Source organism: Candidatus Manganitrophaceae bacterium, from assembly GCA_016200325.1.
In the GTDB taxonomy this organism is placed as follows: Bacteria; Nitrospirota; Nitrospiria; order SBBL01; family Manganitrophaceae; genus Manganitrophus.
The window spans coordinates 115,344-173,014 of the sequence record JACQEZ010000014.1 but is presented as its reverse complement, the minus strand read 5'-3'; the positions used below and the strand labels follow the sequence as shown (position 1 = coordinate 173,014).

The 57,671-nt window shown below is 57.3% G+C and carries 43 protein-coding genes, 1 tRNA gene and 1 riboswitch (2 of these 45 cut by a window edge); of the genes, 20 read left to right on the top strand and 24 right to left on the bottom strand.

Annotation, left to right across the window (positions count from 1 at the left end; translation table 11 throughout):
- The 13 genes from HY282_12380 to HY282_12320 form a co-directional block, all read left to right on the top strand.
- Window positions 1–1,064, top strand: the 3' portion of a protein-coding gene (locus HY282_12380; protein ID MBI3804546.1) for a sigma 54-interacting transcriptional regulator. It extends 985 nt beyond the left edge of the window; 1,064 of the gene's 2,049 nt are visible here — the last part of the coding sequence; its start codon lies off the left edge, out of view; the stop codon is at window positions 1,062–1,064.
- A gap of 610 nt (window positions 1,065–1,674) precedes the next feature.
- Complete coding sequence (locus HY282_12375) at window positions 1,675–2,055, top strand: hypothetical protein (protein MBI3804545.1); 381 nt, start codon at window positions 1,675–1,677, stop codon at window positions 2,053–2,055.
- Between the two features lie 108 nt (window positions 2,056–2,163).
- A complete protein-coding gene (locus HY282_12370; GenBank protein ID MBI3804544.1) occupies window positions 2,164–2,529 on the top strand; it encodes a hypothetical protein in 366 nt (121 codons plus the stop codon).
- Between the two features lie 40 nt (window positions 2,530–2,569).
- Entirely contained in the window at window positions 2,570–3,043 is a 474-nt protein-coding gene (locus HY282_12365; GenBank protein MBI3804543.1) for a hypothetical protein, read from the top strand.
- Between the two features lie 24 nt (window positions 3,044–3,067).
- Complete coding sequence (locus HY282_12360; GenBank protein MBI3804542.1) at window positions 3,068–4,126, top strand: hypothetical protein; 1,059 nt, start codon at window positions 3,068–3,070, stop codon at window positions 4,124–4,126.
- A gap of 11 nt (window positions 4,127–4,137) precedes the next feature.
- On the top strand, window positions 4,138–5,649 hold the full coding sequence (locus HY282_12355) for a tetratricopeptide repeat protein (protein ID MBI3804541.1): 1,512 nt from the start codon (window positions 4,138–4,140) through the stop codon (window positions 5,647–5,649).
- A gap of 173 nt (window positions 5,650–5,822) precedes the next feature.
- Complete coding sequence (locus tag HY282_12350; protein ID MBI3804540.1) at window positions 5,823–7,088, top strand: serine/threonine protein kinase; 1,266 nt, start codon at window positions 5,823–5,825, stop codon at window positions 7,086–7,088.
- Entirely contained in the window at window positions 7,085–9,019 is a 1,935-nt protein-coding gene (locus HY282_12345; GenBank protein MBI3804539.1) for a tetratricopeptide repeat protein, read from the top strand. The genes HY282_12350 and HY282_12345 overlap by 4 nt, the downstream gene beginning before the upstream one ends.
- Window positions 9,003–9,707 carry a tetratricopeptide repeat protein gene (locus tag HY282_12340; GenBank protein MBI3804538.1) on the top strand — a complete coding sequence of 235 codons (705 nt, stop codon included), beginning with the start codon at window positions 9,003–9,005 and terminating at the stop codon, window positions 9,705–9,707. Before HY282_12345 ends, HY282_12340 begins: the two co-directional genes overlap by 17 nt.
- Window positions 9,704–10,954: a hypothetical protein gene (locus tag HY282_12335; protein ID MBI3804537.1), complete on the top strand. Its 1,251-nt coding sequence runs from the start codon at window positions 9,704–9,706 to the stop codon at window positions 10,952–10,954. Before HY282_12340 ends, HY282_12335 begins: the two co-directional genes overlap by 4 nt.
- Before the next feature lie 112 nt (window positions 10,955–11,066).
- On the top strand, window positions 11,067–12,986 hold the full coding sequence (locus tag HY282_12330) for a hypothetical protein (GenBank protein ID MBI3804536.1): 1,920 nt from the start codon (window positions 11,067–11,069) through the stop codon (window positions 12,984–12,986).
- A gap of 29 nt (window positions 12,987–13,015) precedes the next feature.
- Window positions 13,016–17,182 carry a DUF1565 domain-containing protein gene (locus HY282_12325; GenBank protein ID MBI3804535.1) on the top strand — a complete coding sequence of 1,389 codons (4,167 nt, stop codon included), beginning with the start codon at window positions 13,016–13,018 and terminating at the stop codon, window positions 17,180–17,182.
- Window positions 17,183–17,272: 90 nt separating this feature from the next.
- The gene (locus HY282_12320) at window positions 17,273–18,817 is read left to right on the top strand and encodes a tetratricopeptide repeat protein (protein ID MBI3804534.1); all 1,545 of its coding nucleotides are present in this window, start codon (window positions 17,273–17,275) and stop codon (window positions 18,815–18,817) included.
- Window positions 18,818–18,936: 119 nt separating this feature from the next.
- Here the strand turns inward: HY282_12320 and HY282_12315 are convergent, their stop codons facing one another.
- Entirely contained in the window at window positions 18,937–20,553 is a 1,617-nt protein-coding gene (locus HY282_12315) for a sigma 54-interacting transcriptional regulator (GenBank protein ID MBI3804533.1), read from the bottom strand.
- Window positions 20,554–21,035: 482 nt separating this feature from the next.
- Here HY282_12315 and HY282_12310 point away from each other — a divergent pair, with 482 nt between their 5' ends.
- A complete protein-coding gene (locus HY282_12310; GenBank protein ID MBI3804532.1) occupies window positions 21,036–22,238 on the top strand; it encodes a response regulator transcription factor in 1,203 nt (400 codons plus the stop codon).
- A 54-nt stretch (window positions 22,239–22,292) separates the two neighbouring features.
- Here HY282_12310 and HY282_12305 read toward each other — a convergent pair whose 3' ends face one another.
- Window positions 22,293–23,144, bottom strand: a complete 852-nt coding sequence (locus HY282_12305; protein MBI3804531.1) for a PD40 domain-containing protein — start codon at window positions 23,142–23,144, stop codon at window positions 22,293–22,295.
- Window positions 23,145–23,455: 311 nt separating this feature from the next.
- Between HY282_12305 and HY282_12300 the strand changes: the two genes are divergently transcribed.
- On the top strand, window positions 23,456–23,782 hold the full coding sequence (locus HY282_12300) for a hypothetical protein (GenBank protein MBI3804530.1): 327 nt from the start codon (window positions 23,456–23,458) through the stop codon (window positions 23,780–23,782).
- Here HY282_12300 and HY282_12295 read toward each other — a convergent pair.
- On the bottom strand, window positions 23,758–24,285 hold the full coding sequence (locus HY282_12295) for a mechanosensitive ion channel (GenBank protein ID MBI3804529.1): 528 nt from the start codon (window positions 24,283–24,285) through the stop codon (window positions 23,758–23,760). The two genes, HY282_12300 and HY282_12295, sit on opposite strands and share 25 nt — an antisense overlap.
- A 57-nt stretch (window positions 24,286–24,342) precedes the next feature.
- Complete coding sequence (chrA, locus tag HY282_12290) at window positions 24,343–25,659, bottom strand: chromate efflux transporter (GenBank protein ID MBI3804528.1); 1,317 nt, start codon at window positions 25,657–25,659, stop codon at window positions 24,343–24,345.
- A 196-nt stretch (window positions 25,660–25,855) separates the two neighbouring features.
- Between chrA and HY282_12285 the strand changes: the two genes are divergently transcribed.
- The gene (locus tag HY282_12285) at window positions 25,856–26,449 is read left to right on the top strand and encodes a hypothetical protein (protein ID MBI3804527.1); all 594 of its coding nucleotides are present in this window, start codon (window positions 25,856–25,858) and stop codon (window positions 26,447–26,449) included.
- Between the two features lie 78 nt (window positions 26,450–26,527).
- Here HY282_12285 and HY282_12280 read toward each other — a convergent pair whose 3' ends face one another.
- From HY282_12280 to HY282_12250, 7 genes are all read right to left on the bottom strand, one after another.
- Complete coding sequence (locus HY282_12280) at window positions 26,528–27,955, bottom strand: DUF4382 domain-containing protein (protein ID MBI3804526.1); 1,428 nt, start codon at window positions 27,953–27,955, stop codon at window positions 26,528–26,530.
- A 148-nt stretch (window positions 27,956–28,103) separates the two neighbouring features.
- The gene (locus tag HY282_12275) at window positions 28,104–29,321 is read right to left on the bottom strand and encodes an ABC transporter permease (protein MBI3804525.1); all 1,218 of its coding nucleotides are present in this window, start codon (window positions 29,319–29,321) and stop codon (window positions 28,104–28,106) included.
- Between the two features lie 38 nt (window positions 29,322–29,359).
- Window positions 29,360–30,091, bottom strand: a complete 732-nt coding sequence (locus tag HY282_12270) for an ABC transporter ATP-binding protein (GenBank protein ID MBI3804524.1) — start codon at window positions 30,089–30,091, stop codon at window positions 29,360–29,362.
- Between the two features lie 99 nt (window positions 30,092–30,190).
- On the bottom strand, window positions 30,191–31,387 hold the full coding sequence (locus tag HY282_12265) for an efflux RND transporter periplasmic adaptor subunit (protein MBI3804523.1): 1,197 nt from the start codon (window positions 31,385–31,387) through the stop codon (window positions 30,191–30,193).
- A 49-nt stretch (window positions 31,388–31,436) separates the two neighbouring features.
- Window positions 31,437–32,771, bottom strand: coding sequence for a TolC family protein (locus HY282_12260; protein MBI3804522.1), 1,335 nt, complete (start codon window positions 32,769–32,771; stop codon window positions 31,437–31,439).
- A 129-nt stretch (window positions 32,772–32,900) separates the two neighbouring features.
- Window positions 32,901–32,976: transfer RNA gene (locus tag HY282_12255), tRNA-Glu, on the bottom strand.
- 46 nt (window positions 32,977–33,022) lie between these two features.
- On the bottom strand, window positions 33,023–33,334 hold the full coding sequence (locus HY282_12250) for a protease inhibitor I42 family protein (protein ID MBI3804521.1): 312 nt from the start codon (window positions 33,332–33,334) through the stop codon (window positions 33,023–33,025).
- 503 nt (window positions 33,335–33,837) lie between these two features.
- On the opposite strand from HY282_12250, the gene HY282_12245 reads away from it, so the two are divergent.
- Entirely contained in the window at window positions 33,838–34,161 is a 324-nt protein-coding gene (locus tag HY282_12245; GenBank protein MBI3804520.1) for a hypothetical protein, read from the top strand.
- A 57-nt stretch (window positions 34,162–34,218) separates the two neighbouring features.
- On the opposite strand, the gene HY282_12240 is transcribed toward HY282_12245, so the two are convergent.
- The 5 genes from HY282_12240 to HY282_12220 all read right to left on the bottom strand — a co-directional run bounded on the left by HY282_12240 (window position 34,219) and on the right by HY282_12220 (window position 38,925).
- A complete protein-coding gene (locus tag HY282_12240) occupies window positions 34,219–34,845 on the bottom strand; it encodes a CHAP domain-containing protein (protein MBI3804519.1) in 627 nt (208 codons plus the stop codon).
- Window positions 34,846–34,985: 140 nt separating this feature from the next.
- Window positions 34,986–35,327, bottom strand: a complete 342-nt coding sequence (locus HY282_12235; GenBank protein ID MBI3804518.1) for a hypothetical protein — start codon at window positions 35,325–35,327, stop codon at window positions 34,986–34,988.
- Between the two features lie 60 nt (window positions 35,328–35,387).
- Complete coding sequence (locus tag HY282_12230; protein MBI3804517.1) at window positions 35,388–36,071, bottom strand: DUF374 domain-containing protein; 684 nt, start codon at window positions 36,069–36,071, stop codon at window positions 35,388–35,390.
- A gap of 70 nt (window positions 36,072–36,141) precedes the next feature.
- Window positions 36,142–38,274 (bottom strand): cation-translocating P-type ATPase, encoded by a 2,133-nt coding sequence (locus HY282_12225; GenBank protein MBI3804516.1) that lies wholly within the window; start codon window positions 38,272–38,274, stop codon window positions 36,142–36,144.
- A gap of 9 nt (window positions 38,275–38,283) precedes the next feature.
- Entirely contained in the window at window positions 38,284–38,925 is a 642-nt protein-coding gene (locus HY282_12220) for a sulfite exporter TauE/SafE family protein (protein ID MBI3804515.1), read from the bottom strand.
- Between the two features lie 268 nt (window positions 38,926–39,193).
- On the opposite strand from HY282_12220, the gene HY282_12215 reads away from it, so the two are divergent.
- Window positions 39,194–39,958 carry a GGDEF domain-containing protein gene (locus HY282_12215; protein MBI3804514.1) on the top strand — a complete coding sequence of 255 codons (765 nt, stop codon included), beginning with the start codon at window positions 39,194–39,196 and terminating at the stop codon, window positions 39,956–39,958.
- Here HY282_12215 and HY282_12210 read toward each other — a convergent pair.
- The 8 genes from HY282_12210 to HY282_12175 form a co-directional block, all read right to left on the bottom strand.
- Window positions 39,955–40,428 carry a low affinity iron permease family protein gene (locus HY282_12210; GenBank protein ID MBI3804513.1) on the bottom strand — a complete coding sequence of 158 codons (474 nt, stop codon included), beginning with the start codon at window positions 40,426–40,428 and terminating at the stop codon, window positions 39,955–39,957. The two genes, HY282_12215 and HY282_12210, sit on opposite strands and share 4 nt — an antisense overlap.
- Before the next feature lie 60 nt (window positions 40,429–40,488).
- Entirely contained in the window at window positions 40,489–41,220 is a 732-nt protein-coding gene (locus tag HY282_12205) for a DUF2892 domain-containing protein (protein MBI3804512.1), read from the bottom strand.
- 57 nt (window positions 41,221–41,277) lie between these two features.
- Window positions 41,278–42,147, bottom strand: a complete 870-nt coding sequence (locus tag HY282_12200) for an SDR family oxidoreductase (protein MBI3804511.1) — start codon at window positions 42,145–42,147, stop codon at window positions 41,278–41,280.
- A gap of 25 nt (window positions 42,148–42,172) precedes the next feature.
- Complete coding sequence (locus HY282_12195; GenBank protein ID MBI3804510.1) at window positions 42,173–43,822, bottom strand: hypothetical protein; 1,650 nt, start codon at window positions 43,820–43,822, stop codon at window positions 42,173–42,175.
- 44 nt (window positions 43,823–43,866) lie between these two features.
- The gene (locus HY282_12190) at window positions 43,867–45,291 is read right to left on the bottom strand and encodes a hypothetical protein (GenBank protein ID MBI3804509.1); all 1,425 of its coding nucleotides are present in this window, start codon (window positions 45,289–45,291) and stop codon (window positions 43,867–43,869) included.
- A gap of 111 nt (window positions 45,292–45,402) precedes the next feature.
- Complete coding sequence (locus HY282_12185; protein MBI3804508.1) at window positions 45,403–46,416, bottom strand: NAD-dependent epimerase; 1,014 nt, start codon at window positions 46,414–46,416, stop codon at window positions 45,403–45,405.
- 9 nt (window positions 46,417–46,425) lie between these two features.
- Window positions 46,426–47,712: a Vi polysaccharide biosynthesis UDP-N-acetylglucosamine C-6 dehydrogenase TviB gene (gene tviB / locus HY282_12180; GenBank protein MBI3804507.1), complete on the bottom strand. Its 1,287-nt coding sequence runs from the start codon at window positions 47,710–47,712 to the stop codon at window positions 46,426–46,428.
- A 72-nt stretch (window positions 47,713–47,784) separates the two neighbouring features.
- Window positions 47,785–49,665 carry a M3 family oligoendopeptidase gene (locus tag HY282_12175; GenBank protein ID MBI3804506.1) on the bottom strand — a complete coding sequence of 627 codons (1,881 nt, stop codon included), beginning with the start codon at window positions 49,663–49,665 and terminating at the stop codon, window positions 47,785–47,787.
- Between the two features lie 93 nt (window positions 49,666–49,758).
- Between HY282_12175 and HY282_12170 the strand changes: the two genes are divergently transcribed.
- The gene (locus tag HY282_12170; GenBank protein ID MBI3804505.1) at window positions 49,759–51,237 is read left to right on the top strand and encodes a VCBS repeat-containing protein; all 1,479 of its coding nucleotides are present in this window, start codon (window positions 49,759–49,761) and stop codon (window positions 51,235–51,237) included.
- 99 nt (window positions 51,238–51,336) lie between these two features.
- Window positions 51,337–51,423: riboswitch (cyclic di-GMP riboswitch) on the top strand.
- A gap of 262 nt (window positions 51,424–51,685) precedes the next feature.
- Window positions 51,686–57,671 carry the 5' portion of a fibronectin type III domain-containing protein gene (locus tag HY282_12165; GenBank protein MBI3804504.1) on the top strand. Its footprint extends 1,910 nt past the window's final position, so 5,986 of the gene's 7,896 nt are visible here — the first part of the coding sequence; the start codon lies at window positions 51,686–51,688; its stop codon lies off the right edge, out of view.

Here is a 57,671-nt window from a genome sequence, read left to right as displayed (position 1 = left end):
CCCTCCTCTTTAATCACGTCCGGGAGCTCAGAGAGACCCATCGTCAGCTCCTGCATTATACGATGGAGAACAAGGCGCTGGCACAGGCGAACGAAGAGCTCAAGGGGGAGATCCGAAGAGAGTACGATTTCCACGGCATCATCGGAAAGAGCCCGAAGATGCTGAAGCTGTTCGAGCAGGTCGAGCTGATCGCGCCGGTCGACTCGACCATCCTTGTTTTGGGAGAGACCGGCACCGGAAAGGAGGCGCTCGCCAAGGCGATCCACCAATGCAGCCTTCGGCGCGACCAGCGCTTCTACGCCCTCAATTGCGCGGCGCTCTCCGAGAGCCTCCTGGAGGCGGAGCTCTTCGGCCATGAGAAAGGGGCCTTTACCGGCGCCCTCTCGCTGAAGAAAGGAATCTTCGAGACGGCGAGCGGCGGGACCCTTTTCTTGGATGAGGTAGGAGAGATCTCTCCCACCCTTCAGGCAAAGCTCCTCCGGGTTCTGGAAGAGCGCGAGATTCAGCGGGTCGGCGGCCGGGATACGATCCCGATCGATGTCCGGGTCATCTCCGCGACCAACCGCGACCTTCAACGGCAGGTGCATGCCGAAAAGTTCAGAAGCGATCTCTACTATCGCCTCCATGTGATCTCGCTCGTCATCCCACCGCTGCGCGAGCGCCTCGATGACCTTCCCTTGCTGGTCGATCACTTCCTCGAATTCTTCAGCAAGAAATGTAAAAAGCCGAAGCCGGCGATGACGCGGGAAACGGTCACCTTTCTGACCCGCTATGCCTGGCCGGGGAACATCCGGCAGCTGAAGAATGTCATCGAACGGGCGGTGGTGCTCGATCGAGATCAGGTGATTAATCCCGACGACATCATCCTGCCGGAAGGAGAGGCCCCCCAGAAAGGGGTCGGGGTGCCGCAGCCGTTCCATGAAGCGCTGGAGCAGTATAAGCGCTCCGTGATCGAAGAGGCGCTTCAGAAAACCGGCGGGAATCAGACCAAAGCGGCCGCCCTCCTCGGGCTTCAACGGACCTACCTCGCCCGCTTGATCCGGACTTTCCGAATTTCAAGCTAAAGAGTAAATCGGTCCCCCTTCATTCGGTCGATCTTTTTTCGCGACTCCCCGTCCCAAAGGAACGTTCTTCCCGACGCTCGGCCTGTTGTCACCCGTGCGAGCAAGCCGGTGGGTCTGCATTGATCGATAAAGAGAGCGGTATGGATCGGTCTCCGCACTCCCCTCCCCTTAACAAGAAGGGACAGGCCGAGAAAGGGACGGCGCAATCTTATCTATACGGATACACCCATCGTATCTATCTCGCTCCACTGGAGCCCGGATCAATCGATTAACTCAACGATCGGGAAAGCAGCGGCGCCCTCAGCCCGAAAGGGTCTGTCGCGCGGGCCTCCTGTTGAACGACAACCCGAAATAGCCTCTTATTTCTTTTGTTTTTCGTTTTTTTCCTTCCGGAATCCGAAATTTTATTTTCCGGATTCCGAAAAAACATCTTTCCTTCACCCCTCATCGCAGATGCTCACAACCCGATTCCTCCCCTTTTTAGGCCCTCTTTTCCTCTTCCGCATTTATTTTTTCTCATGGCACGCCCTTTGCTCTTACCCCCTTGCGTCAACACAATCGGATCTTAAACCCGGGGGCCTCGGCTCTCAAACCTAAAGGAGAATAAAAAATGAAAAAGACAACTTTGATTGCAACCGCGATGGGATTGGCCCTGGTATTTGGAACCGCAATGAAGAGTGAAGCGTTCTGCTTGCTCGGTTGCGATGACAGCACCTCGGTCGACCAAAAGGCTGCCGGCCGCGACATCCGTGAGAACAGCGACAACGTCTCCGGGCAATCGGCCAAAGGATCTGGGAATCAGGCGATGCATGATGTGAAAGACGCCGTGGTGAAGAACAACGACTCCGCCACCGCGACCGGCGGCATGCACGACGCCAACGGCGACATTCGCGGCCAGATCAACGCGAATACCATGGCGGTGACCGGCGGACTCGATCAGAGCCACGACAACCTCAACGTCAACAAGAGCACCAACAACTACGGAAAGTAACTCGCAACAATCAATATACTGTGCGGGAGAAGGGGTGGATCGAAACTCCACCCCTTCTCGAAGCAGCCGCAAACTTCAATCACACCGTTGTAAGTAAGGAGAGGTCAAATGCCGACAAAATTATCGATCGCCATGCTCCTCGGGATCGCAGCGGTCCTCGGAAGCGCAATTTCAAGCAAGGCCGTCTGCCTCATGGACTGCGGGCCGGAACATTCCCGGCCCGCCGAAAAAGAGAACAACGGGAATGAAAATAAAATCGGAGGGAACCAAGCAGCCGGCAAAGGGAACCTCGCCACCGGCAACATCACCAATGGTGTCGTTCTGAATGGCGTCCAGATGCATTCCGAAAACAACGTCAGCATCGGCGGCGGCAATACAGGAGAGGTCAATACGACGTCTAATGCGGTGATCATGGGCGTTGATCAAAGCAACCATAACTCGACCAACACAAACACCACAACTCAGAAAAGATAAAAAATGAAGATGAGGACCCACGTTGGGGAAGGAATGAACCATGAAGATTAACAAAATAGGGACGCCAATCAGGCTGATCGTGGTCCTCTTTCAATTGGGATGGTCGACAGGGGAAATCTACGGAGCCCCGCCCATTCAGAGCGAAGAGGCCGCCCAGAAGGAGACCCAAGAAGAGAAGGACAAGCAGCGAGAGAAGACGCCTGAGGAAAAGAAAAAAGAAAAAGAAGACGACGAGGTGAAAGCCAACGTCAAGGATATCCGAAGACGCCAGGAGAATGACGAGAAATCGGTCCGCGTCCGGGCCAACATCTTCCCGGCAGATTCGCCGGAGGCCCAGTGCACCGCGGCCGACCGAGCGCGCGCCCGACTCGATGAGGTAACCGGCGACGGGAGCCTCCGGATGGGAGATGTAATTATCGACTCGACCAACGAGACCAATGTCGACAAAAACAAAGGGGCGATCAACAGCCAGGTCAACGTCAATATTACAAATACCAACAACAAACGTTGCTAAGCGCGAAAGGTGGGAGGAAAGGTTGTGAGAAGGGAAAAAATTCTTAAGATGGGCCTTCTGGGAATGATGCTCTCCCTCTGCCTGCAGCTGCAAACGTGGGGTGCCGAACCGGGTGCCCCGGGCGCTTCCGCCAAGGTCCGCGTCGCCGTCGCCCGGTTCGGCGCCACCGACCGGTTTGCGCAAGTGTATGGTGGCTGGGATATCGGCGGCGGGCTCGCCGCGCAGGTGGTCACCGAGCTGATCAACACCGGAAAGGTCGTGGTGGTCGAGCGGGCCATCCTCTCCCAGATCATGCGGGAGCAGGAGCTCTCCGCCTCCAAGCTCGTGACGAAAGAAACGGCGGCGCAGGTTGGACAGCTGCTCGGGGTCGACTATCTGATCGTCGGCGAGGTCACCGAGTTTGAGCAGAAGGCGGTGGGGGCCGGCGGAAAGGTGGGACTGCTGACCTGGCTGCTTCCGAAGGCGACGGTGGAGTTCTCCGCCGCGCATGTTGGAATCGATCTGAGGATCATCGATACCTCTACCGGAGAGATTATTCACTCCCATCGCTCGGAGGGGCGCGCCTGGGAGAAGGCGGCCGCTATCGATATGAGCCTGCCGACGCTCACCTTCGGCGGAGATGCCTTCCATAAAACGCCGCTCGGCAAAGCAACCCGGCAGACGATCCAGGACGCCATCGGTTTCGTCCTCGGCGCGGTTCAGGAGCGGCTCCGGACCTACTCCAGCGGATTGGGCAAGGTGATCCATATGGAAGACAATCTCGTCTATGTCAATGCAGGGGCCAACACCCAGGTCCATGTGGGAGATCGGCTCTCGGTTTTCTCGGTCAAGAAGGTGCTGACGGATCCGGAAACCAACCAGGTCGTCGGGGTCATCGAAAGTCCGATCGGAGAGCTGACCGTGGTCTTCGTCTCGGAGAAGTTCTCAAAGGCCCGCATCGTCGGAAGCGCAATGCCGAAGAAAGGGGACATTGTCCGCTTCTCGCAGAAAGGCCGGACCGGGATCAATGGCGAGGAGGCGGCCCCTTACGGCGATATCAGCGGATTGACAATCGCAAAATCAGGTTATCCCATTCTCGACTAAGGTAAACGACAATGAAGCCATTCTCGAAAAAAACCATTCTCAGCCGGTTGCTCTTCCCATTCATCCTCCTGGCGCTCCTGCCGGCGTGCAGCCGCCAGATCCGGCCCGATTCCGTCGGACCGACCCATCTGGAAGAGGGGCTGATCGCCTATGACCAAAACCAGTATGACGAGGCGATCAAACACCTCGACGCGGCATTGAAGCTCGATCCGCAAAACACGGAGGCGCTTTTCCGGAAAGGGGCGATTTATCAGAAGCAGAATAAAACCGATGAGGCGATCGCCGCCTACCGAGAAGTCGTCCGGATCGATCCGAATCACTTCAAAGCCCACTATAACCTCGCGAACCTCTACTCCTATGAAAAGGCAAACAACGTTCAAGCGATCTTCCATTACCGCCGCTTTTTGAGCCTCGCCCCGGCCCATCCGCTCGCCGGAAAGGCACAGACCCGTCTCGCCGAGCTGACCGAGGTTCCCGGCGACAAGCTGGCCCAGGGAAAGGGAACCTCGGAAGAGGAGGGACAGGGAGACATCCATTTGACCGGGGAGATGATGGTTCCGGCCGTCCCGCCGGCGGCCCCCGTCCTTCCGGTTGCACCGCCCATTCCGACGCCCGGGAACGCCTCCCCGGAGGCGCCGGCCGTCTCCTTCCCCCAGGTCGTCTGCGTCCATGGCGACACCCCCCAGGGAAAGAACGAGGGGAGCGGCTTCGTCGTCGGCCCCGGCTATATTCTGGCGAGCGGGCATCAGGCGAACCAGGCGAACCGTCTCGAAGTGCAGTTCCAGGACGGATCGGTCTACGCCGCATCGGTTTTGTCGGTCAGCGCGGCACTCGACCTCGCGCTCCTTCAAATTTCGTATCAGGGAGCGGAGCCGCTTTCATTCGTCTCGGCCAACACCGCCAAGACGGGCGAGCCGGTGATGGCGGTCGGCTGCCCGTTCGGCCTGAATCACTCCGCCTCGCAGGGGATCATCAGCGCGCCGGAGCGGACGATGGGCGACCGGCCGGTCCTGCAAACCGATGTCGCGATCAATCCAGGCAACAGCGGCGGGCCGCTGCTGAACCGGCAGGGAGAGGTCGTCGGAGTGGTCCTCGGGATGCTCCCTGAGGCGCGCGGGATCGCCTTTGCCGTTCCGAGCCGGGAGGTTCGGCGCTTTCTCGGCGAGACCTTCTTCCAGATGGGAACCCTCTTGGCGGAGGCAAAGCGGTATCCCGAAGCGTCCGACCTCCTCATTCAGAGCACCCGAACCTGGCCGCCGTCGGCGAAAGCCTACAACAACCTCGGCGAAGTCTACCGGAGGATGAAAGAGACCAAGAAGGCCGAACAGGCCTATGCAAAGGCGCTGGAAATCAATCCGAAGTATGCCGACGCACACTATAACATCGGGACCTTTTACGACAGCATCCTGCGCAATCCGCAGAAGGCGGCATTTCACTACCGCCGATATATCGAGCTAAAACCGACCTCGCCGGAGGCGGTGCAGGTCGGCCAATGGCTCGCCGCGATTGAGGCTAAAAAATAGATTGTAAAAAGGAGCGCAGAACTCTTAAAGTGGATATTAAAAATGATGTCGGTTTTAGTTGCGATTTAGGGGACGGATGGGGTACAAATACGGATTCCAACTCCCTCTTTTACCCGAGTAAGAATAATGGATCTTCCGAGATTCAAATCCGAAGTATTTTAAGGGAACGCGTGATGAAATCGTTGGGACGATATGAAATTTTAGCGGAGATCGGCCGGGGGGCGATGGGGATCGTCTATCTCGGAAGCGATGCCAAGATCGATCGGCAGGTCGCCCTGAAATGCCTCCGGCCCGAGCTGTTTGAAGCCTCGGAGGCGAACCGGAAGCGATTTCAGAAGGAGATCCTGGCGCTCGGACGGCTGATCCACCCGAACATCGTCACCATCTTCGATGCGGGAGAAGATCCGGCGACCGGAACCGCTTACATCGTCATGGAATATGTCGAGGGAACCTCCCTCGCCCAGCTTCTGAAAAAGGGAGCGTCCTTCTCAATCGATCAGGTCGTTCACGTGGCGATTCAGGTCTGCCGCGCCCTCGATTTTGCGCATCAAAAAGGGGTGATCCATCGGGATATCAAACCGGGAAATATCTTGCTGACCGACGATTTAAAGACGGTCAAGGTCACCGATTTCGGGATCGCCCGGCTCGACGGGGTCGGCCAGACCCAGACCGACCATCTCCTTGGAACCCCTCAGTATATGTCTCCGGAGCAATGCCGAGGGGAGCAGATCGACGGCCGATCCGACCTTTTCTCGGTCGGCGCCCTCCTCTATGAGCTCCTCCTCTTTCAGAAACCGTTTCCGGGCGAGACGATCCCGGCGATCATGCACCAGGTCCTCACGAAGACCCCGATGGCGCCGGAATTCGTCTCGCCCAAGATTCCAAGCCTCTTGAGCCATGCTGTGATGAAAGCGTTGGAAAAAGAGCCTGGAAAGCGGTTTTCATCCGGCACGGAGATGGCGGACGCGCTCGAAGCGGCGCTCCATCCCCGCCCGGCTGCAGCCGCCGAGAGCCGGACCATGGCCCTCTCCGCCAGCCAAGAGGGAATCCGGCCGACGCCGGCGGGCCGACGTCCGGTGTGGGTTCCGATGACCCTCGCCGGGATGGCCACGCTTCTCGGCCTCTGGTTGCTGGGGGGAAACCTCAACGCACTGCGCGAATCGAAAACCATGTCCGCTCCCGAGCCGACGGCGGTCACGACGGCGCAACAGGGGCAACCGGGGAAGGTCGAATTAACCAGCTCCCCGGCCGGCGCAGAGATTGTGATCGACGGCGAGCCGAAAGGGGTCGCGCCGCTGGCGCTCGACCTTCCCGCCGGCTCGCATGAACTGACCGCCAAGAAAAAGGGGTATCACCCGTTGGAGGCGACCCTCACCGTCGCCGCCGGCGAGCGGGTCCCGGTCGATTTAAAACTGACGGAAGAGGAGGGAGCGCGATGAAGAAAATCAACCTGATCGTCTTATGGGGGGTTGCCGCGCTTCTTCTTTCCCTCTTTGGAATGCAGGAGACCGCCGAGGCGGCGCTTAAAAAAGGGGAGGTCGCCCCGACCTTCGCCGCGCTCGACGCGGTGAAGAAAAAGCCGATGGTCTTGGTCTACTTCTTCAAGCTCGACTCCAAGCCGGCGCGCGAGGGGCTCGATTACCTCAAGGGCCTCTCTGAGCAGTATGAAAAAGACGGGATGACCATCCTCGCCGTGACGCAAGATGGCGCGAAGCTGCTCGATCCCTATCTGAAAGAGCATCCCCTCCCCTTCCCGGTGGTGAGAGACGACGGAAAGATCTTCAGCGCCTATCAGGTGAAGGTCATCCTTCCGACGACCTATATCCTCGGGCCGGGCAACCGGATCACCGACACCCTGGAAGGGGGCGGCCCTTCTTCGACCCGCTTTATCACCACGGTGGCACAGCGGGGGCTGCAGTTGAAGAAGACGACGTTGGCGAAGGGACTCTTCGAGACGGCGCTGAAATCGAATCCGAAAGACACCCAGGCCGCCGCCGGACTGGGACACGTCTTCCTCAAAGAGGGAAAGCTCGACCGGGCCGAAAGCGAGTTCTCCAAGCTGGCTCAATTGAAATCTCCGGAAGCGATCCTCGGGAAAGAGGGGCTCGCCGAAGTTCATCTCCAGAAGGGGGAGACCGACAAGGCGCTCGCCGTGGCGGAGGAGGTGGAGAAGGAGGAGCCGAACAACGGTCTGGTTCATCTGGTGAAGGGGAATGTCTTGGCCGGCCAAGGGAAGCAGCCGGAGGCGCTGGCGGAGTTTACCCGGGCCGCTGAGGGGAAGCTCTCCACCGATTGGCAACGGGCGACCGCCTACAACAATGCCGGCCGGATCTACTCCGAACAGGGACAGTATCCCCTGGCCGAAAAGATGTATCAGGAGGCGGTGATCCACAACCCCTACTCTTCCGAGATTCTCTCCAACCGCGGCGTCCTCTATGAGCGGCAGGGACAGCCGCAGAAGGCGCTCGCCCTCTACCAAGAGGCGCTCTCCGCCGATCCGGAAGACGAGGTCGCCAAGCACCTGATGAAGCGGATGGAGCAGCACCTCGCCTTCAAGGAGGATCTAGAGCGGCAGAAACGGATCGACACCCTCGTCGCCGATCTCACCGAGCGGTTCAAAACCGGCAAGGTCGCCGACCTGCCGGCGGCCGACCCCTGGTCGTCCAAGCCGATGACGGTCGCCTTCCTCGGTTTAAAGCTGATGGGGGGCGGGTTGTTGCGCGAGGGGATGTCGGAGGTGCTCCAGGCCGAGATGACCCAGCGGCTCTCCGCCGGCGGCCGGGTGGCGGTGGTGGAGCGGGAGATGCTCGACAAGCTGCTGGCCGAACTGAAACTCGGCTCGTCCGAACTGGCCGATCCGGAAACGGCGTTGAAACTCGGCAAGCTCCTCTCCGCCCGGCTGATCGTCACCGGGAGCCTCGTTCAAATTCCGGAGGGGGTCCGATTGAGCCTCCGGCTGATCGACCCGGAGACCTCGGCGATCAAGATCACCTACGCCGACGAGATGAACACTCAGAAGAACCTGATGACGCTGGCCGACCAGACGGCGCAGGCGATCGGCAAAAAACTCAAAGAGCAATATCCGCTCAAGGGGAAGATCGCCTCGGTGGAAGCGGGAGAGCAGGTGATCGTCAACCTCGGCACCCGTCACGGAATCAAGCCGGGAACGAAGCTGAAGATCATCGACGAGGGGGAAGCGATCGTTGTCGACGGAAAGACGATCGGCTTCAAAAAAACCAGGGTCGGCCTTCTCGAGATCGTCGAGGTGGAAGAAGGAATGTCCTACGGCAAGCTGACCGAGCACAAAACGGCTGTCCAGAAAGACCAGAAGGTATTGGAAGAAATCGGGGGGAATGATGCGGCCTTTTAGCGCTCTCTTGATACTCCTTCCCCTTCTCGCCGCCTGCGCCGCAGCGCCGGTCGCTTCGCCAAAAGCGCCCCTCTCCCCGGCGCCCGAGCCGCGGGTGTTGACCGTGGCGGTGCTTGAATTCGAAGACCATGGGATCGCTCAAACCGTCGCGACCCAGGGATTGGGCCGCACCCTCGCCGACCGGATCTCCGAGCAGCTCGCCGGCCGGCAGGATCTCCGGCTGATCGATCGAGAGTCGCTTCAGAAGATTCTCCAGGAGCTCTCGCTCGCGTCGCTCGACCTCGCCGACCGGGAAGGGCAGCTCCGCCTTGGAAAGCTCCTCGGAGCGCAGTATCTCATCATGGGAGGATATACCGCTTTGGGAGGAGGGCTTCGGATCGACGGACGGATCGTCGAAGTTGAAAAGGGAATCGCCGAAGGGAGCGCGCTGGAAGGGCGCGCCGCCGAGCGGGCGCTGATTGAAAAGGACTTTTCCAGACAGATGGCCGATCAGCTGATCGCCAAGGTCGGCCTTCCGAAGGGGACGCCGAAGACGGGACACGACTATTTTCTTCAGGGAATCGCCCTGGAACAATCGAACCACACCCAGAAGGCCTTGGAGCTGTACCAAAAGGCCCTCGCCATCGATCCCAATCAAATAGAAGCGCGGGAGCGGATGGAGAACCTCCTCTTAAAGGAAGCCCAATGAAAAAACAACTTTACTCGACTGCCCTTTTCATAACCGCCCTCGTCAGCCTCCTCCTCTCCCCGACGCCGGGAAGGTCGGCGGAAAACACACGATCAGAACCCGACGTGAAACACCTCTACCAGGAAGAGCGCTATGAAGAGATCATTCAGACGGTCGAGGGGAAGGAAACGCCCGATCCGCGCGAGTCGCTCTACCTGGGACTGAGCTATCTGAGAATGGGGGATCAGAAGCGGGCGATCATTGCATGGCAGCAGTATGTCCAGGCCAATCCGGGAAATGAGGGGAGCCGAGAGGTGTCGAAATACCTCACCCTCCTCCTTCAGGAAGAGGCGAAGCGGACCGCCCGGGAGATTCTTCAGCAGGAAAAACAGCTCACCGGGAAGATCGACTCCAAGGCGATTGCCGTCTCCCCCTTCCAGAATTTGGGACAGCAGACCTACACCCCCCTCTCGAAAGGGCTGGCGGAGATGATCATCACCGACCTCTCCAAGGTCAAAACCCTCAAGGTGGTCGAGCGGATTCAGCTCAAGGCGCTGTTGGATGAGCTGAAGCTGTCGCAATCGGGATTGGTCGACACCCAGAGCGCCCCCCGGGTCGGAAAACTGCTCGGCGCCGGAAAGATCACCACCGGCAGCTTTCTTGATCTGGAACAAGAAAAGCTCCGGCTCGATGCCTCGGTCACCCAGACCGAAAACGGAAAGCTGATCACCAACCCCGAGGTCCACGGCGCGCTGCCGAGCTTCTATCAGATGGAAAAAGAGATGGTCTTTAAAATCCTCTGCGGGATCGGGAGCTGTCCGGAGAGCCTCGACAGCCAGACGCGTGCGGCGGTCGGAGCGATCCACACCCGAAACTTCAAGGCGTTCCGTCTCTACTCGCAAGGGCTCGAATACCTCGATCAAGTAAAATATCGCGAAGCCTCGCGCTCTTTCTTCTTGGCGGTCGAGGAAGATCCCGAGTTCGAGCTCGCCCGAAAGGCGCTCCTCGACACCCCCCTCTTCCCGCTCGATCTGCAGGCGATGATCTCGGGGGCCGAGTCGATCGGCGACGGCGGACGGCTCCTCGCGGCCGGAACGCTCTATGCCCCCCAGGTTCCCGAGCCGTTGTCCGGAAACCGGGTGATGGCTCCCGGGCTCGGGATGTTGACGCCGCCCGCTCATCAGGCGCTCTCTCCCGGCCTCGGCGTGCTGACGCCGCCGACGGTCCCTTCGAATACGGTCCCGGTACAGGTCCACGTGCAGTTTTAGAAAATTGACTGGTTTTAGGAAGATTTCGACGCAGCTAAAACAGTGACGGAATTCAAAGGCTGAAAGAGAACATTCTCTTTCGGGCAACCTTTTGGGGCAGGAATCCATATCAATGAGAAACGCAATCACCGCAAAAAAGATCGGTTGGCTCTCTCTCTCCCTGGCGCTCCTGACCCTCCTCGGCAGCTGCCAAGGAAGCGGGAAAGAGGGACCTGCGTCGGTTCATCTCACCCTCGCCCTCCCGAATGCGACGAGCGGGTCCAAAGCGGCGTTTGCCCCCGCCCCGCTTTTTATCCACTCCTTTCAGCTGGAGGTCACCGGCCCCGATATCTCCCCTCTCTCCACATCGGCTCCGGTCAACCCCGACGGAACCGCCTCCTTGATTGTCCAAGTTGCGGCGGGGCCGGCACGGCACTTTGTCGTCACCGCCTTTGACAGCGACGGCGTCGCCCGGTACCGCGGCGAAACGACCGCCGATTTGGCCCCTTCGACCGCGCCCGATCTGATCATCTCAATGGCGGCGCTCGACCTCCCGGCGCCCCCCGCCACCTCGATTCAAATCTCCCCGGTCACGGCGATCGTCCCGAAGGGGACCTCGCAGCCCTTTACACTGACCGGGATCGACCCATTGCAGGTTGAATGGAAGGTCTCGAGCCCCATCGGAAACGTCTCCGACAAAGCAGGGACGATCACGCCGGACGGGAAATATATCCCTCCGCCGACCATCTTGACCGATGGGAGCGCCTCGGCGCCGTTCGGCACCCCGGTCCCGGTCACGGTGACCGGCTTTGACAAAAACGCGCCGGCCGTCGGCTACCCCGCCACGGTCCGCCTCACCACCGGAGCGCGCTTGGCTTTTGATCCAAACCGATCGGTCATTCCCCCCTCCAGATCGGTTTCGACTGAATCGAGCGGCGGGCGGGGGATCGCGTTTTATAAAGGCCATGTCTATGTCGTCTGGTCGCAAATTTTGGATCTGCAGCAACCCCCTAAAGTCCTTTTTTCTGAAAGCGCCGACGGAATCAAATGGACCGACCCGATTGCCGTCGCCGCGGGAACGGTGGAACAAAAAGGAGCGGTCAGCGCGGTCGGGCCGGACGGCTCGCTCTATGTCGCCTTCGTCGAATGTCCCGCCAGCTGCAGCAGCAATCCGACCCCGATTGTTCGCTTGCTGGTCCGTCGACCGAATAACCCGATTTTTACTTCGATTCCGCTGACCTTGGTCGGCGGCGCCGCACAAGATCCGGCCGTCGTCGTCTCTTCTGAAGGAACGGTCTATCTCGCCTGGTCGGCCGATCAAGGATCGACGAGCTTTTTCGATATTTTATTTCAGCGGTTTGACCGAACCGGCGCCCCCCTCGACGACGCGCCGAAAGATCTGACGTCGGCCAACGGCGCCTTCAATGAAATGCAGCCGGTGCTCGCCCTCGGCCCGGACGACACCCTCTTCCTGACCTGGCAGGTCTCGGCCAATTCGACCGAAATCGCGGTCGCCGCGTCGGTGAACCGGGGGGACACCTTTTTGCCGGAGGTCCGGATCAACGACACCACCGATCCAACCGCCGCCGTGTCCCACCCCAGCATCGCCGTCGCCGCCGGACAGACCGCCTATGTCGTCTGGGAAAAAGACACTTGCGGCGGAGATGGATGCACCGCCGCTTTTTATAACGTGGTGAAGATCGCCGGGCCGGTTCTCGAATTTCAAGGGGAAAAGCCGGTCGGCTTTGCCGTCACCGGCTCGACACAACAAAATAACCCGAGCGTCTCCTCCGACGGGGCGGGGGGTCTCTATTTCGTTTTTGCAGAAACGCTCCGGGGGCAAAATACGAATGGGATTTTTCTGGTCAAAAGCACCGACGGCGCCGCCAACTTTGCCCCCCCTTCCCAAATCAACACCGCTCCGGCCGAGACCCCGGCACGACCGTTTCCCTCGGTCATCGTCGACAGCGCCGGCCGGCTCTTCGCCATCTGGAGCCATTTTCCGACCAGCACCCAGGGCAGCATCGACATTTTATTTTCCAAGGGAGAGTAACCGTGCACCGCGAGAGGACGTCGATTCATATGAAAAAAATAAGAGCCAACGGGATCTCGCTCGGGCGGGTCGTCCTCTCTTTCTTATCTTTCTTATCTTTCTTGTCTTTCTTATCTTGGGTGCTCCTCCTGGCGGCATGCAGCGGCGGGGGAGGGGGAAGCGAATCGTCGGGAACGGCGCGCGTCGGATTGACGATTAAAGTCCCCTCCGTTGAAAAAGCGTCGCTGTCGTATCAGAATAAATCATTCGCACCGGCTCCCGCGCCGATCGCTTCGATCGGCGTCGGCGTCGCCGATGCGCAGGGAGTGTCGCTGATCTCGCAGAAAGTCTCGGTCTCTCCCGGCGAAGAGGTGACGATCACCCTCGACGTTCCCGCCGGACAGGGCCGGACCTTTACCGTTCAGGCGTTCGATGGAGAGGGTACGGTTCTCTTTGAAGGACAGGCGAGCGCCGATCTGACCGCCGGCGTCTCCTCTTCGATCGCCATTCAGATGGCGCCGGTCGATCTCCCTGTGACCGTGACCCTCTCGATCAGCCCGACCGCGCAGTCGCTCCTCCCCGGAAAAACACAGCCGTTCACTGCGACCCTGACCGGACCGGGCGACCCGACGCTGATCTGGAGCGTGAACGACATTCCGAATGGGAATGCGGCCGTCGGAACGATCACCCAGACAAACCCGGCCACCTACACCGCGCCGAGCGCTCCCCCGGACGGCGGGTCTGTAACAATCAAGGTCGCCAGCGCCGCCAATCCGACCCTCTCCGCCACCGCCACCGTGACCCTCCTCCCCGCGCAGACGATTCTGATCAGCCCGGAATCGGCCCGCGTTTTCGCCGGAAAGAGCACCCCCTTTAACGCCACGGTGAGTGGTCTTTCAGATCACACCGTCAAGTGGAGCCTGGTTGGAACCGGCTCGCTCGGAGCGATCACCTCTACCGGACCGGCCTCCGCAACCTATACCGCCCCGGCCACCCCTCCGAGCCAAAACCCGGTCACGATTCGGGCAACCAGCGCCGCTGATCCGACCCTCTTCGCAACGGCGACGGTCACCGTTCTCACATCGCCGACGATCACCCTCACGCCGACCGCCCCGTCCGTCGTGACCGGCCAGACGCAGACCTTCACCGCAACCGTCGTCGGCCTCTCAGATGCGTCGGTCACCTGGTCGGTCTCCGGGGGAGCCGCTTCCGGAACGATCACCCAGACGAACCCGGCCACCTACACCGCCCCGGCGACGGTTCCCAATCCGAACCCGGTCACCGTCACAGCGACCAGTACGGCCGATCGAACCCTCTCCGCCACCGCCCGCGTGACGATCATCACCCCCCAGACGACCCTCTTTATCGACGGACAGAACGGGGCCGATCAAGCCGACTGCGGAACGCAGGATCATCCCTGCAAAACGATTACGGTAGCGTTGAGGAACGCCCAAGCCGGCCAGACCCTCTTGGTCGGCGCCGGAACTTACAATTTCACCACCACCGGCGCGGAGAGGGCGCCGCTGACGATGAAACGGGGGATCAACATTCAAGGGGCCGGGGCTGCGACGACGGTCCTCAGCTTCTCCGGGACGAACGACCCGGACGGCGCCGGCATTCTCGGCGCCGACAACGCGACCCTCTCGGGATTTACGATTCAGGACAATGACAACCTGCGATTTGACATCAGCATCACCAGCGTCGCTTCGACGATCAGCGACAACCTTTTTAGCGGAAATTGCGACGGCCCATGCGGATCCACCGCCGTTCGGGTGCGCGGGACCGGCGCGCCGACCCTCACTAACAATAAATTCGGCGAGAACTTGAATGGCGGATTCGCCGTCGCCCTTTTGGTGACCGACACCGCCGCTCCCGTCGTCTCAAACAATAATAATTTCATCGGAAACAACACGGCGATCCGAACCCTCTTAAACGCTGCGCCCAAAATCGAGGGGAATACAATCGTCGGAAACGGGGTCGGCCTCTCGGCGGAGAACACGTCAAAGCCAGATCTCGGCGGCGGGACAAAAAGCAGCGCCGGCGGGAATATCCTCAGCTGCAACACCAACGCCGACCTGATCACCTCCGGAAATCTGTCCGCGCAGCGCAACGCTTGGGATCACGTCCCGCCCAAAGCGGGAACCTCCGGGAACGGAATCGATCTTGTTTCACTAAACGACGCGACGGTCAATACCGCCAATGCCACTCTTGCGACGCCCCCCTGCGCCCTGAAGATCACCGCGCCGGCGAATGGAGCGATCGTCCGGGGAACCGTTTCGATCGGGGTGACCGCATCAGACCCGGTCGGCATCGGTCAGGTCGATTATGACCTCGATGGAACGTCGATCGGGAGTGGCCCGCCGGGCGGCTTCGGCCTCCAATTTAATACCACCTCCTCCCAATTTTCGGAGGGGGCCCACACCCTCAACGCCACGTCGGTCAACAATGCCCGGTCGACGAGCGATTTTGATTCGATCCGGATCACGATCGACAACACCCCGCCGTCGGTCCGGATCACCTCTCCGGCGGCGGGCACCCTGCTCGGATGCGGCCCGGTGACGGTGATCGCTTCGGCGGCGGATACGAATGGCATCGGTCAGGTCGAGTTCTTCGTCTCGAATGGGACGACCGATCAATCGATCGGGGTCGGGACCGCCGGCGCCGGCGGCACCTTTACCCGGAGCTGGACCCCCGGACCGAATGGAAGCTACACCCTCACCGCCGCGGCGACCGACCGGGCTGGAAATAGTAGCAACCGATCGCCCGGGGTTACCGTCCGGGTCTCGTGCGTCACGACCCTGCAGGTCTCCCCCTCAACGGCCGTTGTTGCCAAAGGCCAAGACCAAACACAATCATTTACCCTCACCGGCGCCACGAACAGTGATGTTTTCTGGAGCGTCAACGGACCCAATGGAAATAATTTAGATGGAACCATCACGGCAGGAGGAGTCTATACCCCACCCGCGAAAATTCCGACCAACGCAGCCGGAGTACCTATACCAGTCACTATCGCAGCGGTCAGCCGGACTAACAGCGGAGTCCGAGATACCGCCTCGGTGACGGTGATCACCGGACCGGTATTAAAGTTTAATCCAAATGTCCCGGTCAATCAGCCGGGTAAAAGCTCAACCGCCTCCTCCGGCCAGAGAAGCATCGCCTTCTTTAAAGGAACGGTCGAGGCGGTCTGGGCCGACGGGGGTGGCATCTTCTTTTCGGAGAGCAAAGATGGCAGAACCTGGTCCGAACCGATTCCGGTCGCCTCCGGGGATGTGGCGCAACCGGCACTCGCCGTCGGACCGGATGGGAGTGTTTATGTCGCCTATCAACTGACGTTTGTCACCGGTCCTGCGCCGATCCATACCGTCCAACTGGCGGTTCGTCGGCCGGCAGGAACATTCACATCGCTTTTTAGTTCGCCCAACTCCTCTTCGGCGCAAGATCCGACGATCGCCGTTTCTCCGGAAAGTGGGACCGTCTTCCTCGCCTGGGCCGACATCTTGGGACAAACCGGATTCGACCTCTGGTTCCAGCGGATCGACAAGGGGGGGAAACCGATCGACCTCTCCCCTCGAAACCTGACCGAAAAGTCGACCGACTCTCAACAGACCCAGCCGACGATGGCGGTCGGAAAATCGGAGACGGTTTTCCTCGCCTGGGTCGGACAAGCGAGACAGCAAAGCATCAAGGCGACCGCCTCTTTCGATAACGGGGGGAGCTTCGTCGATGAAATGCCGGTGACCGATGGGCTCGGACCGGTCGCGGCCCCGACGCTCGCCGCCGATTCCGATAACAACGTCGTCGTCGCTTGGGAAGCGCGTGCAAACGTCGACCAACCACCGTTCATCTTCTTCGACGCCGCGCTGAAGGCCGCTTTAGGGAACTTCCAATTCGGCAAGGACCAGCCGGTGGGGACCTTTTCACCTCCATCGCTTACGGTTCAGCAGAGTCGGCCCAGCATCGCATCTGATAATTTCGGTGGCATATATATCGCACTTAATGAGGTCTTTAACGCATCCGACTTCGGTGACATCCTTCTCGCGAAGAGCTCCGATGCCGGAAAGACATTTCAGTTCTCCAGAATTGATGATGACCCCAACCAGGTTCCAAACAAGTCGAACCCGTCACTCGCCGTCGACACCGCCGGCCGGGCTTTTGTCCTCTGGACGGATGGAAGATCGAATCAGGGAGAAGAGGTTTTCTTTGCAAACGGAGAGTAATTTACTCAGGATTGATTCCCTTGATCCACTTCATTTAACTGAACCCCGGGCCATGCATTTATGGCCCTCACCTGCGGATAGGAGATTCCGTTGAAAAAGCCGTTCCTTCTCATGCTATTCTTCTTCGTTCTATCGGTCGGAGCGCGTCCCTGTCTGTCGGCGGAGGAGCCGCCGCTCGGGTATCACGGCCATCTTTCGGCCGGGATCGTTCGGCTCAATCAGAATGACCTCGGCGGCGCGATGCAGCAGTTTCGGGAGGCGTTGGCGGAGAATCCGCAGGGGGTCGAGGCGTTCTATTACATCGGCGTGGCGCAGGCTCGGGCCGGACAGTGGGAGGAGGCCGAAAAAGCGTTTAAAGAGGCGCTCTCGCGCGATGCCACCTTTCTTCCCGCCCACCTTGACCTGGGGATTCTCTATTATCAGCTCGATCAAGACGAGGCGGCCCTAAAAGAGCTCGACGTCGTCCAACGGGCCGATCCCGACCGGGCGCGCGTTTACTATTATCAAGGATTGATTTTGCGTCGGGAGGGAAAGTCAAAAGAAGCGGCGGCAAAAATGGAGAAGGCCGCCGCGCTTGACCCCGAGCTGGCGCTTCAGGCAAATTACCATGCCGGCTCGGCCTATTACGAGGCGGGAGATCTGGATTCTGCGCGAAAATCGTTTCAGAATGTCGTGATGCTCCTCCCTGAGGGAGAGACGGCCCAGTCGGCCGGCGAATACCTGGAGCGGATCAACGAGCAGGCCCAGCGGAGAAAGCGATGGGATCTTCTTTTCTCCGCGGGCGTACAGTATGATACGAATGTCATCTTAGAACCGAACCGGACCATCCCCTCGGCGCAGGCGATCACCGACAAAAGCGATCTGGTCGGACTCCTCTTCCTCCGGGGACGCTACCGGTGGTTGAACACTCCCAATTGGACCGGTCAGGCCGAGTATAGCTTTTATCAGAATCTGCACCGGGACAGCGCGCTAAGGGATTTCGACATTCAGAGCCACAATGTCGTCTTCAATGGCGGAAGGCGATTCAGCCGTGCGGAGTTGCTTTTACAATACGAGCTGCAGTTCGCGACACTCGGAGGGGACCGCTATCTGCTGCGGCAGGGGGTCGGCCCGCGTCTGATTATCGAAGAGACCCCGCGGAACCTCACCGAATTGATCTATCAATACGGCGCCAGGGACTTTTCCAATATTCAGCCGCTCTTTCCGACCAACTCCGACCGCGACGTCCATACGAACCGGGCGGGATTCACCCACTACTTCCTCTTCGGGGTGAGGGGAAACGTGCATGCCGGCTACTCCTTCGAACGGGAGAAGGGGGGCGAGACACCGGCGAAAGATGATTGGACCTTCAACGGCAACCGGTTGGTCGCCGGCATCCTTCTGCCGCCGTGGCATCGCCTGACGCTGTCGGTCGATGTCGAATATATTTTGCGCCGCTTCGCCCATCCGAACGAGCAGCCTCCGGGGGTGAGGCGGAAGGACAACGACGGGCTCGCCATCGCCACCCTTTCTCGGGAGCTGACGCGGCATATCGATCTGGCGCTTCAATATTATTACGAGCGGAACAATTCGAACATCCCGCTGTATCAATACCATCGAGGCATTTACGGCGGGATCGTGACGGCTCGGTTTTAACGGGAAGAAACAGCCGCGCCAAACCGTGCGCACCCATGGATGGGGAAATTCGGCGACCTTTCGATCTATGATACAAGCGATAGAGCGGAGGGTCTCGTGGAATGTCTTGTTCAGGGTGCTCAGTCGGCCAGATGATAGCGTTTCAGTTTTTCATACAGCGTCGAGAGGGCGATTCCCAAGCTCTGGGCCACCGCTTTCTTATCCCCTTGATGGGACTTCAGCGCGCGTTGGATCACCTGCTTTTCAATCTCCTCCAGAGATCCGGTGGGGAGCGCCCCTTTCTGTTCTTCCCACGACATCGGCGGGCCCTCCCGATCGGGCGGCCGGAGGAAGAGCAGGTCTTCCGGCCGGAGGGTGCTCCCCTCCATCATCACCACGGCCCGCTCGATGACATTTCTCAATTCCCGAACGTTGCCGGGCCAGCCATGCGCCGTCAGCTTCTCCATCGCCTCGGGCAAAACCTGAATCGACTTCCCCTTGAGGAAATGATCGACCAAAAGGGGAATGTCCTCCTTGCGCTCTCGAAGCGGCGGGAGAAAAATCGGCAAGACATAGAGTCGAAAATAGAGATCTTGGCGGAAGCGTCCCGCCAGCACCTCTTGATCGAGCCATCGGTTGGTCGCGGCGATAATCCGGAAGTCGGAGCGGAGCATCTCATTGCCGCCGACCCGCTTGAAGGTCCGCTCCTCCAATACCCGGAGCAGCTTCGGCTGCATCTCGATCGGGAGCTCTCCGATCTCATCGAGGAAGACCGTGCCGCCGCGGGCCAGCTCGAACGCCCCCTTCCGTTGGGAGACGGCGGTCGTAAAGGCCCCCTTCTCGTGTCCGAAGAGCTCCGATTCGATCAGCTCCTTCGGGATGGCGCTGCAGTCGAGGGTGATGAACGGCCCCTCCGCCCGGGGGCTCAATCGATGCACCTCCTGCGCCACCAGCTCTTTGCCGCATCCGGTCTCGGCTTGGACCAACACCGCGACCTCTCCGCGCGCTCCCCGCTCGATCATCCGGAAGACCTCCTGCATCTTCACGCTCTGGCCGATGAGGCGGCCCAAGGCGGGAGGAGCCAGCGGCTCGGTCGGCTCTTCGAGCTGGAGTTTGAGCTTGGTCTGGCCGATCTGAATTTCCGCGCCGATCTCCGCCGTCGAGCTCTGGATCCGCTGACCGTTGATCCGCGTTCCGTTGGTGCTTCCGAGGTCGCGGACCAAGATCGCCGCGGGGCTTACTTCCATCTCCAGATGGACACTCGAGACCGCCGGGTCCGAGAGCACCAGGTCATTTCTCCCTCCCCGCCCGATCCGGGTGACCCCCTCTTTCAAAGGAAGCACCTTCCCCTGGTCGGGTCCGGCCGCAACCGCGATGCGGGAGCGGATGATCGCCTTTTGCTTCGGCACCCCGCCCCCCGGAAGGTCGAGGGTCGGCTCCCGGGTGATCGTCTCCGTAAACGGCTCTTCGGTCTCCTTCAGCTCGAAGACGAGGCGATAGGCGCCGATCTGGAGGACGTCACCCTGCCGCAAAGGGGCCTCCGAAACGGTCTGATGGTTCAGATCGATCCCCCGGCCGCTCCTGTCCTCCAGGATGAACCGCTTTCCATCGCGGCGCAGGAGGGCATGGTTGCGCGAGATCTCCGGCTGCGGAAGGACGATATGGTTCTCCTGACCGCGGCCGATCCGAACCTCCTTCTCCAGGAGGGTGAAGTTCCAGCGAAATTGATCTTTCAGATAGATTCGAAGACTCGGCATAACAGACTCCCCGACGGCGCGGGGTCTCCGATAAAACGGGGTCGGATGCGACGAAGACGCTTTTTCAAAAATGTCTCTCCGGCGGGTAGTTTAATGGGAAATGAGAAAAGATGCAATGTGCAAATGCCTCGGCGTTCTTCCTCGGTTGAAGTTCCTCTTCCTCCCGTGTTTCTTGCAGTGCTTCTTGACGCCAACTTATCAGAACATCCCTTCCGGAAATCGGAATCGCACTTTCCGAGATTCGGAAAAGGGGCGGCGCGCCATCTCCTCTTTGGTAAGGAAAATTACGTCTGATCGTATAAAGAGGGATCGCTCATCCCAAATAGACATCGGCACACCCTTTGCTTTGTTATAAAGAATCAGACGGTGGGGATGGCGCACCGGCAACGCGAGAATAAACAAGCATAAAAACATTTAAAGCCAGAGCGGCATAGATGTCCGAGCAAGGCGCGATGGTGTTTCAGTAGAGGAGGATGGTAGGGATGGCGCGCGAGGCGTATCAGGGATGGAGAATACCGGTCGGGCCGTGGGACCGCGCAAATAAAACCAAAGGGAGCTGTGCGCTCGCACCCTTGAGCGGACCGCAGGAGACGGCGCTGAAAGCGCTTCATGCGCTGGCGGCCGATCCCCAAGATCCCTTTCCCTCGGCGGCGCGGAACGCCCTTCGGGTCGTTCTGGAAGCGATCCCCTTCGACGCCGCCTGGGTGGTTCGATGCGCGCCCGACACGCACGTAACGGTCGACGGCTATCTTCATCAGCTTCCCGAGGGGCTTCTCGCCCCGCTTCTGACCCCGTCCGCGCCGCTGCTTCAGCCTTTTCATGAGCAGGGATCGATCGCTCTGCGCGGATCCGATCTAAACGAAACGGAGTATTGGCTCAACGGTTCGTTTTATCTGGAGAAGATCGTGCCGCTCGGCCTGATTTATCCTTTGGCAAGCCTTTGCATCGACGAGGCGGGGGGAGAGGTCGGTATGTTGACCCTCTGGAGATCGAAAGGACGGTCCGATTTCTCGCCGCGCGAGTCCCACTTTCTGGAAAGGGCTTCCACCCTGCTCGGCGCACTCTTCCGATATGCCCGGTCCTCGTCACCCGAGCCGGAGATCCCGGCCTGGATGGCCGGAATCGGCCGACACGACGCGCCCGGCGTTCTCGTGCTCGGAGAAGAAGGGGAGTTTCTCTTTATGAATGAATCGGCGGCCGCACTCTTGAACGGCCTCCGGGGTGGAACAGGGAATGTCCCCCGGTTGGAAGAGGGACGGGTGCTGAGGCAGCTTCAGCAGTTGAAGCGGCGGGTCTTTCGTGCCGTCTCGGAGAAGCCGGCGCAGATCGGCACCCTGCCGATCTGCGATCTCCTCTCGCTTCGGGGAAAACGCTTCTCCCTGCGGGGAATCGCCTTGGAAGGAGGGGGCCGGAAGCAGATGACGGTGATGATTCTCATCGAGCCGGTCGAAGAGAAAAGCGGGTCGACCGGATCGGGCCGGCCCGATTTCGGGCTGACCGAGCGCGAGGAGTCGATCTCGAGATTAATCGGTCAGGGGCTGACCAACAAAGAGATCGCGTCGGAACTCGGCATCGGGGTCTATACAGTAAAAGACCACATCAAAAATATCCTAAAAAAAGTCCAGTCCAGCACACGGGCCGGCCTTGTCGCAAAGCTCATGGGGGGACCGGGTCGGACGGCCTAAAGGGGGACCGGTTCCTTTTATTCGACCTGAACGGCGGGTTAAAAGCGCCCGTTTCTACCGAAGCGGCTGGGTAAGCTGAATCAGCTCCGATCCCCGCAAACCGACATAGGAGAGAAAAGAGGCCCCTTTTCCGGCGGCCGGATAAAACTGAACCGGCCCGACCGCTTCGAACAGCGGACCGGGCTGATCGTCGATGATGACCCGCCGCTGCTTCTCTTCGGTCGCATAGTAGACCAGATGCCGTCCGTCGGGACTGAAGCCGGCGATGAAGACATCTTCAAAGGGAGCGCCCGGAACCCCATCGGCGACAATAAAACGCTTTTTGTCTTTTTGCGCCGCATAAGCGAAGCGGCCGCCGTCGGGGCTGAAGGTCAGATGGCCGACCAGCTCATAGTCAGGCCCCACCGCGGCATCAAGGATGACGTAATATTTTCCTTCCCTCACCGCGGCATAGGCGACATGCCTTCCGTCGGGACTGAAGAGCGGGGTGCCCGAGAGGATCTTTTCATATTCGGGACCCGCTTTTCCATCAACGACGACCGAGAGGTGCTGGTTTGTCTTATTCTCAACGACATAAGCCACGCGCCGACCGTCCGGGCTGAGGGTCACCGGCCCTCGGCCGATCGAATCGAACGGAGGACCGGCGACGCCGTCCACCACCACCTGAACCTGCTCGCCCGCCCGATTGACCCAGACGGCATGCCGTCCGTCGGGGCTGAAGAAAAGCGAGCGCGGGAGCGACAACGCGGGATCGAGCGTTGCCAACTTCTTCTCGCTCCCCTCCATTAAGAGGTCGGGAGGATCGGACGTCTCTTTTTGCTCTAGATGCGCGCAGCCGGCGAGGAGACAACCGATTGCTCCAAAAAACAGGGCGATCGAACGTAATTTTCGCTTCTCGATGAGCATCTCCCCTCCTCTATCTTAAAAACCGGAGTATCTTAACACAGCCGTTCCGTCACGACAATCGTGAAGTCTCACCCCTTTCCCTCGATACTTTTCGATTCCACTTTGGATACACTGTATCCTTCCATCTCTCCGTTTTATCCTGTAAATGCGGGCAAATCAGACGTTCGATTGAAGGAAAGGGCGATTCAAATCGGCCTTTCCCCCTGCGCCGCCCTGGGGCGAAGGCAATACCCCTCCGGCATTTTCATTGCAATGAAGAATGACCATCAAAATCAACGTGCCCATTTCCACTCAGATGCGCTGAAGAGGGGATGATGCCGAAAGAAGGTCCGGAGGAGAAGATGGTCGAGGCATTTATTTTATTGCGGCATTCCAGCGAGAGGCTGAGAAAAGAGATGCTCAAGCGGATTGAAGCGTTTGGCGGCGCTCCCCTTTATACCTACCCGTCCGGAACGATCATCGCGAAAATTCCGGCCGGGATGGTCGAGCGGCTGAAAGGCTCCGAAGGGATCCGCTCCGTCGATCTCGATATCATCGACGAACCGCGGCGACGAAGCGCTTCCGCCGATGCCGCATTCGCCATGGCCGCCTGGAATGGGCACCTCAAGCGGCGTCAAGGAGAGCTCTCGGGCCGATAGGTTCCATTCTTTTGATCCAAGAGAACGATCGAGTTGGTGAAAAGGGTCGAATTGGGGATGAGGATCGTCTTCGTCTCGTCCTGCAGGGTGGTATAACGGAGATCGGTCTCGACGACCACACCCTCGAAGCCTGCAACGGAGATCCGGTCGTGCCGTTTGAACGGCCGGTAGATTAGAATTAATAGACCTGCTAAAAGATTTGCGAGGGCATCTTTCAAAGCGAAGCCGAGGGCGAATCCGGTCAGCCCCAAGCCGGCAACCAATGCGGAGACATTGATCCCCGCCGTCCCCAGCGCCGTAATCGCTCCGAGCACAACCAATGAGAGAGAGGTGGTCCGTCCGATCAACGTCAAAAGTTCGGCGCTGAGATGCGAGCGCCGGCCGATCTGGCGCGCCATCTTCTCAACCAGAAGACTCACCACCCAAAAAAAGATAAAGACCAGGAGCGCCACCCCCGCCTTCGGCGCAAACTGGGCAATCTGGTGCGCCAGCTCCCCCAACATTTCACTCAACATCCCAATCCTCCGGACTTCCTCTCCCCTGGACCCATCTCGGACGGCTCAGGGGACCATCCACAATTTGTAGATCAATCCGGCCATGGCGCTTCCCGGAATCACATACAGGATATCCCAATCCCCCTTCCAGAGTCCAACAAAGGCGACCCCGGCAAGGATCGAGGCAAAGAGGTCGACCCCTCCCGTCGACGAAAAGAGGGTGTGTCTGCCGAAGAGGAGCGCCAAATTTAAAATAACGCCGACGACCGCCGCGGTGATCGCAGAGAGGGCGGCGGAGAGGGAGACGTTCCCCCGCGTCTGCTCAATAAAAGGGGCCCCGAGAAAAATCCAGATGAACGAAGGAAGAAAGGTAAAGTAGGTCGCAATCAATCCGCCCAACAGACCCGCTTTGACTGGAGAGAGGCCGGTGGCGTTTGACCAGGCGCCGACATAACCGACAAAGGCGACCACCATGATCAGCGGGCCGGGGGTCGTCTCCGCCAGCCCTAACCCATCCATCATCTCTCCCGGCCGAAGCCAATGATAGTTCTCGACCGCCGCCTGGGCGATGTATGGCAAGACGGCGTAAGCGCCGCCGAATGTCACCATCGCCGCCTTCGAGAAAAAGAGGCCTTGCTGAAAAAAAAGGTCGGCGGCTCCCCGCCAAAAGGCAAGCAGCGCCAGCGGTACGATCCAGAGGAGGAGACCGATCAGGACAACCTGAAGGACACCCAAGAGCGAAGGACGGATCTGATCGCTTTCAAAAGGGGTTGGCGCGCCGACGGTCTTGGCGATCTCTTTTCCTCGGATCACAGTAAAGGCTGCCGGCCAGGACCGTCCCCCGATCAGGCCGATCAGCCCCGCCGCCAGGACGATGGCGGGGAAGGGGACGTTCAGGAGAGCAAGCCCGATAAACGCGAACGCTGCCAACAGGATCATGACCCAGTTCTTTAACACCTTTCGGCTGATCCGGAGGACGGCGGCGGCGACGATCGCCAACACGGCCGCCTTGAGACCATAGAAGAGGGCGGCCACCGCCGGGAGGGCGCCGAAGGAGACATAAACCCAGCTGAGTCCAAGGAGGATGAAGATCGAGGGGAGAACAAAAAAGGTTCCGGCGATGATTCCGCCCCAGGTTCGATGGAAAAGCCAGCCGAGATAGATCGCCAGCTGCTGGGCCTCCGGTCCCGGCAGGAGCATGCAGTAATTCAACGCATGAAGAAAACGATCCTCGGCGATCCATCCCCGTCGCTCAACGAGCTCCCGATGCATGATCGCAATCTGCCCCGTCGGCCCGCCGAAGTTGATGAACCCCAATTGAATCCAAAACCGAACCGCCTCCCCCCAGGTCGGATGACGGACCTCTCCCGCCGGTGTCACGATAAACCCCTCTCGTCCATCGTCATCCTATCTTCTCCGCGGTTCCTGCTCACGGCACGAAAATACCAATTGTGAAAGAGAAATGTCAATGAAGGTCGGAACCGGTCGGGGACGGCAGCACACCTCTGTCTAAAAAGAAGAGCGATTGATCACGGAAGAAAGATCGATTAGTATTGGAAGGGGGAAGAGAAGGAGTCGGATGACCGAGGCACAAGAAGCATACCTGTTCGGCTTTCTGCACGCCGCGCGCCTCCCCGGAGAGCAGACGATCCGCCACCGGGATAAAGAGGTCCTGGAGGAAGCGGCCCGGCTGCTCGCGCTTGCATGCGAATCCCGGAAGATCCCGCATCGGCAGCTCCACCACCCGGAGCGTCCGCTCCATGGCACAAAAACCGAAACGCGCTTGACCCTTCCCGATCCGCTCGCCTCGGAAATCGAAATCACCCTCCCCGCCCTCTTTAAAAAATACCGCCTCCGGCAGTCCGATCTGGAGCGGGGGATCCTCGAAGGATGCGGAACCCTCTGCTACAAAAAATCGACCCGCGGAATCGGGATCAGCTTCACCGCTGCCGACCGGGAATGGCTAGCTGCCCTCCGCGACGAGATCCAAAGGCATCATGCCAGCGAACCGATTGAGACCACTGTAGAAGGACGCCACTGGTTCAGCATTCAAGACACCGAGAGCCGATCGTATGCCGACTGGCTCTACGGCGATCCGGCCGCCCCCCACTCCCCGGCCCGAAGGCGTAAATTGGAGCGGGTGTTGGGACAGCTTCAGAAATCCGACCGGTAAAATCGCCGATGCCTTTTATATTTTTAAAGAGAGGTGCACCGGCATTGGATGACGCCGGTGCACCCAATGTGGCAGGGACTACGAGAGGACTCTCACCAGGGTAGCCGCGATTGTCGGGTTAGGGAGGGTCTGCGTATCGAGCGGTCCCTCTACCCGGACCTGATGATTGAGAAGCTGGTTGACCGCAAGGGTATTCCCATTTTGGTCTTTGATCTCGGTCTGGTTTCCAGTCGTTACGGTATATGACTTCCCCGATGCATCTTTGAGAATGAATCCGGTTGCTGCAGTCCCGTTCACCGTGATCGACTGAACGATCCCTTCGAGACGGGTCGGCCGGACCGTCGGCGCCGCCGCCGGGAGGGTGATCTCCGTGGCAATGACCTGATTTGCTTCGACCGTTCCTTCAACCCCGATTTGCTTTTGAAGCGCCTTCTTCAATGCATCACAGCGCTCTTCGGCGGCGATCTCCTTGTCATCGTCCGTAAAGACCTTCGTCGTTACACCCAAGCTGACGTCGATTTCCCCTCCGCTAAAAGTAACGCGGACCGTCTGACTGTCGCAGCCGACCTTCAGAAGGGTCCCGGCGAATTCAATTCGATGGGTGACCTCCGCCTCCTCCTCGAACCGGACCAAAGAGGCATGAAGGACCCCCTGGTCATCGGCCGTACCGAGAATTTCGACCGTCTCTCCTTCCTGGAGCTGTTTACACGAGGCAACCTGTGCCGCCTCTTTTTCCGCCTCATTATGATCATCATCCTCCAGGTGGAAGGCGCCCCCCTTTAGAATAAAGAGTGCCTCTTCCAAGTGGACGGTAATCGGATCGCCCTGACCCCGGGCCAGTGTCAATGTATGCGCGTCACAGTCGATCGAAGAGATTTTCCCTTCGACCTTCACAACTTCGGTTACCTCCTCCTCGCCTTTGAGTCGGACGCGGACCACCGGCCGAAGGATAAACTTTCCACTTCCGGTCTCGATCAGATGAATCGATTTTCCTGGGACAAAGTCGAAGAGAATCTCGGTATCGTCGCCGGCGTGGATGACCAGATCGTGCTTGAACTGAATGGTGACCCGATGGGAAGGGACAATGACATCGTGCCGCGTCCCGTCGCTGTCGATAAACCAGGCCTCTTCAATTTGAAGGCGCGCTTTGTCGTACCTGCCGGGAGGCAGATCGGCCAGGGCCACCAGATCGGTCTTGCCATGGAGAGACAAGAGATCGACCGATTTGTTTTTGGGTCCGTCGAAGAGGGTCATCCAGTCCCCCTCCTCCGGTTTTAAGGACAATTTGCTGAAGGTGACCCAGATCTCCTTGGCGGAGGTGATGACTTGGCCTTGATGATCGGTAATCTTCTCTTCGTAACGATCGGTCAGGAGAATGGCGGCGCGGCCAGTGCCGGGATCGGCCGCGCTCCCTGAGGTGCCTCCCCCGCCGTTGCAGGAAACAGTCAATAAACTGAGAACAAGTAGACACAAGAGCAAACGGAAACGTAGAGGCATATCGAACATTTATTTCTGATACTCCTTTCTCGGATGCTTGGATACAGTGCTCCTCCCAGACCATCCGGGGGGACATCCCTATCTTAACTTATCCCTTATCGGTTCTTCAATAAGAACAAGCAGGCGTTTTTATGGCCAATCCGGAGGAGCCAAATGGTTATTCGTAACGAAGCGCTTCGATCGGATCGAGGGAGGCGGCGCGGCGAGCGGGGTAGAGTCCGAAGAAGACGCCGATGGCGATCGAGACCGCGGAGGCGAGAAGAATCGACTGGGGAGAGACGATCGTCGGCCACTGGACGAGGCTGGAGATGAGCTTCGAGCTGCCGATCCCCAGCCCGATCCCGAGGAGGCCGCCGATGAAGGAGAGAACGATCGCCTCCATCAAGAATTGAAGGAGGATGTCGCGGCCGCGCGCGCCGACCGCCATCCGGATGCCGATCTCGCGCGTCCGTTCCGTAACGGAGACGAGCATGATGTTCATGATTCCGATCCCGCCAACGATCAATGAGACCGAAGCGATGCTCCCCAACAGCAGCGCCATAATTTTTGAAGCCGACTCCGCGGCGCTGGCGATATCGGCCATGTTTCGAACGGAGAAGTCTTCTTCTTGTCCGGCCTGAAGACGGTGGCGCTGCCGAAGGAGTTGACGAATCTGCTCTTGCGCCACCGCCGTTTCCTCCGGAGCGTTCGCCGAGACCAGAATAATCCCGATATAGTTCACCCCCATGATCCGCTTCTGCAACGTGGTGATCGGGATGATGATCGTATCGTCCTGATCCTGTCCCTGGGCCGACTGCCCCTTTGGCGCGAGGACCCCGGCCACCTTAAATGGGACATTTCGGATTCGGATGATCTGTCCAATCGGATCTTGCGCGCCGAAGAGGCTGGTGGCGACCGTCTTTCCGATCACCGCGACTTTGTTCGCTCCGGTAACGTCGGATGGTGTAAACGGGCTGCCCGACTCGAAGTGCCAATCCCGGATGAGAAAAAAATTCGGGGTGCTTCCGCTGACCTGGGTCGACCAGTTCTGGTTGGCGCTGATCACCTGCGCGGTCGTTCGAAGCGAGGGGGCCGAGGCGCGGACGGCGGAGAGCTCCTTCTCAATCGCCGCCGAGTCTTCTTCCGTTAAGGTTGTCATCGCGCCCGCACCGGAACGGACGCCGGCCTGCGTCGTACTGCCTGGAAAAACCAACAGCATGTTCGACCCGATCGTCGCAATTTGAGCTTCCACCTGCTCTTTCGCCCCCTGTCCGACAGAAACCATCGTGATCACGGCGCCCACCCCGATGATCATCCCAAGCATCGTCAGAATTGACCGCATCGCATTTCGGGAGAGGGCGCGCCCGGCAATTTTTAGCGCAGTGATCGGACTCATTCATCTTCTCTATGATAAGCGATAAGCCGCCTGGAGGCTCAAACCGAGCCGGCCTCCGCCACAATCAACTTCAAGGCCTCTTTCGCGATCGCCCGCCCTTCCACCGGCAGATCGCTCTGGATCTCTCCATCCCGGAAGCGGATGATCCGGGAGGCGTACTGCGCGATGTCGGGCTCATGCGTCACCAGAATGAGGGTCATCCCCCCCTCATTCAGTTCTTGAAAGAGCGCCATGATCTCGACCGACGTGCGGGTGTCGAGGTTTCCGGTCGGCTCATCGGCCAAAATGAGCGGAGAGTGCATCACCAACGCCCGGGCGATCGCCACCCGCTGCTGCTGCCCTCCCGAGAGCTGGTTCGGATAATGATAGAGCCGGTCTCCCAATCCAACCCGCTCCAGCGCCGCTTGCGCGCGCGCGTGGGGAGCGGCCGAATCGCCGGTATAAATCATCGGGAGCTCGACATTCTCAAGGGCAGTCGTTCGGGAGAGGAGATTGAATCCCTGGAAGACAAAACCGATTTTTTGATTTCGGATCCGGGCGAGATCATTCGGCTTCAGCCCGCCGATATCGACCCCATCCAAAAGATAGCGCCCGCGGGTCGGGCGATCGAGACAACCTAAGAGGTGCATCAACGTCGATTTCCCCGAACCGGACGGTCCCATCAACGCAACAAATTCCCCTCGGGCCACCGAAAAGGAAACCCCCCTCAGCGCAGGAAGCTCCACCTCTCCGGCTTTATAAACCTTCCAGAGTGTCTCGACCTGAATCAGCCGGTTCATCTTGCCTCTTTCTTATCGCTTGGGCATCTTTTGGTCATCTTGCGCCTTCAGCTCGAAAGGCGCTGCCCTCATCAAAAATCGAGTGTGACCCTAGAATCCTCTCATCGAGGGGGGCCGCCCCCCTCCGGAGGAGCCGCCGCCCTTCCGGATCTTCTCGGTTACCAACAAATCGCCCGGCTTGAGATCGCCGGAGAGGAGTTCGGTCGAGGCGCCGTCGCTGAGCCCCAGGCTGATCGGCACCGCCACCTCTTTCCCTTCTTTCAGCACCCAGACCTCGGTCGGTTTCGATTTGTCTCCCTTCACCGGAACAGAGGGACCCGACGCCTTCTCCGGCCGGTAACGCAGGGCGGCATTCGGCAACTTCAAGACATCCTCCTTGTATCCGACGCGGACCACGACGTTCGCGGTCATCCCCGGCTTTAACTTTAGATCGGGATTCTTCACCCGAATAATCGCATCGTAAGTAACGACATTTTGGACGATGAGCGGCTGATTATAAATATCATGCACCGTCCCGCGAAAGGGGGTGTCAGGATAGGCATCGACGGTGAACTCCGCCTCTTGGCCGATCTGCACCCGGCCGATGTCGGCCTCATCGACGCTGGTATCGACCTGCATCTCGGTGAGATCCTGGGCGATGGTGAAGAGGGTCGGCGCCTGGAGCGACGCGGCGACCGTCTGGCCGACGTCGACGTTGCGGGAGATGACGATCCCATCGACCGGGGATGCGATGGTGGTATAGCGAAGATTCGCATCGGCGAGTTGCAGCGACGCGCGGTCCTGTTGAACCTGTGTTTCGGCCGCCTTCAGGCTCGCCGCCGCCGAATCGGCGGCGGTCTGGGCCGTATCCTTGTCACTCTGGGAGATCAGGTTGCGGGAGAGGAGGGTCTCCATCCGCAGCAGGCTTCGCTTCGCATCGGCCAGAACCACCCCGGCTTTCTCCACGTTCGCTTCGTCGTTGGCGAGCTTCGCCTTCGCCTGCTCGACCTGCGCGTTGAAGAGGGCCGGGTCGATCTGGGCGATGACCTGGCCTTTTTTGACGCGGGAGTTAAAGTCGGCGGAGAGCGTTTGAATCCTTCCGGAGACTTGGCTTCCGACCTGAACCGTCACCACCGCATTCACCTTCCCGGTGGCCGAGACGGTGGCGGTAATCCCGCCGCGCTCGACTTTCACCGTCCGATACTCCGGCTCTTTTTTTCCATCCCGGAAGAAGGCAAACCCGCCGCCCACAACGAGGAGAAGACCGAGCAGCAGAAACCCTTTTTTCCAACCTTGCAAAGGTGTCATCTCTCTGTTCTTACTCCGCATTCCTCATTCCCGCGTTCCGCAATTCACCTCACGGCCTTCCCATCGCCTTTTCAAGGTGAGCCACCGCCACCTTGTAATCATAAAGCGACTGGATCTGGGTGGTTTTCGCATTGGTGAGCAACACCTGGGCATCGGTCCGTTCGACCGAGGTGCCGACGCCGGCTTGAAAGCGTCCATTAGCCAGCTCCAGATTTTCCTCCGCCTGACGCACCACAATATTGGACGTGAGAACCCGCTCTTCCGCCTCCAGAAGGTTGAGATAGGTCTGTCGAACTTCTAAAAAGATATTCTGACGAAGCAGCTCTTCGTTTCCAAAAACGGTCCCCAGGTTGGCGCGGGCCTCCGCCACCTGCGACTTTTGTAGGAACCCGGAGAAGATCGGAAAGGTCAGGTTCAAACCGACATCCCAATTCCAAATCAGCGGGAAATCTTGTCCCCGGTAGGTATAATCGGCCGTGCCGGAGAGCACCGGGAAGAAAGCCCGTTGGGTGGCGCGGACCGACGCTTCCGCCGCCCGCTTCGTCGCCAGAATAGACCGAAGCTCCGGGCGCTGGCTCATTGCTTCTTCGAGCGCTTCCTTTTCCGTGACCTCGAACTTTTTAAAATTCAATATATCCTCCAGCTCCCCGATCGACTGGTTTGGAAGTCCGATCGCGTTCGCAAGGGTCACCCGGGCCACCTCGGCATTGTTCTTTGCCCGAATCAGGTTCAAGCGCGCATTGGTCAGATCGACCTCCGCCTTCGTCACGTCGAACTTCGGCCGGGTTCCGATCGAAAAAAAACCTTGCGCCTGCTCCAGGTGTTGCTCGAACTGCTGAACCGTCTCTTCATTCACACGAACCAGATATCGGGTCCCAAGGAGGGCGAAGTAGGCGACTTTGACGTTGACGACGACATCTTCGCGGGTCGCCTCCTCCGTCCAACGGCTCGCCTGAACCTCTTCCCTCGCCGACTCCACCGTCGCACCGGTCTTGCCGAAATCGAAGATCCGCTGCTGAAGCGACAATACGGAGGAGTAATTATCAAAGGAGCTATTCGAGGTTCCCAATCCGGCGAGCCGGTTGAGGCTGCTGCCGGTCTGAGAGCTCGGTGCAAAGTTGGCGGTGCTGCGTCGATAATCGGCGGTCAGGTCCACCTTCGGATAAAAATCAGAGCGGGCTTCCCCCAAGCGTGCCTCTTGGACCTGGGTGGTCGCTCGGGCCGTTCGGAGAGTGGGATGAAAGCGGAGCGCCAGGTCGATCGCTTGGTCGAGTGTCAATCGATTCGAAGGAGGCGCTTCGGCAAAAAGAACCGTTGCTGAAAGAAAGAGAAAAAGAAGGACGCCGAACCATCTTCCATGGAGACGCCACCGATTACGGCACACGCACCGCCTCATTGTTTAAATCAGTTCATTATAAAAGTGTGAGTGAGGTCTGTCAATTGACGGAAGGCGGCCGGACAAAAGGGCTGAGAAACGGCCGCCGAATTGATTCTTTTTGGGTGGAAGAAAGGCTGGTGGTCCCAACGGGGTTCGAACCCGTGTTTCCGGCGTGAGAGGCCAGCGTCCTGGGCCGCTAGACGATGGGACCAAAAATGGAGTTAATAGGTGAGGTTGGTTAAGCACGGCCCCAGTGATCAGGGCGCTTTAACCTCGATCTCATATACCAGGCGGTCCTCCGCAGAGAACTTCCAACCGTACCGACACTCAAATTCAATGATATGATTCCCGGGCTGGGTCGCGACGAACTCGAAAGAATGCATTCCGATGTCGTTTGTCCGGACATGACGGGTTCGCTCATATTCATCGCTGAGAGCCTTCAGCGCGGCGGTATCATATGTCGGCACATACCGGCTTCCCCGCGTCCGGTCTTCCCAGAATCGGACCTTAAACGGCTCCCCGACTTTGACCTGAATTTTTTTTAGCTCGTGCTGGATCTGCTGGGCCATGAGTTACCTAATAAAACGGTTCATTGATCGGTACTCTAGCGAAATCCCTCTCTTTTGTCAACGATTAATATCTTTAAGAGCAGATAGAGAGAAGGACGGGTAATTTTTGCGCGCCCTTCTGTGGAGTTGGAAGATCACTGCGCAGAAAGTCGGCGGTCTTACATTTATCTCTAACTCCGCCTTATTAAATGCAATAAAATCAAACGCCTTATTATGGCCTTCTTCTTGCTCTTATACTTCGGTATTCATGAGTTCACAACGAAAGGAAGGTGGAGAGAATGAAAAAGCAGATCTTATTTTCGTTTGCGGCAATTCTACTCAGCGCAGCCCCCTTGCTGGCCCAGATGACTCCCGAGCAGGGCGGCTCAGGCGCTTTTGGCACACCCGGAGGACCCAATTCAGACCTTCCCGGAAGCGAACCTCGAAATCCCAATCTCGGTGGGCCTGTTCCATGCCCTCCCGGCACCGCTGCTCCTGATTTAAACCAAGGAGATCGTGGAGGGTTGCAGAGCCCAGGCTCGGGGGGTGGGACACCGGGAGGATCGAACACCCTTCCCCCTCCGGGAGCGGTCCCTCCCAACCCACAAGGGAGCATTCCGCCGAATCCACAGGGAATTCCGTCAAATCCGCCGGGAAGTGTTCCGAGCATGCCGGGCGGCACGCTGGGAGATCAAGGAGGAGCGACACAACCGGGCGACCAATTGGGAATGACCAACTGCGCTCCCTCAGGCACCGATCGGGGTGGGTTAAGCAATCGATCGGGACAAGATCTACCCGGGTCGAATCGATCGACCCCGCCCCCGCTTCTTCCGCCGTCAGGCGGTTAGACAGCGGTCAGATATCAGCTCCCTCTTGGGAACCGAGAGGCGCCGATCCTTTTTATTTCATCGAGGATGATTGGAGACCGCTTCCGCGGACCCTTGAGGGGGCAGCACCGGCTGGTCGGAGTGAGGTCGGAGCCATCCGTCGACGGTAAACAGCTCGCCGCCGATCCGACGGTTTTCCGCCCGATTGGTCAATGGATTATAAGCAAGGCGGCCGGTGCCGGTCGGAGAGAAGTTTTGCTCGACGAATTCAATATGGTCGTCGGCCACCACGGTGATAATGGCGACGTGGCCATAGGGCCCCCCCTGGAAGGTGAGAATATCATTTGGTTTGGGGGGAATAGGGCCGCCGTTTTCGAAGGCGTCTAGTCCCTTCTGCGCGGCGGTTTTAAAATAGGTATTGGCATTCCCGTTCCACCGCTTTTCCATCATTCCTTCCCGTGTCTCGATTCCCATCACCAGGTGATAAAAGCGGCGCACATACTCAACGCACTGGTATTGCAACCCATATGTCGCCCGTCCACCGCAGCTCTCGTCAGGATCAACGAGGTTTGACTGGGCAGGAACTCCCGCGAAGGTCGCCAGGACCATCCCGCAAGAGCCGACCTCCGCGCTTTCCACCTTAAGTGGAAGACCCGCCATCCCGAACGCCAACATAGAGAAGACCAAGACCAACCGCTTCATCATCCGATGCTCCTTCTTAAAATAGGTTTTCCAGAAGAAATTAAAGACGAAGAGGGGCAATTTTGCAATGCAAAATGATCCCCCTGGAGAATTATATCCGAAAATTAAGAAATAGAGAGGAGGCGTTTAAGGTCTTTTCCCAATCAGGAGGGTCGTCGGGGATGACGCGGATGAAGCATGGTGAGATTAACAGCGATGAACCCGCCCATTGCGCCACCGGCGCCCGCGCCGATCAGCCCGGACTCGGTGCCGTTGAGCAAAATAGCAGCAACACCGCCGAGCAGCGCACCGATTACCACAAAAAGAAAGAAGCGCTGACCGCCAAGCCGCCAGACGACCATTCCGATCAGCGCGCCGACCGTGGCGGTCAGAAGAATCCAGAACAATCCGCCGATGAACGATCCGATCATTCCACCGGTCACGCCGGTGACCGCCATTCCTGGAAGGGCGCCTTGAAGCGATTTGAGAAAGGTTTTTTCTGACATGTCGGGAGGTTAGCAAATTCGGCGCAACGGAGTCAATTTCTTTTTACGGCCGAGCCGGTTTCAGAGAGAGGGATCCCCGTTCTGATGTTCCGAAATTTCCGCCATCTCGTTGAGCCGCTGTTCGACTTCACACCGGTATCGCTCCAGCGCCTCTCCCCTCGACCCCTGCGGGATAAAGAGGGGCAGATCCGACCACACTGTTACGCGTGAGAACGGCAGGACCAAAGCCAATTTGCACCAGCTCTTCCGAAAGAGATATTGCCGCGTCCCCCAGGACCGGATCTTGATGATCGGAGCACCGCTCTTCCATGCGAGCAGAACGATGCCCGGCTTGGCGACACGCTCCGGCGGACGGGGTCCATCGCATACGATCACCCCGATCGCCTTCTCCTTCACCACCTGCTCGGTCAGACGATCGAGCGCCGCTTTTCCCCCCTTCGAACTCGACCCCCGCACGACGGTAAAACCGCACCGCTCGATCAAATAGGTTGCGAGCGCCCCATCTTTGCTTTGGCTCACAATGGTCACGACCTTCCGGCGCTTTGCAAATGAGAGGAGAAAGTAAAAATTAAAGAGCATGTCTTGATGCCACCAGGTCAGGAGCACCGGCTGCTCTTCTTTCAGACAATCAAGAAGCGGTCCGTTCACTTTGACGCGACAGGTCCAGCGATAGAGTTGGATAAAGGTGCGGGCGATGAAATAGACGAGAAAGAAAACAATCTTCTCGGAATGGGTTCTCGGCAAGGGGCCTCCGGCGGACCGCATCAAAAAAACCGGGTCGATCGGATCATTGTACAGGATGGATCCCTTGAACTCAATCCAAAGGAGGGCACGCACCGGGTCGTTTCACTTCCAAGGTCTCAGGCGCCGGCGGAAACGATTTCAAACGGAGGCTGTTGCCGATGACCAGAAGACTGCTGAAGACCATGGCAAGGGCGGCGAGGAGGGGGCGGAGCAGGCCCATTGCCGCCAGGGCGACGCCGATGCCGTTGTAGAAGAAGGCCCAGAAGAGGTTTTGATGCATGATCCGGGACGCCCGCTTCGAGAAGGAGATCAACCAAGCGATCTTCCGAAGATCGGTATGGACCAAGCTGACATCGGCCGTCTCCTTGGCGACATCGCTTCCGGAGCCGACGGCGATGCCGACATCGGCTTCGGCGAGGGCGGCCGCGTCGTTGATCCCATCGCCGACCATCGCGACGATCTCTCCCCCGCCCTTTGCACGGCGGATCTCGTCCCGCTTCTCCGCCGGAAGCCGCTCGGCGCAAATCGAGAGGCTCGGCAGAAGCCGTCCGATCTCTTCGGCGACGGCTCTCTGGTCACCGCTCAAAAGGTGAAGGGAGAGCGGTTCGGCCTGTAGAAGCGAGAGCGCCTCCGTCGTCTCGGGTCGGAGCCGATCCGAGAAGAGAAAAGCGCCTTGGACCCTCCCCTTCCATCCGCAAAAGACGAGGCTCTTTCCCTCCGACGCCGCGCGGCTGCTCTCTCGATTAAGGCCGGCGTCTAACGTCAGGCCATTTTCTTCCATCCATCGCCGGCTCCCCATCCAAACCCTCTGATCGATCCCTTCGACCTCGATCTCCCCGCAGACGCCGAGGCCGGGGCGATTTTCGAAAGAGGCGACCGAGACGCGGCGGAGATCCCGTGCGGCCGCTTCCGCGCACAGCGCCTTTGCGAGGAGATGTTCCGAGAAAAAGGCAAGAGGGGCACTGATCGAAAAGAGCCGTTCTGATCCCGTAGTGGAATTTTCCGCGAGGAGCACCGCCAAGAATGCCGGTCTCCCCTCGGTCAACGTCCCGGTCTTATCGAAGAAGATCGACCGGATCTTCGGGAGCAGCTCGAACGCCTTTGCCGACCGGACCAACACCCCTTCCCGCGCGGCGCGACCGACCGCCACGGAGATGGCCATCGGGACCGCCAGCCCCAGCGCGCAGGGACAGGCGACCAGCAATACCGCCAAGAGATGAAAGAAAGCCGTCGTTCCACCGGCCCGTCGCCACCAAAAAAGACCGACCGCGCCGGCGATCGCAAAAATCAAGGGAACAAACTGTCCCGAGACACGGTCGGCGAGCCGCGCCATCTGACCCCGCTCCATCATCGCCCGCTCCATCAGCCGCACCATCTGACTGAAGAGGGAGTCGGCCAGCGGGGCGGTCGCGCGAATCCATAAGGGGCTCTCGCCGTTGACCGTCGCCGCATAGACCGCATCCCCCATCCCCTTCTCGACCGGCCGCGCCTCGCCGGTCAACATCGACTCATCGACGGTCGCTCTCCCTTCTCCCGCCTCCAGCACCGATCCATCGACCGGAATCTGCCCGCCGGGCCGTATCAAAATTTCTTCTCCCACCTGAATCTTCTCGGCCGGTTTTTCAATCTGCGTGGATCCCGCGCGCACCGTTGCAAGCAGCGGGGTAAGGGAGAGGAGACGCTTGATGCCATCCGCCGCATGGGCGCGCGCAACCGCTTCAAGCAGACGCCCGAGCGTCACCAGAACCAAAATCATTGTTCCGGTATCGAAGTAAACCTCTTCCCGACCGGTGATCCAAGCGAATGTGGAGTAGAGGTAGGCCGCACCGGCGCCCGAGGCGATTAAGCTCTCCATCCCGAAGGAGCCGGTCTGTAGCTCACGAACGAGCCCATTGAAAAAGGGGGCGCCGAGCAATAGAAAGAGCGGCGTCGAAAGGAGGAAGAGGATGAAGTGGAAAGAAGGGACCATTCCGGGTGGGACCGCTCCAGAATAGAGCAAGAGGCTGAAGGTCATGATGTTCATCGAAAGAAGGGCACCAAGCGCCAACCAGGCGAGTTGAAAGGCGGCTTCTCCCCCCTCTCCCTGTTCTCCGACAATGTGGAACGCGATCCTGCAGCCGTAGCAGCAAAAAGGATCGGTTTCGGATCGAGCCGGAAATCGGATCGGCAGCCGGCAATGCCGGCAGAGAAGGAGGGTCTTCACTGATCGACCTCATCCATGGCCTGCATGTAGAGGGGAAAAGCCGCGCAGGAGCGTCACCACGCCGAGGAACAAAATGGAGAGGCTCCCTGCTGAAACAGCATATAAGCGAAGCCGGGGAGAGAGCCGTTGGATCATGCTCGACGAGAAAAGAAGGGCCGGCACTGTTCCCAATCCGAAGGCGATCATCGTGAGAAGGGCCGAGGGGATCGATCCGCTGCTCGCCGCCTTGGCTGCAAACGCATACACCAAGGAACAGGGAAGGAGACCGTGAAAGATCCCGAAACAGAGGGAGCCGATCCCCCCGGGACGGCTTCGGATCGCAGCAAAGAGCGATCCGAAAAACGTCCCCGGCAGAGCAAGTCCGCCCGAGGGAGAAGGCGACAGCGCTTGAACGGCCGTCCAGACGATGAAGGTCCCGGTAATGAGCGCCAGCCCGCGCTGCGCGCCCTGCGAGAGGGCTCCCAGGGCACCGAAGAAACCCCCCAAGCAGAGATAGGTTCCGATCCGGCCGCCATGGTAGAGGAAGCGGTAAAACCTTTTCCGATGATTGGAGACGGTCCATCGGTCGTGCATTGCAGCAATCCCGCCGCACATCCCGACACAGTGAAGGGAAGCGGCGAGGCTCATCAGGAATAAGATCAGATACTCCATCCTCTACCTCTTCGATGAACACACCCTGAGGGTGAATCTCTTCAGCCTACACGCACAAGATCGATCGGTGCAGTAAGCGGACCCACCCTCAGGCCTCTGAGCCCTTGCGGCGAGGGATTGATTTAAAAAAACCTCCATGCTACGATCGATTCGAATTTAGAAAATATTTCGTGTGATCTGCTTTTTGTTTGTCCCCTTAGACTTCCTCGTAAGTTCATCTCAACGGATCACCGCTTCAGCTTGTCCAAGGCAATCGATATTGTCTGTAATGCAACCGAATGAACCGAACTTCGACTATCAAGAGATCCTCTTCGCGACGGTCAGCGTCCTTTTAATCACCCTGATCGGCATAGCACCCTGGTGGGTCGATTATTATGAGACCGGCTCTTTCTTCCGGACCGAACGAGATCTCTTCGCCAATCTCACCAGCACCTCTCTCAATCTCATCATGGTGCTCTCTTTGATTTACTTTTTTTCACAGCGGGCGCAGCGTCAGCAGTCTCGAAATTTAGAACTGCAACGGCTGGCGATCACCGACCATTTGACACAAATTCACAACGCACGCTTTTTCCATCAACGGCTTGAAAAAGAAGTGGAACGGGCGAGCCGGCAACGAGAGGTCTTCTCCCTTCTCTTCTTTGATATCGACGGGTTTAAGCGCTACAACGATTCCTACGGACACACCGCCGGCGATGCTCTTTTAAAGGACATGGGACGGATTATCTCGGAAATGATTCGGGAGGGGGTCGATTGCGGGGCACGTTACGGGGGGGATGAATTTTCGGTGATTTTGATCGATACCGATCTGGCGGCGGGGCTGGAAGTCGGCGAGCGGATCCGTCTTGCCTTCCATCAGAGCCAGAAATATCTCAGCTCCTTGAGCATGGGTGCGGCGGCTTTTAAACGTGGCGATTCATCCGACCGGCTCCTCAAGCGAGCGGACGAAGCGATGTATCGTGCGAAGCGGAAGGGAGGGAACCGGATCGAATCGGAGGCGGGATGGAGCCATTCCCACTACGATAAAACCGCTTAAGATTTCGGTCCGATCCGCTCCCCTATCGCTCCGACCTTTTTTCGGCGCGATTGCCGGGTGAAGCGCTGGAACTCTTTCCGGAACACTTCAATCTCTTCATCCGACATCTCTTCTAAATCAATCATCCAATTTCGCGCGCCATCGATGCTTCGGATCAATTCATCGAGCTTTAAATGAATCGCACGTGCATCCCGGTTCTGCGTGTTTTGAATGACGAAGACCATGAGAAATGTAATAATCGTCGTCCCGGTGTTGATGATCAGCTGCCATGTATCGGAAAAATGAAAGTAGGGTCCAGAGACCGCCCAGAAAATGAGGACGACAACGGCGGCAATGAACGAAGCGGGCGAGCCGACCGCCTGCGACGTTTTGTTTGAGAACTTTCGAAAGAGATCTCTACAGGTAAATCCCGCCTTCTTCTCAGCGAATGTCTCGTCCGCCAGCGCACATTGCTCCTTCTTTTGTTGCATGGGGAAACCTCCAAAGGGTTTAGCATCCTCTCTTCTCTCCCCACATTTTAGATTCGCTCATCAGGCCGCTTCTGAAACCCCTCCGGTCTCGACGAGCTGCTTCAACTGATTCAGGCTCTTCTCAAGCGCCTGCTCCGGCACCTTACCGAAAATTCGCGCAAACGCCACACCCAAGAGACTGTGCGTCGGATCATATTTGAGAAAAAGACGAACGCGCGTCCCCGCCGGATCTCCTTCGAATCGGACCGAAATGACCTCTGCGCTTCCCTCTTCACCCGCACCCCAGACAAGTGCCTCGTTCGGGCGGTCTTCGATCAATTGAGCCTCCCACTCCAATTGGGTGCCGTTTCCAGAGCCGGCCACCCAGAAGGAACGGCCGGCGCTCTCCTCGCGAATCGTTTCGAGGGCGTCAAAAATGCGGGGAAGATTCTCGAGCTTCTTCCAGAATGCATAGATCGCTTCCGGCGGTTGGCTGATCGTGAGGACCCGCTCCACCTCAACCACACCCTGCTTGGGTCGCTCCGATTCGTTAACTGTCTCGCTCCCTGTCGGTTCCCCCTCCAACCGGTCGGACGTATCCTCGTCCCGAGCCGTGTTGAACCCCAACGCTTGGTAGCCGTAACAGCGCCCTGTCACCCCGCGGTGTACCAACGCACCGCCAATGAGCGCCAAGGCCAGACCCGACCAGGAGCGGCGCTTTAAGCCATAGACAACAAGACCTCCGCCGCCGATCGCTGAGAGCCACCGCTCTATTTTTCCAACATTGATCTTGCTGCTCTGTTCCTGGAACATGCGATCTCCTCCTGTTAACGGTTGAATATCGATATGAGTCCTTCTCTAAAATTTAAATTAGCCGTTTACGACAACCCCTCCATTCGGATGAAGCACCTGGCCGGCATAATAGGATGCATCCTCCGAGGCAAGGAAAACATAGGTCGGCGCGACTTCATCCGGCTCCCCCGCCCGCCCCATCGGAACATTGCCTCCAAACTCGGCAACCTGTTCCGCTGATTTTGCCTCGGCCGGGATCAGCGGCGTCCAGATCGGACCGGGGGCCACACCGTTAACACGAATCCCCCGCTCGATGAGCGACTGCGACAAAGAACGGGTAAAAGCGACAATCGCCCCTTTGGTCGCGGAATAATCAAGCAGATGGGGGCTTCCCTTGTAAGCGGTCACCGAAGCGGTATTGATGACGGCGCTCCCCTCCCGCAAATGCGGCAGGGCGGCTTTGGTGACATAAAAAAAAGAAAAAACATTGGTCCGAAACGTCCGTTCAAGCTGCTCGGCGCTGATCTGCTCTAATCCCTCTTGGGGATGCTGTTCGGCCGCATTATTCACAACGATATCCAGTTGCCCAAAAGCCTCGATCGTCTGACCGACCATTTGGCGACAAAAACTCTCCTCACCGATATCCCCCGCGATCGTGATGCAGCGGCGTCCCTCTTTTTCGATCAAACGCCGCGTCTCCTCCGCATCCTGATGTTCGGAGAGATAGCCGATGGCGACATCGGCTCCCTCTTTGGCAAAGGCGATCGCCACCGCCCGTCCGATTCCGCTGTCGCCGCCGGTGATCAGCGCCGCCTTTCCCAACAGTTTTCCGCTTCCTCGATAATGGCGCTCTTTCGATTGAGGCGGCGGCGTCATCTTTGCTTCAATCCCCGGCTGACGCTCCTGGCGCTGCGGGGGACGTTGCTGTCTTTTTTCTTCCTCTGCCATCCCTTCACTCCTTACCCATAAGGCTTCATGCGGCCGGGCGTCGGCGCTTCTCTCCCGGACCCGGGAGCCGCTGACGCTCCTCGAAAAATCGTTCCCAAAGGCCTTTTTTCTTTTTTACGAGGTCCAGCACGTTCCGGATGGTGAAATCGGCGATCTCCACCCCACGGCCGATCTCTTTCCAGGTGAGCGGCATTGAGACCGTCGCGCCGGGCTTGGCCCGGACACTGTAGGGAGCGACCATCGACTTTCCCCGCGCGTTCTGAAGCCAATCGATGTAGACCTGTCCCTCCTTGCGCTCTTCCGGTTTTCGCTCGACCGTCGCCATCTCCGGTATTCGCGAGGCGACCTCGCATGCGATCGCCTCAGCGAAGGCAGCGACCGCTTCATATTCATAGATTGGCTCCAGGGGGAGATAAATATGGATTCCCGAGGAGCCGGACGTCTTCGGATAGACGGTGAGCCCCCGAGATGCGAAGACCTCGCGCGTCACTTCTGCCGCCTTTAACACATGCTCCCAAAGAGCGCCCCGCGGGTCGAGGTCGATGACGAGCCAGTCGGGCCGGTCGATCCGATCGAGGGTCGAATGCCACGGGTGATGCTCAATCGTCCCAAGATTGACCAGATGGAGAAGCGAGGGAAGGCCGGTATAGACGGCATAGTCAATCTCTCTCCCCTCCTCATTTTGCATCCGAGCGGTCCGTAAATACTCGGGAGCGCTCTGCAGGTCATGTTGGAAAAATTTAGGCGCCCCGATCCCCCGCGGCCAGCGCTGCAGGATCGCAGGACGGTCCTGCAAAAAAGGACCAAGATAGGGGAAGATCCGAATATAGTAGGTCAAGAGATCGAACTTGGTGATTTTTTCTTTCGGCCAATAGATCCGATCGAGGTGGCTGAGCGCGACGTGCGTGCCGTCGATCTCGACCGTGACGTCACCGGTCGGATGCGTTAGACCGAGGAACGCTTCAACCGAAAGCGGCTCCCCTTCCGGAGCGGCGGTTCGTTTGATTCGAGCCGGCTTGATCCGGGAGATCGGTTTGACCTTTCCTTCGACCTGTTTTTCGGCCCCTTTCGGCTCCGCTGCGTCGCCCGGCCGGGCAAACTCATCGGCGATTTTCTGAAGGAGCCAGAGCGGCTTTCCCCCCTGCTTCCGCCCTTTCATTTTAAAGAGTCGCCACTCCCCTTGAAGACGCTCGCCATGAAGGCGAAACTTCAGCGCGCCTTTCTTCCAGGCTTCGAGCGGATCGCCATCGATCATTTCATAGGTCCCGATATCCCACCGATAAACGACCCCGCCGCCGTAGCTTCCCTTGGGAATCTCTCCGGTGAAGGTGAGATAATCGACCGGGTGGTCTTCAACCTCCACGGCCAGCCGCTTGGCGGCAGGATCGAGGGAGGGGCCCTTCGGCACCGACCAGCTTTTCAGTACCCCCTCGATCTGGAGCCGAAAATCCCAGTGAAGACGGCTCGCATGATGCTCCTGGACGACGAAGCGTTCTGCGGCCGTCGGCCTCCCCCGACCGGACGGTTCGGAGGTCTTTTTAAAATCTCGCTTTTCTCGATAACGTTTGAGCCCCATCGATACCCATTCCTGATTCTCTTCCTTATATCCAGAATAGACCAAAGAGAGATCGTGGGGCAAGAGGTCGGACGGCGGGGCCGGGACATGGCGCGACATGCCCCGGCCCATTAGAGATCGGTCAGATGGACCTTAAAACGGGGTTAGGGTCTCACCCAGAGTTCGACCTCGTCATAGAGGACGGTCCCCTCATAATGGGTGATGTGAGGATCCCCGAACATGAAGTAATCGGGGTAGGCGGAATCGGCCGGCCATGCATGCCAGTCGATCCCGATGTTTTTCAACGGTTGGCTGTCTTTATCATGTGGGGCATCTTGAGCGGTGTTGTTGTAGTGCCAGATCGGCGTCTTTCGAAAATCGATCTCGCCTCGATACGTTGTCTGTCCGCTATACTGGAACCGCCCGGAGACCTCTAAAATATAGTGTGTCGCATTTCGCTCGATCGTCACCGTGTAGGTCTCGCCATTGAGGTAGGCGTCGGCCGCCGTATGCCCGGTCGGCCCGCAGTCGGCATGAAAAGCGCCATTATAAAAGCAGTGAAACGGATTCCCGGTCCAGACGCTGCCGAACCGGTTGCCGTCGAGGGCGAGCATCGAGACCGGATGAGACCCCTCGCTGATCCGACCCTTGGGCGTCCAGATCGTCGACCAGGAGCCGTCCGGATAAATATTGTTGTCGGAGTCGATCACCACTTTGCGATGGTGATGAATCCAGACGTTGTTGTGCGGCATCGGCCGGGTGTCCACGATCGTGAGAAAATAAAAACCATTCTCACGCCATGCTTCCATCGGCGTGATCGCGCTGTCGGTAAAGCGCCAGGGATCGGCCGTCTCCGTCCCGTCGGAATAGCCGTTTTTCCGCCAGACGCCGTCATTATCGCGCCCGCCGGCAGAAATCGGCGTCACCTTCAGTCGAATCCGATACTCAGAAGGAAGCGGCTCGGTGCTCCGCACCTCGGCGCCATCGTAATGAACTTGATCGTTTAGTTGAAGGAGATGATTTCCATCGAGCATCTCGGTGATGAGAAATTCGCCGCCATGCTCTTTCGCCACATCGAGGATGCCGTCTCGATTGGCGTCTCGCCCATAGAGCTCAAAGGTCAGCCATCCCCCTTCTCCATAGGTAAATGATTTTCGAAAGGAGAGGAATTTTCCGAGCGCTTCAGAAAAATCATGTCCCAGGAGTTGATATTTTTTGAAGAAGAACGGACCATCTTCATCCCACGGGTCTTCAGGTTGTCCGTAGTAATCGCGCTCCCAGGGGAGATTCGCCGGCAGCGGCTGGTCAAATGTTTCCTTATGCTTGAGAACCCATCCATCCACCGCAGCAGGCTGATCGGGCGGCAGTGAAATCGGGACAGGAGAAACAGCGGGCGTGGAAGGGGCAGGCGGGGAGGTTTGGGGAGGGGCCTGATCGATCTGAGCGACCCCCACCGAAACCGGGGTTCCGTCTACCGGAGAGCCGACCGCTCCCGAGGGAGAAGCGCCGCCCCCTCCGCTACAGCTCATACAGAACAGAAGCACCCCAGCGGCGCCGATTAATTTGATGTTACGTTGAAATTGAAACATGCATCCCCCTTTCTCTAAAGCGGGACAAGCCTACCCGATTCAGATCAAGGGAGCGATTGGGAAAGGAGAGTAGATTTGAAAGAAATCAGACGTAGAAATGCGGTAGGCTTATCACGAGAGATGATAATAACTGCGATACCAGTCGACAAAACGTTGGACCCCTGTTTCAATCGGCGTCGCCGGCTTAAAACCGACCTCTTTCATCAGATCATCGACATCGGCGTAGGTTGCCGGGACGTCACCCGGCTGGATGGCCACCAACCGCCGCTCCCCTTTTTTGCCGAGCGATTTCTCGAGGGTGTCGAGGAGGGTCAGAAGGGCCACGGGGGAATTGTTTCCGATATTGAAGATCCGATAGGGGGCGTTGCTGGTGGCCGGGTCGGGCTTTCGGCTGTCCCAATTCGGATCGGGGCCTGGAATTTTCTCGCCGACACGGACCACCCCTTCGACAATGTCGTCGATGTAGGTAAAATCGCGCTCCATCCGGCCGAAGTTGTAGAGCTCGATCGGCTTTCCATCGAGGATCGCCCGGGTAAAGAGGAAAAGCGCCATATCGGGCCGTCCCCAGGGGCCATAGACGGTAAAGAACCGGAGGCCGGTCGTCGGAATCCGATAAAGATGGGAATAGGTATGGGCCATCAACTCGTTGGACTTCTTGGTGGCGGCATAAAGCGACACCGGATGATCGACCCGGTCGTGGACAGAGAAGGGCATCTGCGTATTCGCGCCGTAAACCGAACTCGAGGAGGCGTAAATAAGATGGGGGACTTGAGTCTGCCGGCAACCTTCTAAAATATGGAGAAATCCCACCAGGTTGCTTTCGATATAAACGTGTGGGTTGGTCAGAGAGTACCGGACCCCCGCCTGTGCAGCGAGGTGGAAGACCCGCTCGAATCGCTCGCTTTGGAACAGGTCGTTGATCGCCCGTCGGTCGGATAAATCGGCCTTCACAAACCGAACCGCCGGATTCCCTTGAAGCTGCTTGAGACGGTCTTGTTTCAGTCCGACATCATAATAGTCGTTTAGGTTGTCGAGACCGACGACCGCATGTCCCTGAGCAAGAAGCCGTTGCGAGAGATGAAATCCGATGAATCCAGCCGCGCCGGTGACCAAAACCTTCAAAATCGATCCCCTTTATAATCTTCCATCGACCCAGGTCCGATCCCACATATGTTTCACGTCATAGATTACGCGGCGCTCCTTGGCATATCGGCCGAGATCGTCGGCCGTCCACTTCCTAAATTGCTGGTGAGAGACCGCCAGGATAATCGCATCATAATACTTCTCGTAGAGGGTCTCATCCATTTTGAGGCCATATTCATGCTCTACTTCCTGAACGTCGGCCCAGGGGTCATAAATATGAACATCTGCATTGTACTGCTTTAATTCTTGGATGATATCGACCACCCGGGTATTCCGGATATCGGGACAATTCTCCTTAAAGGTGAGGCCGAGGATCAGGATGTTGCTTCCGAGTACCGGAATTCCTTTTTTGGTCATTAATTTTATAACCTGTCCTGCGACATGACTCCCCATCCCGTCGTTGATCCGCCTTCCGGCCAAGATCACCTCCGGATGATAGCCGACCTCCTGCGCCTTGTGGGTCAGATAATAGGGATCGACACCGATACAATGCCCTCCGACCAGACCGGGAGAGAATTTGAGAAAATTCCATTTCGTGCCGGCGGCCCTCAATACTGCTTCTGTATCGATCCCCAGGCGGTTGAAGAGAAGCGCCAGTTCGTTGATCAAGGCAATATTCACATCCCGCTGCGTGTTCTCAATCACCTTCGCCGCCTCGGCGACCCGGATCGATTCCGCGCGGTGGGTGCCGGCGACGATGATCGATCGGTAGACGGCATCAATCGTATTCAAGGTCTCTGGTGTCGAACCGGAAACGACCTTCAGGATCTTCGTGACGGTATGTTCTTTGTCTCCTGGATTAATCCGCTCCGGAGAATAGCCGGCAAAGAAGTCGTGATTAAATTTTAAACCGGATTTTTCTTCTAAAATAGGCACACAGATTTCTTCCGTCACTCCGGGATAAACCGTCGATTCGTAGACGACGATATCCCCTTTTTTTAAGACCGCTCCGATACTCTCGGTAGCTTTGACAACCGGGGTGAGATCGGGGCGTTTGTGTGCATCGATCGGTGTTGGGACGGTGACGATGAAAAAATTGCACTCCTTAATTCCTTGGCGGTCGGTCGTGTAGGTGAGCTTTTTCGCAGCGTGAAGCGCCTCTTCCGAGACCTCTAGTGTGCTGTCTTGCCCCTTTCGGAGCGAGTCAACGCGTTTCGCATGAATATCAAATCCAACCGTGTTAAATTTTTTTCCGAATTCAACCGCAAGTGGAAGGCCGACATATCCCAATCCAATGATTGCGATTTTGATTTGATCTTCTAATTTAATCTCTGTCATGGTTCTCCCCCAGTTTTGGAGAGTGTACCAAAGTTTCGAAGCGTTGTCCAAAAGATAGAGCGGATTGGAAAGTCATTTGCTGAGAGCCGGGCCGACCGGACCGGAAGAGCTATCTGCGGCGAGCTGCTCCGCATCTTCCACCATCCGTCTGAGAAAGCGCAGCCCTCCCTGCCAAAAATCGCGCTGTGTAATGTCGAGCCCCATCTTTTCCAAAATCAGTCGGTCGGGGCGATCCGATCCGCCGGCCGACAGAAGATCCAGATATTTTGGGACAAAGGACCGCTTGTCCTCCAGATACTTCTCATAAAGCGCCAAGACCAGAAGATGCCCGAAGGCATAGGCATAAGTATAAAACGGAGAGTGGATAAAATGGGAAATATAGCTCCACCACCATTGGTAATCATCGGTCAGAACGACTGAATCACCAAACATCACTCGGTTCTCTTCCATCCAAAGCGCATTGATTCTGTCTGGACTTAACTCTCCTTCGCTTCGTCTCGCTGCATGCGCCTTTTGCTCAAAGCGACAGAGGACAACCTGCCGAAAGACGGTGGCAAAACTCTCTTCGAGCTTTTCCATCAAAAGCGCCAGCCGTTTTTTCGGATCCTTCTCTTCATTTTGGAGCCGATGAAAAACAAGCATTTCGGCAAAGACACTGGCGGTTTCCGCCGTGGTAAGGGGGGTATCAAAGTTGAAATAGTTCTGCCGTCGCGAGAGCCATTGGTGGATGCCATGGCCCAACTCATGCGCCAGGGTCATCACATCGCGGGGTGTGCCGAGATAATTGACAAAGACATAGGGATGCACGCTTGGAACGGTCCCCGAACTGAATGCCCCGCCTCGCTTGCCGGGGCGGACGGCGGCATCGATCCAATGGCCCTCAAAGAAGCGTGAGGCGATCTCCGCCGCCTGCGGGGAGAAATCGTTGAATGAAGAGAGAACGCGCGCTTGGGCCTCCTCAAAAGAAACCGCCTCGGAAACCGAGGTTAATGGAGCATATCGGTCATAATCATAAAGGGTGTCCAACCCCAGCTGTCGCTTCTTTAGACGATAGTAGCGCGCCACCAAAGCATACTCGGATTCACAGGAGGCGAGAAGTGCATCCACTGCAGCGGGATCGATCTCGTTCGAAAGGTTCCGCGATGCCATTGGATCTGAAAATCGACGAAGCCGATCGTCGATGGCATGATCGGCGACAATTTGGTTGAAGATGAACGTCAGAAGCGGCGCATTCCCTTGAAGGCCTTTCGTCAGCCCCTGTGCCGCCGCCCGGCGGACTTCCCGCTTTGAATCATAAAGGAGGGCCAAGGCTTCCTGCTCAGTAAGGGATTGCCGCTCTCCATTTAAATCGACAGAAAACTGGATTTGATTCAAAGTTTCATCAAAGAGACGCTGGAAGGCGCGCGAACCGGTATTGGCCTTCTCCTCCAGAACCTTCTCTTCCGCTTCGGAGAGCCGATAGGGAGCCCATTTCCGGATGGACTCAAGAAAATGTCGATATTGCGTCAGTTCAGGTGCCTCTATCCACTCCTTTGCATGCTCCTTCGGTATTGCTGACCACTCGAGCTCGAAAAAGAGAAGGTGTTGCTGGATCTCGGTGAAACGCTCCTGAACCCGTTGAAGCAGGGCGCCATGTTTGGGATTGAGTGTGTCGGCTGCAAAAATGAGATGCGCGTAGGAGGAGACCCGGTCGATCTGCTCACGGATCGACTCCAAGTCACGCAGCGCTTCAAGGAGACCCATCGGACCGACCTCCCCCGAGAGAACTTTGCCTCGGTTTTTCTCCTCGAATTGCTCGGCCTGCTGGAGTGCGTTGCGGAGGTCAGCATCAATCTTCGGATCGTCGATCTTCTGATACAGATCACTTAAATTCCAGGTTGGCAACGAAGTCTTTGTCAACGCCTCTCCCCTTTCTTTTAGATTCGTTACGGTTCTCAATCCTGCGAACACCATATCATAAACGCTTCTGACCCATCAATGGATCTTGGGATCTTGGGATCTTGGTTTGACAGATTGTTGATCCGGAGATAGGCTCTTAAATACACGATGAAAATCCTTTTCAGCATATCGGACCGACCAACCGGCAGGATCTCATTTACTCAAATTCTGCTTTTTACCTTAGGAATAGGTCTCTTCTCAATTATCGCTGCCTGTGGCGGCGGAGGTGGTGGAAATGAGAATGGGCCGGGGCCTACACCGAATCCTATCATTGCAGCGATCGAGGTCTCCCCCGCTTCCGTGACCATCGCAAAAAATAGCTCTCAACAATTCAGTGCGGTCGCCCGGGATTCCAGTGGAAATGCTCTCTCTGGCGTTACCTTCACCTGGTCCTCCGATACTCCAACTATAGTAAGTATCGACGCCAATGGGCTCGCATCGGGATTGGCAGAAGGATCGGCAACCATTACCGCCACCTCCGGCGGGCTCTCAAAAACCGCAACCATCCAGGTCACCTTCCGCCTCTTCTTAAGTCCGACCAGTTATCCAGTGGGGCCGTCACCTGCTTCGATCTCTTCTGGTGATTTTAATGATGATGGTATCGTTGACTTAGTTAGTACTAATACGGACGATAATACTATTTCACTCCTAAAAGGAACGGGAGGCGGTCTATTTTCTGTGACGCAGTCTTATTCAGTTGGCATCTTTCCGCAATCACTTACTACGGGTCGATTCGACCCCGGAACGTTTGACGATTTGGCAGTCGCTAATTTTGGAGATCCCTCGCACGATTCATCGATCTCCATGTTTCTGGGCATTGACAGTGGAATCGGCTCCACGACAGAAGTCTCCTTGTCGACCAATGGTCCCATTGCCATCGTTACTGCCGATTTTAATAATGACGGCAAACAAGACCTTGCCACTCTTAATCTTTCGACAGTTGACCTTTCCCTTATTTTTGGAAACGGAGATGGAACCTTCCAATCTCCTCTGCCTGTACCGTTCAGCGGGAATGGACCGATCGCACTACTTGCCGTTGATTTAAACAATGATACCTGGATGGATCTGGTTGTCGTTTTTGGATCCGATAATCAGATCGCGATTTTACTCAATGATGGCAGCGGCGGCTTCCCTTCCCAACAATTCTTCTCTACTACGGGCACTAACGGGGTGGCCGGTCCTAATGCGATTGTGTCTGGAGACTGGAATGGGGACGGAAATCTCGACCTTGCCGTCGTCAATAGCGACTCGTCCCAATTAATTCTGTTTTTTGGAGATGGTATTGGGGGACTTTCAGCCCAACCAGTGATAATCGCTTTGGGAGGACGCCCCGAATTTGCCGCGACAGGAGATTTTAACCACGATGGAAAACCTGATATTGCAGTGTCAAACAGCGCTAACAAGACTGTTTCCATTTTACTAAACCTCGGGGGCGGTCTATTTTCGGATCCAATCCAACATCCAACCGGCAACCGTCCTCTGGGAGTTGTGGCCAGAGATTTAAATGGCGACGGCCGAGATGACCTTGCCGTGACCAATGCAGGCGACAACACCATTTCCGTTTTCCTTCAGACAAACCCCGATTAAACCTCATCTCACATAATACATTATTGGTATATCATTTCCCTTGACGGGATGATATCCCAGTCGTATAGTATGGATTGACAATTTCAGTTCAGATAAAGCCACCGATAAGAGCTACCCTCCTCGAAAGAGAAGGGGCGCAAAGTCCCTGACCTAAGTCTCAGTGATATGGTTGCAAGGACTCCCGAAGCGGCTATCGCTCGAAGCTCATCCCCATAAAGGTGGTATGAGCTTTTTTATTGATAAAAATAGGCAGGTAGAAATTTTAAAACACTCAGACAACCAACAGAATTGTGTAATGAATCTTGTTGACGCAAGACGGGACAGCGATATACTCGGTCTAGGACTATATACCAAAATAATATACATCCTATGCGGACAATGGCCGAAGCGGGCTTGAAAACAAAAAGCAAGAATAATGGATTGCTTGTCGAGTGGAGAAGGAAATCAGGTGATTAAAAAAATGATTCCTAAAAATGGATTCCCTTCTCAATATCGCGATCTATTCCTTAGAATTTTTTACTTTTTTATTTCAACCTTTATCTTTACTCTTTTCACCACTTCAACGGGTCATGCCGACACCCTCATCCTTCATCCGAGCGGCAAGAATGCCAACTTCGCGGCGGTCGGATCTTGGACAGTCGTGGGGGGTGGATTCACCTATGCAACCGTTTTTGACAGCAATGACAGTGACACAAGTTATATTCAAGACAGCGCGCTGAATGACAAACTCTATATGGATTTGGACGATACAACCCTCACTGGATGGACGATCAACGACGTTCAGGTCTTCGCAGTGGCCCGAGTCACTGGATCGAGCACAAACATTCAGATCGGGTTCCGCGCTGGGACAACGGATACCAGTGACCGACTCGGCAGCAGCCGATCGGTCCGAAGCTCCTCTTACAGTAGTTATTCAGGTAATTTATATACAACCAATCCGCGAACGAGCGCGCCATGGACCTGGACAGACATCAACTCATTGATTCCAATGGTGTTGCATGCAAGCAATGCCAACGCGCTTCGAATCACAGAGGTCTATGTAAAGGTGAACTATACGAAGGCGATCTCCCCTTCGGGAAGAAATGCTCTTACGTCAGTCTGGAATGGAACCGGAACAATCTCCTCCAGCGGCACCACGGTTACAGGGTCCGGAACCAGTTTTAACACCAAACTCCTTGTCGGAAGTATTATCACCGCTGCAGGACAGACCCGAACTGTCACAGCCATCGCCAGCGCCACAAGTCTTACCGTCAACAGCACTTTTTCCCCAAACCTTTCAGCCGGGACGAGCTGGACCTATATCGGATGGGCATACAGCCCGGCCGGCTCTGAAGCAACAGCCCTAGATACTAATGACGGGGACACTTCCTATGTTCAGAGCATTACCCAGGATGACAGCCTCTATATTGATCTGGACGATTTCCCCAACGGAACAACTGCAATTACAGGAGTCCGACTCAACGTCGTCGCAAAATGCATCACCATCCCCTGCAATATGGAGGTCGGTATTCGGACCAACGGCACTGATTATGTCACCGGTTTTGATGAAGTGCAGGGCTCCGGCACCATTTATTCCACTGGTACAACCAGTATTCATGGGAATGCCACCAACTTTACCTCACAATTGGCCGTTGGAAGTCAGATCACCGCGATGGGACAAACCCGAACGGTTTCCGCTGTGACTGATAGTAACGATCTCACCGTCAGTTCCGCCTTCAGCCCTCAGCTTCCTACCTCCCGCGATTCAGCCGTACCATTTACTTTTATCGGAGGAACCACGTCCTATCAGACTTTTACCAGCGATTTCTATACCCATAATCCCGCAACGCTGGCCGCCTGGACTTGGAATGACATTAACAGTCTGATCGCAGTCATCAACCATCGGACCAACGCCAACGGGATCCGGGTCACACAGGTCTATTTATCAATCAACTATATCGATCCTGTTGCGTTGTCCTACACCCCCGATACCGGTTACGGCTCAACCAGCGGGGTCTATCCTGACAGTGGCAATGCCAGCACCTCATTTAAATACAAAGTTGTTTATACCAATCTAAACAACAATCCGCCCTCAACAATTAAAGTTTATATCGACGGCGACGGCGGCCATACCATGACGCGCGACGCCAATACGGAAGATCCGGACTTTAATGATCTCGACTATACCAATGGCGAGCAGTACGTCTATACCGCCGCTTCTCTCTCTTCCGGCCAACACAATTATTATTTCTCTGCATCGGACGGTTCGGATAGCGCCCAGAAGCCGTCTGTCGGTACGTTGGCGGCTCCCGGAGTGGCAATTGCCGCAGGGACCGATACCATCTTGCCGTCGGCAGATAATGCCCTGACGACCGGGGATTGGGGTTTTAATGGGGGTGATGCTTCAAGTGCCCTTGACACAGCCGATGGAAACACGACTTATGCAGATAATGCCCCTTCGGATAATGGAGAGACTCTTTATCTTGATCTGGACGACTCGGCACTGACCGGCTCAATCACCGCCGTTCAGGTCTCGGCAGTAATGTGCGCACCCAGTAGTGCGGCCAGTGTCCGATTGGGCCTTCAATTAAATGGAACAGACTATCTCAGCAGTGCCTTCAGCGTCGCAGTGAGTGCCAGTTGCGCGGCCTATACCACTTATACACCGGCCAGCGCCCTATTCAAAATCAATCCGGATACCGGAAAATCTTTTACTTGGGATGATATCAATCAAGCGCTCGGGATCGTCCTCAATGAGAGCACAAATGCTGTTCGTATTACCCAATTTAAAGTGTTGATTACCCATACACCGGTGATCCTTTCCTTCTCAGATGATCCGGGCTATGACAGTATCGACGGGGTTAATCCCGACTCCGGAAACAACACCACAAGCTTTACCTACAAAGTCATCTATAGCAATGCCAATGGCACCGCTCCGGCCGCCGGGTATCCCAAGGTCCACATCGACGGCAATGCAACCGGCGTTGCAATGACCCTCGATACCAATGTTTCGGATCCGACGCTGCATGACGGGAACTACATCGATGGGGAACAATACACATACACCTATTCAGGAGGATTCCCCACCGGCACCACTCGTAGTTATTATTTTGACGCCTCGGATGGGACTGCCAGCGTCGTGTCCCCGGTCTCCGGGAATTATAGCGGTCCCGCTATTTCCCTACCGGCCGGCAGCTTCATCCTCTATCCAAGCGATTCCGTCGATGGGACCTCCGGGTTCAGCTTCTGCAATTCGGGCTTTAGACGATCTGACTGTTTCGATCCGACAACCGCCCTCGACACCAATGATGGCGATACAACCTATGCTCGGGGGAGGAACACCGACGATTATTTATATATGTCGCTCGACGACGCCCGATCCAATGGACAATTCATCACCTCGGTTCAGGTGAGTGCGATCGTCAGGAGCGAGTCGGGGACAATTAACTTTACGCTGGGGCTCTCCACCGCCGATAATCTCATCGAGGGATCGGTCCTCAGCACCTCCTCAACAACATATACGACCTTGTCAGGGACAGCCTATGGGTTCAATCCATTGACCGGAGCCCCCTGGACCTGGACCGATATCCAAAAATTGATCGCGGTCGTTCATCATACGAATGCCAGCAAAATGCGCGTCACACAACTCTATGTAACCGTCAACTATGGTCCGGTTCAATTACAAACTTCGACCGAGTCCGGTTATATCGCCGATGGGGTGAATCCCGATCTAGGAAATACAAGCACTCAGTTTAAGTTCAAAACTGTGTACTATCAAATTAATAACGTCGCCCCCGCTGCGAACAATCCGAAGGTTCACATCGACGGTAACGCGACCGGCGTCGCAATGACCCTCGACTCCTCCGCCGCTGCAACCCTCCACGATGGAAATTACGCAAATGGAGAGCAATACGTCTATACGGCAACATTGAGCCAGGGAAGCCATACCTATTATTTCGACGCCAGCGATGGGACCAATACGGCGCGGTCACCGGCCGGCACTGCAACCTATAACGGGCCCTATGTCTCCCTTACCGGAGCCTCACCAAACCTCGCCCCTTCTGGACTCACGAGCTCAGGGACGGCAGCCACCACTGGCTGGACCTTCTGCAACTCAACCCCAACCTGTAGCTCCAGCGGCACCAGCACCTATGCCAATGCAGTAGCGCTGGATACAAACGACGGTGATACCTCTTTCGCCAGGAGCACCGTGAACGGTGACCGGCTCTATATGGAGATCGACCCCCCTGCAACGCTACCGGATGCCCTCTCGATTATCTCCGTTCAGGTATCGGTTGTTGCCAGAGACACATCGAGCTCCACGACCACAGGCCTGGACTTCGGATTACGACTCGGCATCACTGATTATCTCTCAGGGTCCACCAAAACCCCGGCCGACGCCTATGGAACACTCTCCGGCACCCTTTACACCACCAATCCAGCAACCGGGGAAAACTGGACCTGGAATGATATCAACGGCATGGGGGCGGTGGTGGTACACCAAACCAACAACAATGAAGTTCGGGTCACCCAACTTTATCTCACCATCACCTATTCGCCGATTAATTTGACCTTTGCAAGTGATCCGAGGTATTTCGACGACGGGGTCGACCCGAATGGTGGGACCACGGGGACATCTTTCAGCTATCGAATCGTATACACACAGGCTTTTGGTGTTGCCCCTGCCGCCGGATATCCCAAGGTTCACATTGACGGCAGCGCAGGAGGGGTCGCCATGACCCTAGACACGCAAGCTTCTGCGGCGCTGCATGATGGCGATTACACCAATGGGGAGCAGTATGTCTACACAACCACCGGGCTTGCAGCGCAAGGAGCGCCCCATAACTATTACTTCGACGTCTCAGACGGCACCAACACGGCCCGGACTCCACTCTCTGGAACCCTGAGCGGGCCGGTCGTCTCCAGCAGTGCGCCGACCCTTTCTTTCGCAAATCAGACCGGCTATACTCTCCGGTCGACCGGGACCGGCACGCTTTCTACCTCCGGAACCAACACTGTGACCGGCACAGGAACGAGCTTTACAACACAGCTTCAAGTCGGCACAACCATTACCACTGCCAGCGGACAGACCCGAACCGTTACTGCAATCAGCAGCAACACCAGCCTAACGGTGGATACCCCCTTCTCCCCCAATCTGTCCGGAACGACCTTCTCGTATGCCGCCTGGTCGGGCACAGGCACTTTGACCACGTCAGGGACAACGACCGTTACCGGGACGGGAACAAGCTTCCAAACCCAGCTTCAGGTTGGATCCACCATCACGGCTGCCGGGCAGACCCGGACGGTGATGACGATTGCGAGCAATACTTCTTTAACGGTCGACACAGCCTTCTCTCCAAACCTCTCCGGAGCGGCATTCACCTCTTTCTTCACCGATCTCCCGCTCCGAGGGGTAGAACCGAACACCGGAACAGTCAGCACGCCGTTCATTTTTAAGATTGTCTATACCGACGCTGACAATAACCCCCCGGTCACGGGCTATCCCCGACTCCTTCTCGATTACAACACGACGGTCTACGCGATGAATCCGGATACAGGTGCCACGGTCACCGGAGCCGGAACGATTTCCTCATCTTCTACCACGGTGACCGGCAGCGGAACGAATTTCTTAGCAGAGCTGGTCGTCGGAGACACGATTACCGCATCCGCTCAAACCAAGACGGTGACCGCCATCGCGAGTGCGACCAGTTTGACCGTCAACTCTGCATTTAGCTCCAACCTTTCTTCAGGAACCTCTTATACCCATAATGGTATCAGCGATGGAAACTACACAAACGGCGAGCAGTATACCGTAACCGTGTACATGGCCGATCCGGGCACCCATGCCTACTCCTTTGATGCTACTGATGGCGTCACACCCGTTGTCTGGCCGCTGAATGGCGACGGCTTCCTCGCCCCCTCAGTGACCGACTCGGTCAGCTCGGGGGTGATTGTCTACCCGGCCAGCCGGAATTCTCAAACATCGGGATTTACTTTCTTAGGAAATGACCAAGATCCCTCCACCGCGCTGGATGCAGGCTATCCCGGCAATGGGACCATCTCAAACGCATCGGGATCGACCACCGTGACAGGAGTCGGATCTAACTTCACCACCATGAGCGTCGGGAGCATCGTCACCGCCGGTTCGCCGCAGCAGAAACGGAGGGTCACCGCCATTGCGAATGACACCTCTTTCACTTCAGCAACTGCCTTCTCGCCCAACCTAAGCAGTGTACCCTGGCTCTTTGACGGCGACATCTCTTATGCACGAGCAACTCGAACGAACAATAAACTGTATATGAACATGGATGATACAGTCCGGAGCACAGCGGTGATTACCTCCGTCCAATCCTTCGCAATTATTCGAGACGCCGGGAGTAATAACATCAACTTCTCAGTCGGCCTTCAAGTCGGCGGAACCGATTATACGAGCGCCTACACAACCCCTGGAAACA

Coding starts and splice junctions, on each gene's coding strand:
- HY282_12375 (MBI3804545.1), top strand. CDS start 1,675: ATGAAAAAGACAACTTTGATTGCAACCGCGATGGGATTGGCCCTGGTA.
- HY282_12370 (MBI3804544.1), top strand. CDS start 2,164: ATGCCGACAAAATTATCGATCGCCATGCTCCTCGGGATCGCAGCGGTC.
- HY282_12365 (MBI3804543.1), top strand. CDS start 2,570: ATGAAGATTAACAAAATAGGGACGCCAATCAGGCTGATCGTGGTCCTC.
- HY282_12355 (MBI3804541.1), top strand. CDS start 4,138: ATGAAGCCATTCTCGAAAAAAACCATTCTCAGCCGGTTGCTCTTCCCA.
- HY282_12350 (MBI3804540.1), top strand. CDS start 5,823: ATGAAATCGTTGGGACGATATGAAATTTTAGCGGAGATCGGCCGGGGG.
- HY282_12345 (MBI3804539.1), top strand. CDS start 7,085: ATGAAGAAAATCAACCTGATCGTCTTATGGGGGGTTGCCGCGCTTCTT.
- HY282_12340 (MBI3804538.1), top strand. CDS start 9,003: ATGATGCGGCCTTTTAGCGCTCTCTTGATACTCCTTCCCCTTCTCGCC.
- HY282_12335 (MBI3804537.1), top strand. CDS start 9,704: ATGAAAAAACAACTTTACTCGACTGCCCTTTTCATAACCGCCCTCGTC.
- HY282_12330 (MBI3804536.1), top strand. CDS start 11,067: ATGAGAAACGCAATCACCGCAAAAAAGATCGGTTGGCTCTCTCTCTCC.
- HY282_12325 (MBI3804535.1), top strand. CDS start 13,016: ATGAAAAAAATAAGAGCCAACGGGATCTCGCTCGGGCGGGTCGTCCTC.
- HY282_12315 (MBI3804533.1), bottom strand. CDS start 20,553: ATGCCGAGTCTTCGAATCTATCTGAAAGATCAATTTCGCTGGAACTTC.
- HY282_12310 (MBI3804532.1), top strand. CDS start 21,036: ATGGCGCGCGAGGCGTATCAGGGATGGAGAATACCGGTCGGGCCGTGG.
- HY282_12305 (MBI3804531.1), bottom strand. CDS start 23,144: ATGCTCATCGAGAAGCGAAAATTACGTTCGATCGCCCTGTTTTTTGGA.
- HY282_12300 (MBI3804530.1), top strand. CDS start 23,456: ATGATGCCGAAAGAAGGTCCGGAGGAGAAGATGGTCGAGGCATTTATT.
- HY282_12295 (MBI3804529.1), bottom strand. CDS start 24,285: ATGTTGGGGGAGCTGGCGCACCAGATTGCCCAGTTTGCGCCGAAGGCG.
- HY282_12285 (MBI3804527.1), top strand. CDS start 25,856: ATGACCGAGGCACAAGAAGCATACCTGTTCGGCTTTCTGCACGCCGCG.
- HY282_12280 (MBI3804526.1), bottom strand. CDS start 27,955: ATGTTCGATATGCCTCTACGTTTCCGTTTGCTCTTGTGTCTACTTGTT.
- HY282_12275 (MBI3804525.1), bottom strand. CDS start 29,321: ATGAGTCCGATCACTGCGCTAAAAATTGCCGGGCGCGCCCTCTCCCGA.
- HY282_12265 (MBI3804523.1), bottom strand. CDS start 31,387: ATGACACCTTTGCAAGGTTGGAAAAAAGGGTTTCTGCTGCTCGGTCTT.
- HY282_12250 (MBI3804521.1), bottom strand. CDS start 33,334: ATGGCCCAGCAGATCCAGCACGAGCTAAAAAAAATTCAGGTCAAAGTC.
- HY282_12240 (MBI3804519.1), bottom strand. CDS start 34,845: ATGATGAAGCGGTTGGTCTTGGTCTTCTCTATGTTGGCGTTCGGGATG.
- HY282_12235 (MBI3804518.1), bottom strand. CDS start 35,327: ATGTCAGAAAAAACCTTTCTCAAATCGCTTCAAGGCGCCCTTCCAGGA.
- HY282_12220 (MBI3804515.1), bottom strand. CDS start 38,925: ATGGAGTATCTGATCTTATTCCTGATGAGCCTCGCCGCTTCCCTTCAC.
- HY282_12215 (MBI3804514.1), top strand. CDS start 39,194: ATGCAACCGAATGAACCGAACTTCGACTATCAAGAGATCCTCTTCGCG.
- HY282_12210 (MBI3804513.1), bottom strand. CDS start 40,428: ATGCAACAAAAGAAGGAGCAATGTGCGCTGGCGGACGAGACATTCGCT.
- HY282_12205 (MBI3804512.1), bottom strand. CDS start 41,220: ATGTTCCAGGAACAGAGCAGCAAGATCAATGTTGGAAAAATAGAGCGG.
- HY282_12200 (MBI3804511.1), bottom strand. CDS start 42,147: ATGGCAGAGGAAGAAAAAAGACAGCAACGTCCCCCGCAGCGCCAGGAG.
- HY282_12195 (MBI3804510.1), bottom strand. CDS start 43,822: ATGTCGCGCCATGTCCCGGCCCCGCCGTCCGACCTCTTGCCCCACGAT.
- HY282_12190 (MBI3804509.1), bottom strand. CDS start 45,291: ATGTTTCAATTTCAACGTAACATCAAATTAATCGGCGCCGCTGGGGTG.
- tviB (MBI3804507.1), bottom strand. CDS start 47,712: ATGACAGAGATTAAATTAGAAGATCAAATCAAAATCGCAATCATTGGA.
- HY282_12175 (MBI3804506.1), bottom strand. CDS start 49,665: ATGGTGTTCGCAGGATTGAGAACCGTAACGAATCTAAAAGAAAGGGGA.
- HY282_12170 (MBI3804505.1), top strand. CDS start 49,759: ATGAAAATCCTTTTCAGCATATCGGACCGACCAACCGGCAGGATCTCA.